Below are 57,671 nucleotides of genomic sequence, written 5' to 3'. Positions count from 1 at the left end.
GGAGAGTATGTCCGTCCACAATCATTATGAAGTCTTTTCAACGCAATCATCAGTTGGAGATGTTTTTAAAAAGGCATCTCGTCATTCGCGTCGCATTAGCTTATTAAAAATTTTTTTACCCCTCTTAGCGTTAGTTTTAGCGCTGGTTTTTTGCTGGTTTACGTTTTTCTTTGTTCCCGTTACTTCTGATCCTATGCCTTTGAATAATGAAGAGAATGGAGTGAGCAACTTGACAATACTCAATCCAAAATTAGAAGGTTATACGCGTACTCATGAACCTTATTGGCTTAAAGCAGAAAAGGCATTTCAAGATCAAACGCGCTCTGGAATAATTGGATTACAAAATATCACAGCGAAAGCATCTATGGGCCAACAAAGACAAGTTTTTCTTGCTGCACAAGGGGGTGTTTACGATAACATTCATGGTTTTTTACAATTGGATAAGCCATTCACCATTACGACGAATGATGGGATGATGGCACAATTTATGTCGGCTAATATTAATTTATCTGAGGGACAGTTAAAAACAGATCAACGCGTTGATATTCAGCGAGCCGGTTTTCATCTTGCAGCCAATGCCTTACAAATTCGAGAAAAAGGAAAAAACATGTATTTCCATGGTGGTGTGCATTTAGTGCTTCAAAGGTAATGATGCAATATCAATAGGAATCTTTAAGGGATATTTAATAAAGAGAATTCATGTATAACAAACAGAAGAATTGAAAGAATGAGATCATACAAAAGATGGATAGGTATGACGTTGGCTTTTAGCATGGGAATGTTAGGAGGAGGAACGGTTTTAGGATATGCTGAAGGGACCCATTTGGGGATAAGTCTATCAAACGACAAAGATCCTGTAGAACTTCATGCAGATTCTTTAGAAATACGTGATAAAGAAGGGATAGCACTTTTTAAGGGTGATGTTTCAGTGGTGCAAGGTGAACGTTTTTTACGGACAGAAAAATTAATTGTTTATTACGATAAAGCCCATAAAGAAGCGAATAGAAACAAGGAAGATACGGAGGCGTCATCTTTTACTTTGTTTGGTTCGTCGGGTATACAAAAAATGGAAGCCTTAGGAAAAGTCTATATAAAAATAGCGACGCAAATTGCTACGGGGGATAAAGGCGTTTTTGATGGAAAATCAAAAATGATGAGCTTGACAGGGAACCATGTTGTATTAACAGATGGTGACAATGTGGCAACAGGATGTAAATTAACGGCAAATATGGAAAGCGGAAGGGCTTTTTTAGAAGGTTGTGAGACGACTAAGAAAAAAGGTCGCGTTTCTATTATTTTTAAACAAAGTCAACAAAATGGCCATTAAGGTTTTATGTTTGGAATCAAAAGAAAAAAACAAACTGATCAGCATGATCTTGTAAGTGAAGCTTCAAAAAAGCGCTTAAAAGGGACTTTGATTGCCAGTCATTTGATTAAAGTTTATCGAGGAAGACCAACAGTTAATGGCGTTTCTTTTGGCATTCGTACGGGAGAAGCAGTTGGCATTTTAGGTCCTAATGGAGCAGGTAAAACAACTTGTTTTTATATGGTTACAGGGCTCATAAAATCTGATGGAGGATCCATTAAAATTGATGGATTTGATATTACGCATCTTCCGATGTATCGACGGGCGCGTTTAGGTATTGGGTATCTTCCCCAAGAAGCATCTATTTTTCGTGGTCTTTCAGTAGAAAATAATATTAAAGCTGTTTTAGAAGTAGTTGAAAAAGATCGTCTTAAACAGCATGAAGAGCTTGATAGTCTTTTACATGAGTTTAAAATTGACCATTTACGTAAAATGCCTGCACTTTCGTTATCTGGGGGTGAACGTCGACGACTTGAAATTGCGCGTGCTTTAGCTTCTCGTCCTCATTTTATGTTACTTGATGAACCATTTGCGGGGATTGATCCTATCGCTATTTTTGATATTCAACAACTTATTCGTCATTTAACAAGGCGTGGCATCGGTGTTTTAATAACAGATCATAATGTACGCGAGACACTGGGGCTCGTCGACCGTGCTTATATTATTCACACCGGCAAAGTGTTAGTTCATGGTCGTCCTAATGATATTATCAACAACGTTGATGTTCGCAGAATTTATTTGGGACATCAGTTTTCTCTATGATTTTACAGCTTTTATACGGTTCTATTTAAGTTTAATAGAAACAACTAGTCGTCACAAAACACCTTTCAAAGGAGGTAGATAAGGTTTCGTTGTAATTATTAGTAAAGTATATTATTGATATATATTTTTATTACAGAAAAAAATGAAATTATTACTTTATTGTACAAACGATGATAATTTTATCAACGGCTTGTAAAGCAATAAAAGAATACGACTTTAGGATAAAGTTTTTAATTGAGGTGAGCAATAGGATTTTCTCTGATAGCTGTATTCATTGCATTATTATTGAAAATCTCCTTATTTATGCCAAAACTTCTTTTATGAATGTAATCTAAAAAAATTTTTATTGAGTGGAGCAAAAGGCTTCATCACTATAAGGTGAATTTATTGTTTTATTGGTTGAGCTTACTCATAATTGTGTCATAGAAAAGATATCATTAGATTCACTTGATAATAAGTGATAAATGAGGCTGTAAATAAATGCATGTGTTATTGAAAGGTAAGAGATATTCATCGCATTTTTTTCTGTCAAATCAAAGAATATGTTGATGATGCTGTTTTGGGTATTTTGATTGGAGCATCCATCCGTTATATATTGCGTTTATTTAATAGGGATTGTCGTGTTTTATTGGTTTGTATGGCGCATTTAAAATAGGAGCAAAACGCCTTTGGGTTCTTGTTATAAGGCTTTGTTTAAGATATACAGTAATTTCCAAACCAAAGGTCTGTTTTGCTTAATATGCTTCTCATTCTATTAAGGGCTTATTTTTAAAGAAAGAAAAAAATCTAATGGGGAGTTATACATTAACTCTTGTGACAAGTTTAATAAATTTATAAATAATGCCCTTTTCTAGGGTCTTAAGGAAATTAATTTTATGAACAACTTCATTTCTTTTTTTCTTTTCTCATGCTGTTAATGAGGAGCTAAACACTATTTATTGTTCTGTTAAAAGTGATATGAGACGTATTAAGCCTTCACCCATTATAAATTGAAAAATAAAAACACATGCGATGTTGTGAAAAGTGAAAGAGCTTTAAGGTTCGATATCGTTTATAGGGTTTATTAGTGAGCATTTGAGCGTGTAAGAGGAAAATTAAAGGATGAATTTGAGTGAGTTAATAACACCGGAAGCAATTATTCCGGCTCTTAAGGCTAATTCGAAAAAACAAGTTCTGCAAATTTTAGCCGAAAAAGCGTCTCAACTGACAGGTCTTAGTGAGCATGTAATTTTTGATATTGTTTTGCAACGCGAGAAACTTGGTTCAACGGGGCTGGGTGGTGGTATTGCGATTCCTCATGGAAAATTACCTGATATTAATCGGATTATTGGTATATTTGCACGTCTTGAAAGTCCTGTTGATTTTGAAGCTCTCGATGACGAGCCTATAGACCTTGTTTTTCTTCTTTTGGCACCTGAAAATGCGGGTGCAGATCACTTAAAAGCTTTATCACAGATTGCACGCGTTTTGCGTCATGCTGATGTTGTGCAAAAATTGCGCAATACACACAATGCCAATGCACTTTATGCTTTATTGATTCAAACTTCAGAATCAAATGCAGCTTAAAAAAGATTATAAGTGTATAAATTGTGAAGGGTACATCATAGAACTTAGATATAATTAGTATCTTAAAGGGCTGATAGTAGAAGGTTACGTTATACGATTCGCTATTGAGACGGAATTTAAGGCTTTTCTGTTTCGTAATTTAATATATTGATAATATTTGGTTATTCTTGAGAGATATTTTTAAGATTATGACAAGACGATGTCAGGACGATATTGAATACGACGTATGAATACACTATAATAATTGAAAGGTGGAGTATCTTACAGATACGCGTCTATTGAATGTGTAGAGTTGAGAAATGATATTCTCAAGGCTGTGGTGCGATGCTATGAAATTTTTGAGGGAGGGTTTATTTTCAAAGTTTTGCAGCAGATTGTTTGTGGTGTAAAGAGTATGGTTTATTTCTCTGCAGAGTGGTGGTATATTTTCATCTTGTTTTGAAATCCTGTTGCTTAAAGGAATTATTTTTTATTAAAAAACGAAATGGGCAGTATGAAATCAAAAATATTGTTTTTTAATGTGATTATTAAATAAAAAGTTCATATTTTGGTAACGACTAAAAGGTCACAATGGAGCGTAAAATCTGTTTTGATTACTTTGGAAATATTTCCTTTATTGAAGGAATTAGGATAATTACACATGAGTATCGAGGAGTTTTTGTTTGAACTTTTCCAATGAAGAGAATCTTGTTAAAGACTAAAGAAGTGAGCTAAATGAAGATGTTTGAAAAAACTGTTATCGCTGCATCTGTAATGGTTCTTATTACAGGTGGGATCGCATGTGCACAAACGCCAAGCCGTTTAAACCAATTTGAAGCGTGGGGAGCCTATTCTTATAAATCGTCCCAAAATACGATTTGCTATGTGTTATCTGTTCCTTTGAAGGCTCTTCCAACAACGGTTAATCATGGTGATAATTTTTTCTTAGTTACCAAGCGTTCTTTGTCACCTGTTTCGTTTGAACCGCAGTTTATGGCTGGTTATACGCTTCAAGAAGGGTCGAAAGTGACAGTAACCATTGGAGGCAAGGACTTTGATTTTTTCACGAAGGATTCCTCAGCTTGGTTGGCATCATCAGAGCAGGAAAAGCAGCTTGTTTCTGCTATGCGTGCTGGAAACAATATGACAGTGAAAGCAATATCAAAACGAGGAACGCATACGACCTATACTTATTCCTTAAAAGGGGTCACTGCTGCATTAAATATGGCTCAAAAGTGCCATTAAAGTTTTGATAACTTCTACAAGAGTGATGTAAATTGGAAAGCAATGGCTATTTCCTATGACCTTAGGCCTGTTGGTTCATGTTTAGCACAAAAAACAGATAATGTGGTGGTAAAGGAGAGTTCTAAGCTCTCTTTAATTGGACTATCACAAGATGAAATAGTGCAAACTTTAAAGACACTTGGTATACCAGAGCGTCAAACGCGTATGCGTGCACGTCAGCTTTGGCATTGGCTTTATGTCCGTGGTGTTTCAAATTTTGATGAAATGCTAAATATTTCAAAAGCAATGCAGGAAACACTTAAACGTTATTTTTCCATTGCTCGTCCGGAGATTGTTGGAGAACAAGTATCAAAGGATGGTACACGTAAATGGCTCTTACGTTTTCCAGCCCGTGGGGCTGGAAAGCCTGTTGAAATTGAAACGGTTTATATTCCTGAAGAAGGGCGTGGTACTTTATGTCTTTCATCGCAAGTTGGATGTACGTTAACCTGCTCTTTTTGTCATACAGGAACGCAGATGCTTGTTCGCAATCTGACGGCGGAAGAAATTTTGGCACAATTATTAGTCGCACGTGATTGTTTGGGTGATTTTCCTGATAAGGATACGCCTGATGGTGCAATTATTCCTGTTGAAGGGCGCAAAATTACCAATATTGTTATGATGGGAATGGGAGAACCTCTTTATAATTTTGAAGCTGTAAAAAAAGCTTTATTGATTGCTTCTGATGGCGATGGACTTTCTTTATCAAAACGTCGGATTACGCTTTCAACCAGTGGAGTTGTTCCTGGAATTATTCGAACTGGGGAAGAAATTGGTGTGATGTTAGCAATTTCATTGCACGCCGTACACGATACACTAAGGGATATGCTTGTTCCTATCAATAAAAAATATCCGCTTGCTCTGCTCATGGATGCTTGCCGTAATTATCGTGGTCTGTCTAATGCAAAACGAATTACATTTGAATATGTTATGCTGAAAGATATCAATGATAGTTTAGATGATGCTAAGCGATTAATACAGTTGCTAAAAGGTATTCCAGCAAAGATCAATTTAATCCCTTTTAATCCGTGGCCAGGGAGTAATTATCAATGTTCTGATTGGGAGCAAATCGAGCGTTTTGCTGATATTGTTAATCAAGCGGGCTATGCTTCTCCTATTCGGGTACCGCGTGGACGCGATATTTTAGCTGCATGTGGACAGCTTAAATCGGCTTCAGAGCGCTTACGAAAATCTGAACGTTTGAAACTTGAAAATGCCATTGGTCATTAGTTAACGCAATTTTTAGTGCTATAAAGTTTGAATTTTTTTCTGTAAATCAACAACCTCATATAGAAGCATGTATGAGACAGGGATTAAGATGAATAGTCTTCGCTTTATAGGTTCAATAGGGGGAAAGATATTGTATAAAGTCTGTTTGCGTAATCTCTGAAATGAAGAGGCGGCCTAATTTAAAGGAAAGTTTCAAGAGCCACTCATTTCCATCTCATTTCACATTTTTTACTTCGGTTTTATGATTTTTAAAAGCATCGACTGTAATAAATTTTAAAGAGTGGAGATATATATTTCCTGATGCTTTTGTTTATTACGTTCTTTAGCAAGATTGCGCTTTACATATAAACGGCATGTCTAAAATGTAAATACTTCTTACCATAAATATCATTGTTACCCATTGACATGTTTTTAAAAAAGCATTTCTTAATGTACTCTCCATCTCACGACAACGACTGTGAAAACTATAGCAAAAAAGCTTCTGTGAAATATATGATACCATCCATATTTTTAGGTTTCATACTAGGTGTGTAAGGTTGGTACGAGCATTAAAATTTTTAACTACACGACAATTCCAGCTTTTCTTGTGATGTACAAGAGAATAAAGCTATTCTTTAATTCAATATAGACAGATTTGAAATGAGAGTGTTTCACAATATATAGAGTTCTCATTTAAATTAAGAATGATAAATTACACCTTATAAATCAATTTTTTGTAACGATAAGAAGATGGAGAGCAAAACTGGTAAAAGTACCAGCAATAAGCCAGTCGAGAAAGCGAATATAAAGAGGGTTTTGTTTAAGGGTTTTGGTAAGTTTATGCGCTGTAAAAACAACAGAAATTGTAATAGGGAAAGAAATAGGAATGTAAGAGAGTCCTAAAAAAAGTAACTTTTGTGTTGCCATAGGATCATTCTCATTAATAAATTGTGGTAAGAATGTTGCGTTAAAGAGTATGACTTTAGGATTGAGAAGATTAATTCCAATACCAGCAAGATAGTTACGTTTAGAGCTTTGAGATTTAGAAGGTGTTTGTTCAAAGAAAAATGTCGGTTTTCTCCGTAAAGCTTGGAAGGAAAACCATAAAAGATAAAAGGCACCAACAATTTTCAGAAGAACAAAAGTGTGTGGCGCAGCAAAAATAAGTGCTGACAAGCCAAGTGCTACAGCAATAACTTGAATAGCAAATCCTGTTGCGCTTCCTAAGGCACACATAATTCCAGCTTTTTTGCTTTGTGTAATGGTTCTTCCTACGGAAAGCATCATGTCTGGTCCTGGGATAAGCGCTAAAATCAATGATGCTAAAGCAAATTGTACAATAATAGACCACTCCGGTAGAAATGACACCTAAATCTCCTCTTATTTTTAAGTAGTGTTCACGCTATTTATCGTCCGAAGCGCCCTTATTTACGCTTTTTGAGTCTTTTTAATGTTGCTTGAAAAAATTTATTTTTATACTTCTTAGATTGTTTAAATTTTTAGGAAAAAATGAAAGAAGCAGCTCACATGGGATTTTAAAATGAAAAAGTGGCAAAATACTAGAAAAGTTGTTTTAGCTTATTCAGGGGGGCTGGATACGTCAATTATTCTCAAATGGTTGCAAACTAAACTAGGCGTTGAAGTTGTAACTTTTACAGCAGATTTAGGGCAGGGAGAAGAGCTAGAGTTTGCTCGTCATAAAGCTGAAACGTTAGGTGTTAAAGAAATCTATATTGAAGATTTGCGTGAAGAATTTGTGCGTGATTTTGTCTTTCCGATGTTTCGAGCCAATACGGTTTATGAGGGGAGTTATCTTTTAGGAACATCAATTGCACGTCCACTTATTTCAAAACGTTTAATTGAAATTGCTAAGGAAACAGGAGCAGATGCAATTGCTCATGGAGCGACAGGAAAAGGCAATGATCAGGTACGCTTTGAGCTTTCCGCTTATGCACTTAATCCCGATATAAAGATTATTGCTCCATGGCGTGATTGGGATTTTAAGAGTCGGACAGATCTAATTGAATTTGCACGTACATATCAAATTCCTGTAGAAAAAGATAAGCAAGGTGAAGCACCTTTTTCAGTGGATGCAAATTTATTGCATTCCTCATCAGAAGGAAAGATATTGGAGAATCCAGCACTTTCTGCTCCTGAATATGTCCATATGCGTACTCTTTCGCCGGAAGATGCTCCCGATCAAGCAACCAGAATCACGCTTGGTTTTAAAAAAGGCGATGCTGTTTCAATCAATGGAGAAAATTTATCGCCTGCAACTTTACTTACAGAATTAAATCATTATGGGCGCAATAATGGTATTGGTCGGTTAGATTTAGTAGAAAATCGCTTTGTCGGTATGAAGTCACGGGGTATTTATGAAACCCCAGGGGGGACCATTCTTTTGACAGCACATAGGGCTATGGAATCTTTAACGTTAGATCGTGGTGCAGCTCATTTAAAAGATGAATTGATGCCACGTTATGCAGAACTCATTTATTATGGCTTTTGGTTTTCACCTGAACGCAAGATGTTGCAGGCAGCGATTGATTTATCTCAAGAACATGTTGAAGGTGAAGTTACATTAAAGCTCTATAAAGGAAATGTGATTGTTGAAGGACGCCAAAGTAAAAAGTCGCTTTATTCGAGTGAGTTAGTAACCTTCGAGGATGATAAAGGCGCTTATAATCAAAAAGATGCAACGGGTTTTATTAAATTAAATGCTCTGCGTTTACGTACATTAGCCATGCAGCATCAAGGTGATAAAGAAAAGAAATAAAAGATTTTTTTGACAAGTATCATGTGGGGCAGTGCTTTTGTATGAAACAATTTATTGAAGTATTTTTGTCTATTAGTTTTTTACAGTTCTTTCGTTCACTATTAGAGATTTCATTTTTATGATTTATCATATTGTTTTATATGATAATTTATCTTTTTTCTATTGAATTAAAATCTTGAAGACTCTAAAATTTTCTCATTTCAAATGTCTCTCATATAGAATCAATCAAAATCATTTTTTTGCACATTATAAGCTGATGAGTCATGTGGATAAAAACTGTACAAGAAAGGCATATCTTTTATGAATCATCTCAAGCGCCAAGAATTGTAGCAACATTAGGGAGCAAAGTTTGTGATGATGTTGGTCCACTCATCAGTATAATAAGCGCGCCTCATGATAAGAGCAATGAAAGCTTTGATAAGCAAAACAAGATACTTTTGCTTTATAATATTGAATGTTTTTTATTTTTATCAAAATAAAATATGTTTACAGCGCGGTTTGTTTTTATATTGTGAGTATAAAGAAATTTCCAAATTTTTGCTTGCTATTATTGACGAATAAATTCAAGAACCATACACCCTAATTTGAAAAGAATATAATTTTTAGGATAAAGATAATGATGCGTGATCAGTGTGATGCCCTTAGCCTTACGCCAGAATTAAGAGATGCAGCTTCTCAATCGAGAGCTTGGCCCTTTGAAGAAGCACGTAAGATTATCAAACGCTATGAAAAAACAGGTTATCCAGAAAGTATAATATTTGAAACGGGCTATGGACCTTCTGGTTTGCCGCATATTGGCACTTTTGGGGAGGTAGCGCGTACCACTATGGTGCGTCATGCTTTTCATATTCTCACAGAGAATAAAGTGAAAACAAAATTGCTTTGTTTTTCTGATGATATGGATGGTTTGCGCAAGGTTCCAGATAATGTACCTGATCGTGAGAAGATGGAAAGCTATCTTGGTCAACCGTTGAGTTGTGTCCCTGATCCTTTTGGAGATGACTATCCTTCTTTTGGAGCGGCAAATAATGCACGTTTACGGGCTTTTCTTGATCGTTTTGGTTTTGATTATGAATTTGCAAGTGCTACGGATTATTACAGTTCCGGTCGTTTTGATGAAACACTTTTAAAAATCCTTGCCTGTTATGACAAGGTGATGGCAATTATTTTACCAACGTTGGGTGAAGAACGACAAGCAACTTATTCTCTCTTTTTACCGATTTCTCCCTTTTCTGGAAAAGTATTACAAGTACCGATGATTGCGCGTAATGTTGAAAAAGGAACGGTTGCTTATATCGAACCTGAAACAGGAGAAACTATAGAAACGGAGGTTACAGGGGGCAAGGTCAAGTGTCAGTGGAAGGTGGATTGGGCAATGCGTTGGACAGCGCTTGGCATTGATTATGAAATGGCAGGAAAAGATCTTATCGATTCCACAAATCTTTCTTCTAAAATTTGTAAAGTATTGGGTGGGAAGCCTCCAGAAGGATTTAACTATGAGCTCTTTTTGGATGAAAAGGGTCAGAAAATTTCCAAATCCAAGGGAAATGGTTTAACCATTGATGAATGGCTTACTTACGCCCCAACGGAGAGCTTAGGGCTTTATATGTTTTCAAAGCCCAAAACAGCCAAAAGGCTTTATTTTGATGTTATTCCCAAAGTTGTGGATGAGTATTATGCACATCTTTCAGCCTATGGTCGTCAAAGTTGGCAAGAACGGCTTAATAATCCAGTATGGCATATCCATAATGGTTGTCCTCCACAGGTTGATTTACCGGTACCCTTTGCCCTTCTGTTGAATTTAGTAAGTGCTTCAAATGCAGAAAATAAAGAGGTTCTCTGGGGGTTTATTTCTCGCTATGCTCAAGGAGCCAATGCACAAACTTATCCAGAACTTGATCAATTAGTGCAATTTGCTCTGAAATATTTTGATGTTTTTGTTAAACCTAACAAAAAATTTCGAATGGCAGATGATAATGAACGCGCAACATTAGCGCAAATTGATGCAAAATTAGCCAGTTTGCCTAAAACTGCTGATAGCAATATGATTCAAAATGCACTTCTTGATGTTGCACGTTTAATAGAACGCTATCAAGATCATAATAAAAAAAGCCCTGAAGGGGGGCCTGGTGTTTCAAATGTCTTTTTTCAAATGATCTATGAAGTTCTTTTAGGGCAAGAAAGAGGACCACGATTGGGATCATTTATTGCTTTGTATGGGATTAATGAAATGCGTGCATTGATTGCTGAAGCGCTTGCGCGACCTGTGGGGGAATAATGGAAAAGTGTGTGCAAGAAGTAAAACGGCGTCGCACATTTGCAATTATCGCCCATCCAGATGCGGGGAAAACAACACTAACAGAAAAGCTGTTATTATTTGGTGGAGCTATTCAGCTTGCTGGTGAGGTAAAAGCGAAAAAAGACCGTATTCAAACCCGTTCTGATTGGATGCATATTGAACGTGATCGGGGTATTTCAGTTGTAACATCGGTGATGACATTTGAATATGCAGACCATATTTTTAATCTGTTAGACACTCCAGGCCACGAGGATTTTGCTGACGATACTTATCGTACTCTTACAGCCGTTGATAGTGCTATTATGGTGCTGGATGGTGCACGCGGAATTGAACCTAGAACACTGAAATTATTTGAAGTGTGTCGCATGCGGGATATTCCTATAGTGACTTTTATCAACAAGATGGATCGTGAGGCACGTGATCCTATAGAGCTTTTAGATGAGATTGAAGAAAAGCTTGCCCTTGATACTGCACCAATAACTTGGCCGATTGGTACGGGAAAAGATTTTGTAGGAACATTTGATCTTCATCATAATAGATTTCGTCAAAAAGATGATGAAGTAACACAACAAACAGTTTCTAAGCTTGATGAGGTTGCAAATCTGCTTCCTGAGTATCAGCGTTCACATTTTATCGAAGGTGTAGAACTTGCACGAAGTGCTTGCAAAAATTTTGATCTTCAATCTTTCCGAGAAGGGCATATGACACCGGTTTATTTTGGTTCGGCTTTACGAAATTTTGGTGTTCGTGATTTGATTAATGCGCTTGTTGATTTTGGTCAAAGTCCTCGTGATCAGGATGCAGATCAACGCAATATTGTTGCAACGGAAGCTAAAATGACAGGGTTTGTTTTTAAAATTCAAGCGAATATGGACCCTAATCACCGTGATCGTATTGCATTTTTTCGGGTCTGTTCTGGAACACTTGAACGTGGCATGAAGACAAAGTTAGTCCGAACAGGAAAACCAATGACACTTTCAGCACCACAATTTTTCTTTGCGCGTTCACGGCAAATTGCTGATCAAGCCTATGCTGGTGATATTGTAGGAATTCCTAATCATGGCACATTACGTATAGGTGATACCTTGACAGAAGGAGAAGAAATCCTCTTTAAGGGAGTGCCCAATTTTGCACCGGAAATTTTGCGTCGTGTTAGTTTGGGCGATCCAATGAAAGCAAAAAAGCTTAAAGAGGCTTTGCAACAAATGGCTGAAGAAGGGGTTGTTCAATTATTTATTCCTGATGATGGGTCACCCTCGTTGATTGGTGTGATTGGTGCTTTGCAGATTGATGTTCTCAAAGAACGGCTTAAAATAGAATATGGTTTGCCCGTCAATTTTGAACCAGCACGTTTTAATATATGCCGTTGGATTTCGGCAGAGAATAAAGATGAGTTGCAAAAATTTCTGACCAATCACCGCTCCGCTATTGCGTATGATTTAGAGGGTGAGCCAGTTTTTTTAGCAGAGAACCATTTTTCATTAAATTATGAGGCAGAAAGAGCTCCTAAAATAAAATTTTCTGCTGTTAAAGATTATCAAATGCGCACTTAATATAAAGAACATTTTCAGATTTTATTATATAAAAAGAGTAATAAATTTAATATTTTTTTATAGTGCTTATGTGATTTAGAAAACAAGCTGTCGGCAATTCTTTGTTGAAACATATCAAAAAAACTTTGATATATTTTTTCACGATAGCTTAAGATATTGAGTGTCTTTCAATCTTTTTTAATCTAAGCTGAAAATTTCCTGTATAAATATAGTTTTTCCTTGTATGAGAATAGTATACAGTCAAAATAATACAAATAATCAATAAGATGGAATTTGTTATCCCAAATATGATATTATATGACCTATAAACCACATGTCTTTTCTATTTCTTCTGGAACAGCTTTTTTGCCTCACTTTGTTGATGCATTGCTCTCTGGTACCCTTATTGATAATTTTGCTTCTGATGGAGATATTCAAACGGCTCTTGCCGATAGCCTTATTTATGTTCCGACACGTCGTGCGGCTCGCGCTTTGCGCTTAGCCTTTGTTGAAAGAAGCGATACACAATCAACTTTCTTGCCAACCATTCGTGCTCTAGGAGATCTCGATGAAGATAGTTTTCTTTTTGTTGAAAATCATACCAGCGCTCTCGATCCACCCATTGGAGAAAGTGAACGCCTGCTATTTTTAGCGCGTCTTATTCGTCCATGGCGTGAAAATTTGCCTGCGCATCTGCGTGCCATGTTTGGTACGGAAGATGTGCTTATTCCGGCTCATAGTGCCGATGCACTTTGGCTTGCTCAAGATTTAGCACATTTGATGGATGAAATTGAAACAGAAGGAGCAGACTGGTCAAAACTTAAAGATATTGCCCCTGATATGGTCGCTGAATGGTGGCAAATAACGCTCGATTTTTTAACGATTGTGACAAAAAATTGGCCGCAAATCTTAAAAGAAAGAAAACGGAGCAATCCCGCTGAATGGCGTAATCAAGCACTTAAAATGCATGCAGAGACTTTACGACGCGCACAATCTGATAAACCGATCATTGCGGCTGGTGTGTCAGGTTCTATGCCCGCAGTTTCTCATCTTTTAAAAGTTATAGCCTCTCTACCAAAAGGAGCTGTTGTTCTTCCGGGTCTTGATTTTCATATGGATGAAGAACAATGGAATGCACTTGGCGCAAGCAATAAAGAAAAAACAGCGTGTGTTTCTTTTGATCATGCAGAAAATATTTTTAGCCATCCTCAATATCATTTAAAAAAACTTCTAACTCTCATGGAGTATCAACGTGATCATGTTTGTGAAATTGGCCAACAGAGCACAATAAAGAAAAGGCGAATGGCGCTTTTATCAGAAGTATTCCGACCAGCTTCTACGACGGACAAATGGATACAAATTGTTCGTGATGATTATGAAGAACTTTGTGCAGATTGGTCATTTATTGAAGCTATAAATGAACGTGAGGAAGCTCTGGCTATCGCTGTCGCTTTACGAAAAGCTATTGAAAACCCCAAAAAAACCGCAGCCCTTATTACAAATGACCGTAATTTAGCCCGCCGTGTTGCTGCAGAATTACAGCGATTTGGTATTGAAGCAAATGATTCAGGAGGAATACCACTTGCACAAACATTGCCTGTAACGCTTTTGCGACTGATCTTAGAAAATGTTTTGCAACCTGATGATCCCATTGTTTTTCTTTCTCTTCTTAAACATCCACTGACAACACTCCAACAAAACCGTCATCGCTTACGCGAACTGGCAGAAAATTTTGAACTTTTTGTACTTCGAGGAAATACAGGGCGCATCAATCTTTTTGAATGTGATCAATTCCTTGAAAAATGGATTGAAACATATTCCCATGATCATTCTGAAATGAATGCCCTTGATCAGCAGAAGTTTGAAGAAGCACGTTTTCTGTGTCATCTTTTAAAGAAAGCTGTTGAACCTTTAACCTCTCTCATGAAACAAGAGAAAGAATGCACCGTCAATGAAGCTGTGATAGCAACTGTTGAGGTTTTTGAAAATTTTGGTCGCAATGAGGATAATTCTCTTGCCCATCTTTATCAATACGAAGCAGGACAAGCCCTATCAAATTTTTTGCGTGAATTGGTCAGTGATCAATCAGGATTAACATTTCATCTGAGCGAATGGCCCGCTATGTTTTCTGCATTGATCGCAACGCGTTCCGTCATACCTTCACCTGGAGGACATCCACGTTTATTCATCTGGGGTACTTTGGAATCGCGTTTGCAAACGGTTGATACAGTGGTCATCGGCGGTCTTAATGAAGGTTCATGGCCGATATCAACCCGAAATGATGCTTTTTTATCGCGACCGATGAAAATGATGTTAACTCTGGAACCACCAGAGCAGCGTATTGGTCTTTCTGCGCATGATTTTCAATGGGCTATGGGAATGGATAAAGTGATTATGAGTCGCGCGTTGCGGGTTAATCATACCCCTTCTATTCCCTCACGCTGGCTACAACGTATAGAAACGGTTGTAGGAAAACAGGTTTGGAAAAAAATTCGTGCACGCGGTGAAATACTCCTCTATTGGAGCAAGATGCTTGATTATACAAGCGTAAATTCTGAAGTGAAACGTCCTTGTCCTGTACCACCTCTTGATATGCGTCCGCATCATTTTTCAGTCACTGAAATAGAAACATTGCGGTATGATCCTTATACTATTTATGCCAAAAAAATCTTACGACTCAAACCTCTTAAAGCGTTGATTCATGACCCTAGCGCACCTGAGCGTGGAATACTTTATCACGCTATTCTTGCTGCTTTTTGCACACAAATAAAAAATCCAAATGCTGCAAATGCACTCAATGTTCTGCTTTCTATTGGACGTAAAGAATTTGATAAATTCAATTTTCCACCCGATATTGAAACAGTTTGGTGGAACAGTTTTGAAAATCTTGCTCCATTTCTAATTCAATGGGAACAAAGTTTAGGACCGCGAAAGCGGTATGCTGAAGTGGTCTCACAAAAAATACCGATAGGGACAACAGGAGTAACCCTTTCAGGACGGGCTGATCGCCTTGATGTTTTGCCAGACAAAACGATTGAAATTATAGATTTTAAAACAGGAACCCCTCCTTCATCAAAACAAGTTCGTGAATTATTATTTCCACAATTAGCTTTAGAAGCAGCTTTGCTGATGGAAGGAGCATTTCCAGATTTTCAAGATCTTACTCCCTCAAGTTTGTTTTACGTTCCCCTGAACGGAAAAGGTGAAATTAAATCCCAATCTATTCTTTTAAAGAAAAAAGAGAAAAAAACTTACCTCAGTGCAGTTGATCTTGGTGAAATCGCATGGAAAAATCTTATCGCCCTTATAACGTATTATCAAAATCCACAACAAGGCTATCTCTCACATGCTATTCCCTTAGAAAAACGATATGAAGGTGATTACGATCATTTGGCAAGGTTGTGGGAATGGTCAATTGGTTTTCATAAAGAAGAGTAATCATGAGTTTTTTTTCTATTCCTGAAGCCGCTCTTGATGCACAAGCAACGGCAACACATCCTCAAAAAAACGTGTGGGTTTCTGCTAATGCTGGATCTGGAAAAACCCACGTTTTAAGTGAACGTGTTATTCGTTTGCTTTTAAATGGTACGCCTCCAGCACGTATTTTATGCCTTACTTATACAAGAGCTGCTGCGGCTGTGATGCAATCACGAATTTTTCGCATACTTTCTAGTTGGAATGAACTCGATGATACACAGTTGCAAGAAACCTTAACACGCTTTGAAAATAAACCTGTCAATGCGCAAAAATTAATTTATGCACGACAACTCTTCGCGCGTGCTCTCGAAACACCTGGTGGTTTGAAAATTCAAACGATTCATGCTTTTTGTGAATCTCTCTTGCATCAATTTATGTTAGAAGCCAATATTGCAGGGCATTTTGAACTCCCCGATGATATCAGTCGCCAAAAATTACGACAAGAATCTCGTCGCCAACTTTTAGCGCGTCGTGATGTACAACCTGCTTTGCAACAGTTACTTCAAGTTATTAGCGAACATACTTTTAATCAATTGCTCTATGAAGTCGTTGAAAAGCAACATAAACTCTCTGATTTTTTATCTTCTCTTCTGTCTGAAAATGGAGAAGAAAAATTGCGCGCGCTTTTTAACTTAGCGCCTGATGAAACAAATCAATACTTATTAGAACAAATTCAACAAACCGCACACCTTCCTCTTTATGCTCTTAAACATTGTGAAACCAATGGCAGTCAACGTCTGAAAGATATGGTTGAAAAATTTTCCCAATTGAGAGAGATGCGTGATGAGGCCAATATTATTAATGTTGTCTCTGATATTTATTTTAAAACAAAAGGTGAGCCGTGTAATTTTTCACATTTATTTCGTAAAAAGTCAGATGAAATTTGGCCTTTTATTCAACAAATGCTTGAAGATAAACAAAGCAAGCTTTCTGTTCTTTTAGAAAAATACCAATGCGCAAAGGTTGCTACCCTCAATATGGCTGCTTTTCAGCTCTGTGCCATTTATCTCGAAATTTATACGAATCTAAAAAAGGCCAATGGTTTGTTAGACTTTGATGACCTTATTGAGCGTACGCTTCATTTGTTACAGCGCAAAGGTGCAAGCCAATGGGTACATTATAAACTTGATCAGGGGCTTGATCATATTCTACTTGATGAAGCACAAGACACCAACCCTGAGCAGTGGCAAATTATTCAACTGTTGGCGCAAGAATTTTTCTCCGGGTATAGCCAACGAACAAATATACGGACTCTTTTTGCTGTTGGAGATGAAAAGCAATCTATTTATTCTTTTCAAGGTGCTGCTCCAGAAAATTTTGCTGCAAATGGACGAATCATTCAAAAAAAAGCGCAGCAAACAAATCAGCAATTTGAAAAAATACAACTACATTATTCTTTTCGCTCGACAGCAGATGTTCTTAAAAGCGTTGATCTTGTTTTTGAAACACCAGAAAACTATAAAGGACTTTCAGCAGAAAATACAAAAACGGTGCATGAAGCTATTCGTGTTCATAGTCCCGGTGAGGTTGTTATATGGGATGCCATTTCCAAAGAAACAAGCGAATTTCCGCGTGATTGGCATTTAAGCGTTGGTCATTTAGATACACCTGAAGTGCGTTTAGCAGAAAAAATTGCTGAAACGATTGCTGGTTGGTTACAAAAAGGCGAAATGCTTCCAACAAAGGGACGTTTAATACGGGCAAGTGATATTATGATCTTGGTCCGTAAACGTGGTAAATTTGTCTCAGCTCTTTCCCGGGCTCTTAAACAGCTTAATATTCCGGTAGCAGGGGCTGATCGTTTACAACTCACCAAACATATTAGTATCCGTGATTTAATGGCGCTTGCACGTTTTGTTTTGCAGCCACAAGATGATCTTTCTCTTGCTTGCGTATTAAAAAGCCCCCTTTTTGCTTTTAGTGAAGAGGAACTCTATCAGCTTGCCGCGCACCGCACCGGCTCTCTTTGGCAAAGCTTATGTACGCACGCATCATTGAAAGCATCTTTAAAAGATGCTTTTGAAAAGCTGAATCATTATCGCGCTTTAGTGGATAAAATACCAGTTTTCGAGTTTTATAGCCATATTTTGAATAATGATAAGGGAAGACAAAAAATTCTGTCTCGTTTAGGATCTGAAGCCAATGATGTGCTCGATGCTTTTATGGATTATACACTTAACATTCAAAAAACAGGATTACCAGGATTACAAGCTTTTTTAGAAACATTAAGTGCAAGCGAACCAGAAATTAAACGTGAATTTGAACAAAACAATGAAGAAATTCGCATCATGACTGTTCATGCTGCAAAAGGACTAGAAGCTGCTGTTGTATTTTTGGTTGATCCTGGTAGTGAGATTTGGCACCCTCAGCATGCGCCTCATTTGCTTAAAGTGTCTTTAGACAATGCACAAGAGAACGGACAACAAGCTTTTGTTTGGCGCCCCAATGAAAAGTTTGATACAAAACTCTCTAAAAAAGCAATTTCACATTTAAAAGAACGTGCTGAAGAAGAGTATAGGCGCCTTCTTTACGTGGGAATGACACGCGCTGAAGATCGTTTATTTGTTTGTGGATATAACGGTAAAAAAACGCTCTCTGATACATGGCTACAACTGGTAAAAAACGCCCTTAAACCCCATGCGGTTGCTATAAAAGGCCCTGCAGAAGATATTTCAGCTTGGCGTTATTGCATTACATCTTCTGCTGCTGCTCCTATAAACCAAGAAGTCGCTTTCGCTGAGAGTCAAACCTTACCACCTTTGCCTGTTTTTTTCTCTCATAAAGTACCAGCAGAACCAATGCTCCCGAAACCGTTAAAACCCTCTCTCGCAAGCCTTTCCATTGAAGCTGATAGAGATCTTTCTTCAAGCCCAAAACAACTTTTCACTTCACCTGTTTTAGGAGAAACAAACACCAATAGAGCTTTTTACATTGAATATGGTCATCTCATTCACCGATTATTACAATATCTACCTGACTGCCCCCCACAAAAACGTCAAGATTATGCTCGAAACTATCTCAATATCAAAGCCTCTCATTGGGAGGAAAGCCAAAGAGAAGATGCTCTTCGCCATGTTTGGAAAATGTTAAATCATGTTTATCTCAAACCCCTCTTCTCTGAGCATTCACGTGCTGAGGTTCCTTTAATGGGTATTGTAAAAATTCGAGGAAAAGAACAAGCAATTTCTGGTCAAATTGACCGTCTCTACATCACGCAAGACAGCATTATCTTTGCTGATTTTAAAACAGGATACCCACCAGAAAATGAAGCTGCTATTGCTCCTCATTATTGGTTGCAAATGGCTCTTTATCGAAAATTATTACAAGCTATTCATCCCGGTAAAGATGTCCAAGCTTTACTTATCTACAGTAAAGAAGCTAAAATTTTTAAACTTCTCCCAGAAAAGCTTGAGGCATTTCTTAATGAAATTGCCTTATAAATTATTTCTTCTCTTCAAAGTATCTTTACGCTTTTTACTTTAATAAAATTGCTCAAATAAACACGCTCCACAATTTTTGGTGCAGAAAACCCCTTTAATAATTTATCTTTGCAATAACTTGATATGAATTGCTATCATACCAATCTATAAAAAGTGAGTATAAAGGATAAATCAATGACGTGTATAAAAGTTGATAAAGACAATTTCGAAAGTGAGGTTCTAACCTCTTCTATCCCTGTTGTGGTTGATTTTTGGGCAGAATGGTGCGGTCCCTGCAAAATGATTGCTCCAATTTTAGATGAAGTTTCAACGGAAATGCAAAATCAAGTTAAAATTACTAAAGTAAATATTGATGAAAATCCGGAATTGGCGACCCAATATGGAGTACGCTCTATCCCTACATTATTGATGTTTAAAAACGGAAATGTCTCATCAAATATGGTTGGCGCTACCTCTAAAGGACGTCTTTCTGAGTGGATAAAAGATGGGCTTAGTTAATGCCACAATTGTTTTGACATATCTTGAAAACGAGCAATAACGATAAAGGGGAGAAATTTTATCTCTCCTTTTGATTTTTTCAAACATTCTTTTCTAAAATATATTAGTAGTAGAGAGTTAATTAAATCAAAAAGTTAGATGCATTTATTTTAATACTTTTAAGAATCCACGCTGTTATGCATGATTATGTCGATATTTTTTATGGACGAATTGCAAAAGATTGTTGCAAACGTTCAATAGAATGTTGTGCTGATCTCAATGTCACATGACGTCCCTGTGCTTTATATTGTAAGGCGAGTGCAAAAGTGGCAATCTCTAAAAGGTCTGCACTTCTCTCTGGCCATTCAACGAGTAAAATATTTTTCTCACGTGCTTCATGAAGCCCTAATTCATCAATTTCCTCTACCATAGAAAGGCGATAAAGATCAGCATGAATAATTTCAAACTGTGGAAGTTGATAGCTTTGCACAAGAGTAAAAGTAGGGCTTGGAACCTCCATCGTGTCATTGTTTGCAAGCGTTTGGATGATTGTCCGTGCAATGGTTGATTTTCCAGTTCCAAGGTCCCCTTGCAGCGTCACAAGATCCCCCGGCTTTAAAGAAAGGGCTAAATTTTTTGCAAAAATCTTTGTTGCCTCTTCATTTTCAAGAAAAAAATCAAAATTCATTAAGACTTCCATTAAAAAATCTTATCTCCTTTGGGGAGGGGGAAAAAACACTCAACTGTTGTTCCTTGTCCTGTACCGGTAAAAATTTCAACATGTCCACCGTGTAGCTCAACAAAACTTTTCACAAGTGAAAGACCAAGTCCTGCTCCTGCACGCCCGCCATGGTGTGAATGGGAAGAAAAACGTTTAAAAATACGATCAAGAATGTCTTTAGGGATGTCAGAGCCCTCATTGTGAACGCTAAAGACGATGTTACCATCTTTTTCATCGGCACAAAATTCAATAGTGCTCGCCTCTGTTGCAAAATTAATAGCATTACTTAGAACATTCACAAAAATTTGATGTAAGCGTTTTTCGTCAGCTGAAATAGAATTTAAGGAAGGAGAAATTTGTTGTAAAAGTGTAATATGGCGTCCATTGAGGCGATCTGCTACACGTGTTACTGCTTGTATCATAGCATCGGCAATGTTAACTGGTTTTATATCTAACTCCATAATGCCTGCATCAAGGGTGGCAAGATCAAGAATATCGTTCACAATATTTAAAAGAGTTCCTGATTCTGAATGAATGTGCCCAAGATACTCTTGTTGACGTTCATTGATAGAACCGAAAATTTGATCCCGTAAAATATCCGAAAATCCAATAATATTGGTGAGAGGTGTGCGTAATTCATAGGAAACATGTTGGACAAATTCATTACGCAAACGATCTGCACTTTCTAAGGCTTCATTTCTTTCTTGAAGAGCACGTGCAACATGGACAGTGTCTGTAACATTTACAAAAGTAAGCATCGTTTGTCCATCGGGAAGAGGGACTAAAGTATAGTCAATAATCATATCATTTTTAAGATCTATACGACCCGAAAATGTTTCACGTTTTTCAGCAAAACCGGTAATGAATTTGGTAAATTGATCCCATTCTTGTCGCACGGTTAAGGCTGAACAATGGCTTTTTAACTGTGTAATATGGGTCCCTTCTACCAGTAAATTATAAGGAAGCGACCACAATTTCGATAGGGAAGGATTTGATAAACGAAGGCGTCCATCAGCACCAAAAACGACCACACCTTCAGAAAGTTTATCAAGTGTTTCACCTTGTATTTTAATAAGTGTATTATAACGGCGCTCAAGATCAATTTTTTCTGTAAGGTTTTCATAAAGCCATGTGACCCCTCCTTGTGGATGAGGATTCGAGACAACACGCACCGTACGGCCATCTGGAAGATTCCAAATTTGTTGGTTCGATTCTGTTTGCCGATAGGCTTTAAAAAGTTCTTCTTTCCACGCGCGCCAATCAGGATGTTCAGCAATGAGTCCTTTTTCACGTAAACGTTCAAGAAATAATGTATGGCTTGGTTCACTTTCTAAAAAGGAGCTTTCTAACGGCCATAAAACTTTAAAAGCGTGATTGCAAAATTTTAATTTTTGGTTTGTATCAAAAATAGCTACAGCTGTTGAGATTTGGTCAAGGGTTTCACAATGGCTTTGAAGAACATATCTTAATTCATGAGCAAGATTTTCATAGTCGCTGTCATCACGTGCAAAAGCAGCCATGCCTTCGGCAGTTGTGAGACGTGTGAGGTGAAAACGGCGCCGTTCACCATCAATGACGGTATGAACATGTTCTTGAAAAATTGTTTCTGTTGCATCTGTTGTGCGTTGTGTGTTTTCATTGAAAAGATCGCCCACTTCATCACTATCTTCACGAAAGTTTGTCATTTCTCTAAAGGCGCGATTGATAAAACAAATTTTTCCTCCGCAATCTTTTATCCATACAGGCTCTTGAATAAGATCAAGAAGATTACGCTGCATTCTCAGTTCAGTAAGAAGACGGGCAATATCTTTCTGTAAACGAGCATTTTCGCTCTGCTGTTTTGAGATATCTTGAAAACGAGCAATAGCGACTGTTCCTGCGATAACCCCTGTAACTTGTAGCAGCACATTATTTGTGGTGGTTATAGAAAGCTCAAAAGGGTGACATTTACAACGCAGTTGAGTCAATGCATAATCAAGTTCTCGCAGAGAATTTTCTTCAACCCAGAGTTCAAAGCGCTGAAAATCTTGCTGAACAATACCTATTTTTTGCAATGTGGAAAGGCCCCCAACGACATGAGGCAAGGATTTTGGATTTTCCCAAATAAGAAGGAATTGTTCGGTTTCTTCCAGAAGCCATTCATAATATTTAAGTTTTTCAGAAAAATCTTTTTGAATTATATTTAAAGGCTTCTGTGTTGCTTTTTTTGCATGCATAATAACAGCCATGCACGTAAAAAATGAAGCACAAGAAATTCCTCCACACAGTGCTAAAAGCAGCCATGGACCATTAGGCAAAGTAAAGGAAAATGGTAAATAATCTTCCAACGACTGAGCAACAGTGCGTGTTGGAGAAAAAAAGAAAAAAAAGCAAAAGATATGTGTGCAGATTCGAATCATTTTTTGAGCTTTTTCTTTGGGGGGATGGTCACTAAAGCTGAGCACGACATTTTTCCCTTTTTTAACCCAAGGAAGCATTTTAGTAACGGTAATGGTTCGGTTTATAAGGTCCTTGCGGTGTAACTCCAATATAAGCAGCTTGTTCTTCTGATAAAACAGTTAGTTTTATTCCTAATCGATCAAGATGGAGACGTGCAACTTTTTCATCAAGATGTTTAGGCAAAACAGTGACTTCATTTTTATAGTGTTCAGCACGAGTAAAAAGTTCAATTTGCGCTAAAACTTGGTTGGTAAATGAGGTTGACATGACAAAAGAAGGATGCCCCGTCGCATTGCCGAGGTTTAACAAACGCCCTTCAGAAAGCAAAATGATGCGTTTTCCATCGGGAAAGGTGATCATGTCCACTTGAGGTTTAATATTGATCCATGGCAAATTCCTAAGGGCTGCGACTTGGATTTCATTATCAAAATGACCAATATTGCCAAGAATACACATATCTTTTAACTGTCGCATATGATCTAAACGGACAACATCTTTATTGCCTGTTGTTGTGATGATAATATCAGCACTGGAGGCAGCATCATCTAAATTAACAACTTCATAGCCATCCATAGCCGCTTGAAGCGCGCAAATAGGATCAATTTCTGTTATTTTAACACGAGCCCCAGCACCTGACAGTGACGCCGCTGAACCTTTTCCTACGTCACCATAACCACAGACAATGGCTGTTTTACCAGCAATCATCACATCTGTTCCACGGCGAATACCATCAACCAATGATTCTTTACACCCATATTTATTATCAAACTTTGATTTTGTGACGCTATCATTGACATTAATAGCAGGAAAAGGCAGAAGCCCTTCTTTTTGTAATTGATAAAGACGATTAACACCTGTTGTGGTTTCTTCGCTTACACCTTTAATTGCTGCACGTTGTCGTGTAAAAAATCCTGGCGTTGTAACCATACGCTTTTGGATTTGTTTGAAAAAAATTTCTTCTTCTTCTGTTTTGGGATGCGAGAGGATATCTTTATTTTGTTCTGCACGACTTCCCGTTAAAATATAGTTTGTGGCATCTGCTCCATCATCTAAAATCATATTGGAAGGATTACCATCAGGCCATTGGAAAATGGCATCTATATAAGTCCAATATTCTTCCAATGTTTCACCCTTCACAGCAAATACAGGAATACCCCTTGCGGCGATAGCTGCTGCTGCATGATCTTGCGTAGAAAAAATATTACTAGAGCTCCACCGTATATCGGCGCCAATTGCTTTTAATGTTTCAATTAAAACAGCTGTTTGAATTGTCATATGCAATGAGCCAGAAATGCGTGCACCACGCAAAGGTTGATTGGAGGAAAATTCCTTGCGACATGCCATCAAGCCAGGCATTTCAGTTTCAGCAATATCAAGTTCTTTACGACCATAAGCGGCAAGGGTAATATCTTTGACAACAAAATCTTGAGCTGTCATTCCTCATTCCTTTAAAATCAGTTTTTGAAAAGACGGTAGGAGAAATTAAAAAAAAATGCAAGACAAGAAGAAGACTTCTTTATGTGAAAAGGCTCTTTTAAAATCTCTATAAATTTGTGCAAGAAACATGCATTTATGGATTTGAGTAACGATTTACGAAGAGGACAAGAGATCTCATGATAAAGTCTTATTATAAAAACAAAATTTTATCCTTTTTACATAACTTTAAAGCTTTTAAAAATCTTCAGAGAGATACCTTTTAAAGAATAAAAATGATGCATTGCTTCACAATTTTTAATCGACTTTTTAAGGGATAATCAAAGAGAGTATACTTTTTATTTTCCTCGCTCATGCGGTTGTTTAGAAAAGGTATCATGACCTCGTTTCATTTCATGATTAAGCTTTTGAGCAAAATAATATAACGTAAAGCCATATATTGTTGTCTTTATATTTATGAATAGGTAACCCATATCCAGTTCTTCTAGATTCCTATGGTGCCTTTGCTTTTGCATAAAAACAGTTTATAAGAGACGCTTTTTCTATTTTCAATAGTTTTTATCAAAAGACTGCAAATTTGGGAAAATTTATTTTAGACGAATAAGTTTTTTGAAAATTGACCATGTGGACGAAATCTCCAGAGATAACTTGGCAAGGATGCAGCTATTGCTTTAGGAGTAATTCCCACACCTTCTAAGGTATATCCATTTTCTATAGCTTCTTGAGAAACAATGTTATCCATTTGCAAAAAGCGTATCTGATTAGTTGTTACAAGTGTTGGTATAAAAGGCAATTTACCGATTATTCCCAAAACTCCTCCAATCAATAACCCTGCAGAAAGAGGCATGGACAGGAGTGTTTTTTTACGGTGAATAATTTTGAATATATTTTCAAGAGCATTTTGGAAGGTGATAATCTGGGGGCCTCCAAGATCATAATTTTTCCCCCAAGCAACCTGACCATCTAAAGCGCGCGCAATAAACTCGGCAACGTCACCAACATACACGGGTTGCAATTTACTTTGTCCCCCTCCAAAAAGAGGCATAAAGGGTAAAAAACGTGACAAATCTGCCAAGGTGTTAAAAAAACAATCCTCTGGTCCAAAGATAACAGAAGGACGGATAATAATTGCTTGAGAATGCTTGTTATGAATGATTTTCTCACCCATAAATTTAACACGCGCATAAAGACATGAAGCGTTCTCGTTAGCTACAAGTGTTGACATATAGATGAGTGGAATACCAGCTTCTGCTGTTAGTTCAGCAACATTGTAAGTGCCATCAATTTGTGTACTTTTAAAATTGGATTGATTTGCTTGTTTTAAACTACCAGGCAAAAACACTGCTGCATCAGCCCCAAGTAATGCGCGTCCAACAGAGGCACGATGCTTTATATCCGTTTTAAGCATTTGGGTTTGCCCAACTTCTCCTATTTGGAGCATGTAATAAGCTTTTTGTGGACAACGAACAGCGATACGAACGCGATATCCTCGTTTAGTCAAAGTTTCAACGACATGACGTCCTACAAAACCAGATCCGCCAAAAACAGTAATAAGTTTAGGATGTTGATAAAGTGCACAATCAAGTTGCATGGTTAAAAAGTCTATCTTTCAAAGCTTTAAAAATAACCAATCTCTAACACGGTGGTGTTTTATTGTCACGCAAAATATCGCCAGCAAGATAAAGGGAACCTCCAATAAGGACAATAGCCTCTTGATATTCTCCCTTAATTTTATGCAAAGCATCTTGTAGGTGTGCTTGGGGGGATGCAAAGATTCCTGCTTTTTGGGCTGATTCAGCTAAATTTATTGGACAGATACTGGCGTTATTATTAATAAGCGGTATCGTATATACTTTTTCGACAAGGCCGGCTAAAGGACGAAAATAACCGACAGCATCTTTTGTGTTGATCATGCCAGCAATCATAATAATGGGACGATCTGTTTTTTTTCTCCATTGTGTAAGTTCCGCCGCAATAACTTTTCCAGCAGCGGGATTGTGACCGCCATCGAGCCATAAATTAAACTTAGGAGACAGTTGATCAACCAAATATCCGTAGGTGAGATGTTGCATCCGTGCGGGCCAATAAATATTTTTCAAAGCGTCACTTATGACTTGTTCTGAAAGGTGAAAACCTGCTTGATAGGCTGCTTCAATAGAAGCACCAGCATTGGCAATTTGGTAGTCTCCAATAAGGTTAGGAAGGGGAAGATCCATAAGACCTTGATTGTTTTGAAAAACCATACGTCCATGTTCTTTATAGCTTTGATAATCTTGATCAAATAAAGAATAAGGTACTTTATTTTTATCGGCAAGGGATATTAAAGTAGCAAGAGCTTTTTCATAATTTTGCTTACCGATAACTACAGGAACCTTTGGTTTGATAATCCCTCCTTTTTGAAAAGCGATTTGAGAAATTGTGTTTCCAAGAAAGTTCTCATGATCATAATCAATGGGCATAATAAGCGATACAGCTGGTTTTTTAATGACATTGGTAGCATCAAAACGTCCTCCCAAGCCAACTTCTAAAATAACAATATCAGCTGGATGTACACTAAATAGTATAAAGGCAGCGGCTGTAAAAATTTCAAAAATAGTAATCGGCTCTTGATGATTGACTTTTATAATTTCATGGATTGTTTCAGCCAATAGGCTCTCTGTAACAAGTTGACCTCCTCCTTTTTGGCCTAACCGGCAGCGTTCATTCCAGTTGACGAGATGAGGTGAGCTGTACATATGAACGCAGTAGCCTGCACTTTCTAAAAGAGCACGGCAAATTGCTGAGGCAGATCCTTTGCCATTTGTTCCAGCAATATGAATAACAGGGCCAAGTTTTAAATGTGGATTGCCAAGACATTCTAAAAGGCGGACAATACGCCCTAAAGAAAGATCAAATTTTTTCGGATAATTCTTGAGTAAATCATCTACCACCCTTTGTACTTGACTTTGTTGCATAAATTTAAGCTGCTTTTGTTGTAGAAAGCGACGTTTGAGGATCTGTTGGGGATGGGTTGGAAGGGTTAAGAACAACAGGATGTTTCATCATTAAGCGTAAAAGACGCGCAATGGTTGCTTTCATTTCTAAACGCGATACAACCATATCAATCATACCATGTTCGAGCAGATATTCACTACTTTGAAAGCCTTCTGGTAGGGTTTCACGTATAGTTTGTTGAATCACACGTGGGCCAGCAAAACCAATCATAGCGCCGGGTTCAGCAATGTGAATATCACCAAGCATAGCGTAAGAAGCAGTAACACCACCAGTGGTTGGATTGGTCAGAACAACAATATAGGGAAGCTTTGCTTCTTTCAGCATTTCAATTGCTACTGTTGTACGGGGCATTTGCATCAATGAGAGTGTTCCTTCTTGCATGCGAGCACCACCAGAAGCAGCAAAAAGAACCAACGGGCGCCTTTCCGCAATGGCAGTATCAAAAGCTTTGATAATAGCTTCTCCTGAAGCCATACCGAGAGACCCGCCCATAAAGGCGAAGTCTTGAACGATTGCAATGATGGGCAAGCCTTCAATCGTACCGCGTGCACTTAAAATATTGTCATCAACACCAAGTTTAGAACGATAATCTTTTAACCGGTCGATATAGCGTTTTTCATCGCGAAACTTTAAAGGGTCTGTTACAACTTTTGGATTTTCAAGAGCTGTATAGACGCCATCATCAAAAAAATGCATGAGACGATTTTTGGCACTGATACGCATATGATAGCCAGAATTGGGAGCCACAAATTGATTGGCTTCCAGATCCTTATGGAAGATCATTTCACCACTTGTAGGATCTTTTATCCATAGATTTTCTGGAATTTCACGGCGTCCCAATATAGAGTTAATTTTAGGACGAACATAATTTGTAATCCAGTTCATCTTTATAGCCTTCCTTTAAATATTACACATCTTTTGTATGATTTGAAAGAATATAGAACTTAAGCAGTCACATTTGCTTTTCCGGCTGAACAATAACGAATCCATTTAATACTTTTATCCATGCGCGTATAGCTCTAACTCCATTGTTTTTTTATTTTTAATATTTCTAATGTCATAACAATCATATGCATGAAGAGTATTCCCTATAACAAATTTCTCAGAAGCTTTAAGAACTTATATGTTTTTATTCTTTGATTTTGATATTAAAACTCACCTCTTGCGCTGGTTAACAAACGGCTTATTTTCTTTTAATAAAAATAACTCTTCAATTAATCACTAATATTAACAGTCCTGAAGCAAAGAAACCTTATAAGAATAAAACCTTAACAAGACTACACGCATCCATTAAAAATTACGGATATGATAACGTTATGTTAGCGAAACGCTAATACCAGAGCAAGATTTTTTTCAAACGGTTTTCTTAAAGCGCGTGCGTTTCACATAAAATAAAGCACCCTAAAAAATATTATTTTTTATTGTGTATCCACACATTGCTAGATTTGACCATCTCACATATTTCAGAAATTTTCTCATGAGTACCTATGAAGTATATATTCCCTTCTATGAAAGGTATAAAATTTATTACATTCCCCTATTTTTACTGAAATAGAAGGTACAAGCCGATATCTTCATACGTTTGGCTAGCTTCCAGTGTCATAATAGTTCTTGCCTTGAGAGGGGGAGAATGGAGAGGTCTTTTATGTCTTTTGCAAAGTGCTTTTATACATACACTGCTCCCGTTTATGACATCTCACAAGCGATTATAGTTGATTCAATATGAATAGGGTTAAAATGAGAAAGCTTTATAATATTTAAGTTTTTTAATGCCATAAAACAATAAACTATCATCATAAATCAATGTATTGATTAAAAAAGTTAAGCATAAAATTTTATAGTATGCTTTCTCTGGCTGGCGAGTTTTGTGAAGTTTAAAGAATATTATTTTTGAGTGATGCGTGCCATAGTTTTTTGGGAAAGCATTTTGTGTAAATGTGTCATAAAGGCGGCTGCAAAAAGTGGTGTGGCTAAATTAAGAATGGGAATTGAAACAAAAACCGCGATCAATAATCCAGCGCTAAAAACCGTTGTATAATAAGTATGTAAAAAAGCACGCGCATCTTGCTCTGTTCGAAAACGATAAGCAGCAAACAAGAAATATTCGTGCCCAAGCAAATAACCATTAATAACATAAAAAGCAATGAAATTAACACCTGGTATGAAGAATAAAATAAAAGCAACTCCATTACCAAGAAGGCTTAAAATAACAAATTTAAGTGAGAGGATAAGAGAACGCCCAAATGGCATCGCTTGTCCAATAGGCTCATTCGGATAATCTTCCTTTTCGATAATTTCAGCAGCAGAGTCAATGAAAAAACTACCAATCATAGCGGTAATGGGGGCAATAAAAAAAGCTAACAAAAGAGCCAAACCAAGATTGAAGATGATAAGCATGCTAAATCCCAACCATCCTGCCCAACTGGGGAGTCCAGGAAGAAACTGAGAAGCCCAAGGCCAAAAGTAAGACACAAAAAGTTGGTGCACACATAACCATAAAATGGCGAGCACAAAAAAAGTAATCCCCAATGCTTTCAGGATCATAATGCTATATTGCGAGGTTAGTAAACGTTGTAAAGCACGATAGGCAGCAGTAAAAATCATAGATTAATAAACTAAGGAAAGAAGCAAAAAAAACAAGAAATATATTTATATTGCTTTGTAAAAAAGAGAATTTTACCTTTATATATTATTAAAATCAGGCTAAATTTTCTTATAGAATAGATAGAATAAAAAATAATTCAGAATCCTTCATTTAAAATAAAAATAGACATTTTGGTTAAAAAGATGAGAATAATTTAAGAAATATTGAGTAGGCGTTTTTTACTAACATTTTTTATCCAGTATAGCTTCCGAATTTTGTTTATCGATATCCTTATTTGTTTTGCAAGATCCCTAATATTTTGTATTTTAAGAACTATAAGTGCAATAAAGTAAGAATTCATAGAAGCATTTTTCATAAAAATGGTGCATTGGAGCGAATAATTTTGAGCTAATAACACCATTTATTTATGAAAAGAATTGATCATCTTCAATTTTAATGAGTATCCCAAATAAAGAGATATTCTATCAAATCTTTCATCATCAAAATCAGAAAATCATTTATTTTCACATTATAAATAGGACTAATATGGGGATAAAAACACTTAATAAGAAAATGCTTTTTATAAATTTTCCCCCTAAAGCAAGGTTTTCGTAAAGTTGAAGGGTGGCAAATGATGATTCTAACTTGTCTTTTGAGAATTGGAAAGACAGTGGTACAAAAAATTCTATTCTTTACAAAGCCTAGGCTAAGGCAGGATTTTTTTAAGAAACGTTTCTCAAAGCTCGTCATACCCCTTTTGCAACAGTCTCTATGAATGGGATAAGGATAAAGCTGCTATGAATACTATAAAACTTATAGGGCACCACTACCTTTATACTTAGCAAAGAAACACGCCGGTAGCATCATACACTTTGCCAATCCTTTCGACAAGCACTTAACCCTTGAAACGATTCATTATAAGTTTTTTAGTCTTTTCTTGAATATTTTATATTTATGCAGCTATCCTTGCTAACGTGCAAATAAGTAGTTTTGATTGATTCAATATACATGGATTTAAAATAAGAGAATCTTACGATAACTAGGGATCTAATTGTAAGTTGAATAACGCCAGATTATTATTATAAATTAATATGTTATCTAATCTAGATTGATAGACATCTTCTGTGTCTTCAAAAATTCAGTTCTTATTTTATAAGATGTTTTAATAAGTTTTTTGAAGAGTTATTATTTGAAATGAGGTGTTTTTTTCTCATGAGGCGTAGGCGTTTGGGGGGTAAAAAGTGATACGATCATGTTTGCTAATTTTTGCGCTACGCGTTGTTTACGCATAGGGGGCCATTGTTCAACTTTTTCTTTACTTACGAGATAAACTTGATTTGTATCAGCACCCATGACGGTTGTACCATCTTGTTGAAGAGAAATATCATTAGCAAGAATGAAATCAGCTCCTTTTTCAACACATTTTTTTTGCGCATTGGCAATGATATCACATGTTTCAGCAGCAAAACCAATGACCAATGAGGGGCGATTTGGAGCATGTCCAATCGTTTCTAAAATATCAGGATTTTCTACCATATGCAAAGATAGTGGTGTTTTATGACCATCCTTTTTAATTTTGTGTAAAGATTGCGTTTGACTGCGCCAGTCACAAACTGCGGCAACAAAAATGGCCCCATCAGCAGGCAATGATTCTTGAACGGCTTGTAACATCTGTTGTGCTGTTTTAACATGAATAGTTTTTACTTCTTGTGGGTCTACAAGATTAACAGGTCCACAAATAAGTGTTACTTTTGCCCCCAAATGCGCAAGAGCGGTCGCAATAGCATGACCTTGTTTACCCGAAGACCGATTAGCAAGATAACGCACTGGATCAATGGGTTCGTGGGTAGGGCCAGAGGTAACGATGAAATGGCGGCCAGAGAGAGGTTTTTCACGTACATTCAACAGAGCCTCTATGGCAGCGACGATGGTTAAGGGTTCACTCATGCGCCCACAGCCTGTCTCGTCACGTTCAGCCATTTTTCCTATTTCTGGTCCAATAATATGGACGCCATCTGCGCGCAATTGCGCAACATTGCGAACAGTGGCTGGATGCGCCCACATAGCTGGATTCATAGCAGGCGCAATTAAGAATGGACAGCGTGCTGCTAAAAGGACGCAATCGGCGAGATCATCTCCTATACCATGGGCTATTTTTGCAATGCGATTGGCTGTAGCGGGGGCTAAAATAATAAGGTCAGCATCACGAGCGAGTCGGATATGCCCGATATCATGTTCTTCTTCACGTGAAAATAAATCGGTATATACAGTACGACCACTTAAAGCTTCAGCGGTTAAAGGCGTAATAAATTTTTGCGCAGCTTTTGTCATTATGACATTTAAGTGTGCTCCACGTTCTTTTAAACGACGAATGAGATCAAGCGTTTTATAGGCCGCAATACTTCCACCAATAATAAGAAGGAGTGATTTTGATTTCAGTGATTGCATTTCAACGGCGCTTACATGAGAGGGGTGCGGGGTGAAAGCGGTAGGATTACTTAAAAGACGGCGCGCTTCTTCTTCCATGGAAATGCCATTTTGTGCAGCGCGTACGCGCAAAGCTTCTTTGGTTTTAGGAGAGAGGTTACGAATAGTAATACTGGCCATAAAATACCTCCAAGAAACAAAATGATTGCAATGATTTCATTATTGGTATTTTTAGCATATTGAACAGATTAAAAAAGATGAAAAAAGTAAAAAGTAAGACAAACGCAGCAAAATGCAATGATGAACAGACTATAACGTCCATAACGGTTTCTACGACTTTGTTCAACAGCAAGCTGCTTAAGGGTGGAGAGAGAAAGACTAAATCCCGTTTCTCTGATTTTGTTAAGGTCTTCTTCTATACGTTGGAAATTTTGTATCAATTGTGGAGTTTTGCGAGCCAACGATAGGAGAGCTTGTGCTCCTTCACTAAAGTCTTTTGCAACACCTATGGGGCCTAAATTTTTACTAATCCATTCTCTGACAACGGGTTCAGAAGCTTTCCACATATTAAAACTGGGGTCTAATGTGCGAGCAACACCCTCCACGACAACCATTGTTTTTTGCAGCAATAGAAGTTCGGGTCGCGTTTGCATATCAAATAATTCAGTGACTTCAAACAACAATGTGAGCAACTTGGCCATGGAAATGCTTTGTGCTGATTGTCCGTGAATTGGTTCACCAATCGCGCGATTGGCTTGCGCAAAACTTTCAATATTATGGTGTGAAGGGACATAGCCTGCTTCAAAGTGAGCGCGGGCTACCCGATGGTAATCGCGCGTAATAAAGCCATAAAGAATTTCAGCAAGGAAATGCTTTTCTTTTTTACCAAGCCTTCCTGTAATGCCTAGATCAACAGCAACAATACATTCATCTGAGTCTACAAATAAATTACCAGGATGCATATCGGCATGAAAAAAACCATCACGCAATGTGTGGCGTAGAAAAGATTGAATAAGCGTAATGGCAAGCGCCTGTAGATCAAAACCTGCTTCTTTGAGCTTGGAAATTTCGGATATCCTTATACCATCAATCCATTCCATGGTGAGAACATTCCGCCCTGTCCGTTCCCAATTAATACGCGGAACTCGAAAACCTGTATCCTGTTGAATATTTTCAGTCATTTCAGATATAGCGGCTGCTTCTAAGCGTAGATCCATTTCAAGGCGTGTTGTTTGTGCTAAAGTATCTACCACACGAATAGGACGTAGCCTTCGGGAAGCAGGGATATAACGCTCTTGTAAATGCGCAATAAGATAAAAACCTCTAAGATCTTTAGAAAAACGCGCTCTAATATTAGGACGAATGACTTTTACGGCACATTTTTTCTTATGACCAGTTTCATCAATATATTCAGCAGGATGAACCTGAGCAATAGAAGCAGCGGCAATGGGGGGATAAAAATTGACGAATAAATCATCAATAGAGCGACCAAGAGAGTTTTCGATTTGAGCAATAGCGGCGGTGCAAGAAAATGTTTCAACACGATCTTGGAGTTGTGACAAATCGTCTGCAAGATTCCGTCCGACAATATCAGGTCTTGTGGCAAGAAATTGACCAAGTTTTATGTAAGAGGGTCCGAGCTTATTGATGGCATACGAAATATTTTCAGACCGCCGTTTCTTTTTCGTTTTGCGTCGTGCTAATACACGCGCTATACGATGACATAATGCTGGAAAACCTTGAAGCTCATCATGAGGAAGGGCACTTAAAACACCTTCACGCGTTAAAACCCATCCTGCGCGTATCAATTGAAAGTAAGGAGAAATTTGCACCATTTTTAAATTTTCCAACCTGAATGCAGTGCTGCAATCGCACCGGTGAGATTGCGGTACGATACACGCGAAAATGCCGCTTGCTTGATCATATGGGCAAAATCATCTTGTTTAGGAAATTTGCGAATAGACTCAACCAAATAACGATAAGCATCGCCATCATTTGCAATAAATTGACCCAGCTTAGGGATAGCATGGAAAGACCAAAGATCATAAATTTTATCGAGCCAAGGCATCTCTACATTTGAAAATTCTAGACATAAAAAACGCCCACCGGGCTTCAAAACACGAAAAGCCTCTCTAAGAGCTTGATCAATATGAGGAATGTTGCGAATTCCAAAAGCAATAGTATAGGCATCAAAGCTTTGATTTTCAAAAGGCAAATGTTCTGCATTGGCTTCAACAAAATCCATCAGGGGAGCAAGACCATTTTTTTGTGCGCGTTGTTTGCCAACGCTGAGCATAGAGCCATTAATATCAAGAACCGTAGCATGGGCTTTTTGGCGTGAAGCATTAAGGATGCGAAAAGCGATATCACCAGTACCACCAGCCACATCAAGAACTCTCCAATTGGAAAGTGCTGGGGGAGAAAGCCATGCAACCATAGAGTTTTTCCAAAAACGATGTAGTCCTAACGATAAGATATCATTCATCTTATCATAATTTTCAGCAACAGAGTGAAATACTCCATCAACCATGGATTGTTTTTGTGTTTCATCAACTCTTGTGAAACCAAAGGAGTGTTCCATACCTCCCTTAGCTCCGACGCGTTCTGTTTCAGCTGCCATATGCATGACCTTCCTTATTTTTCTTTTATCGTAAATGAAAAGAGAGGGAATGTTCAAATACGAAAAAACAATGTATAAAACCACGACGTTTATACAGCCAAAAACAGAAGAGTACCTTTAGATATCAAGATTAGCAACGTTTAAGGCATTATCTTGAATAAAAATACGTCTAGGCTCAACTTCATCACCCATGAGACGAGAAAAGAGTGAATCTGCATCGGTTGCATCATTAATTTTTACTTGTAAAAGAGAACGCGCATTGGGATCAAGCGTTGTTTCCCAAAGCTGTTCAGCATTCATTTCTCCAAGACCTTTATAGCGTTGAAGCGTAATACCCTTTTTACCGCTTGTAAAAATGCTCTCTAAGAGGCTCATAGGTCCAAAAATACGCTCTGTTTTATCTTTGCGGCGTAAAAGAAGAGGAGGAGGATATAGGTCGCTAAAATTTTGGGAAATACGATCAATTTGACGTGCATCCGCTGAGTTTATAAGTCCTGCATCAAGCGTGATAACATCTTTAACACCACGTAAAACACGTTCAAAACATAAATCTCCATCTTCTGTATATTGTCCACACCAACCTTGTTCCATATCATCGGCAATCAGATTAAGACGTTGCGCGACAGCATCTGCTATTTTTTGTGCTTTTTCTTGTGTTGCAAAGGATTCAGGGTTAAAAGCCCCAATAATGGCTGCTTGCTCAACAACATTGCGATCATAACGGGTATGAAGGCCATTTAAAAGTTGACGGAAGATACGGGCATCTTTAGCGAGTTGATATAAATCAGCTCCTGCACGAACTTCTCCCGTCGAAAGCTCAAGTGTTGTTTCTTCTAGTCCCGTATCGATCAAGAATTCTTCAAAGGCTGCTTCATTTTTAATATATTGAGAAGATTTTCCACGCGATACTTTATAAAGAGGAGGTTGAGCAATGTAAAGATGTCCCCGTTCAATCAACTCGGGCATTTGTCTAAAAAAGAAAGTGAGCAGCAGAGTGCGGATATGGGCTCCATCAACGTCCGCATCTGTCATGATAATAATCTTATGATATCGTAATTTATCGGGTGAAAATTCATCTTTACCAATAGATGTTCCAAGAGCGGTAATAAGTGTTCCGATCATATCAGATGAGAGCATACGGTCGAAGCGGGCTCGTTCAACATTGAGGATTTTACCGCGGAGAGGTAAAATTGCTTGATTTTGACGTGAACGTCCACTTTTTGCTGAACCACCCGCCGAATCTCCCTCGACAATAAAGATTTCTGATTTTGCAGGATCACGCTCTTGGCAATCGGCAAGTTTTCCTGGCAGAGAAGTGATGTCAAGCGCTCCTTTTCGCCTTGTGAGCTCACGTGCTTTGCGTGCTGCTTCACGTGCTGCTGCAGCTTCCACCACTTTACTAATGAGAAGCTTTGCTTCATTGGGATGTTCTTCCAGCCATATTGAAAGACCTTCATTGATCAAATTTTCAACAATAGGGCGCACTTCAGAAGAAACTAATTTGTCCTTTGTTTGTGAAGAAAACTTAGGATCAGGAACTTTGACAGAAAGAATAGCTGTTAATCCTTCACGGCAATCATCACCGGTTAAATTTACTTTTTCTTTTTTTGCAATCCCGGAAGATTCAGCATAACCATTAATTTGGCGTGTAAGAGCACTTCTAAAACCGATTAAATGCGTTCCACCATCCCGCTGAGGAATATTATTGGTAAAACACAAGACCTTTTCATGATAGGAATCATTCCACCATAGGGCAACATCAACGCTCATACCATCTTTTTCGCTTGCAATGTAAATAGGAGTGTCTAGGAGCGCTTTTTTTGATTGATCAATATATTTGACAAACTCTATCAATCCGCCTTCATAATGTAATTCAACAGATTTAATGTCAGCGTGACGTTCGTCAACAAGAAGAATATAAACCCCAGAATTGAGAAAGGCCAATTCCCGTAAACGACGCTCTAAAGTTTCAAAATCAAACTCAACCATAGTAAAGGTTTCAGAGCTTGGTAAAAATCTAATTTCTGTTCCACTTTCTTGATCACAATCGCCAATAACTTTTAATGGAGCATCAGCCACTCCATGGGTAAAAGACATTTCATGAATTTTACCATTACGTTTGATTTGTAATTTAAGCCAAACAGAGAGTGCATTTACCACAGAGACACCAACACCGTGTAATCCACCTGAAACTTTATAAGAGTTTTGATCAAATTTTCCGCCGGCATGAAGTTGTGTCATGATAACTTCGGCGGCAGAAATACCTTCTGTTGGATGGATATCAGTTGGAATTCCACGTCCATTATCACGAACAGAACAAGAACCATCAGCATGGAGTGTGACGTTTACAAGAGTTGCATGACCGGCTAGAGCTTCATCGATAGCATTGTCTACAACTTCATAGACCATATGATGTAACCCCGATCCATCATCCGTATCACCGATATACATACCCGGACGTTTGCGTACAGCATCCAGACCTTTAAGAACTTTGATAGAAGCGGCGCCATAGTCATTGCCTTGTGTGGGTGAGGTGCTTTGTGTTGGTGAGGTTATCTCATCACTCATAAGTTAGTCCATTTCTGTATTAAATTTACAATATTTTATCTGCTTTTTTAAAGCTCAATGTTCTGCTCAGTTATTTATGGAATAACCACATTAAACATTTACCGTATATCAGCGCTAGATTCAATATCTGTCGGTATATTGGAGAGAATAATAAAACGATATGACGCCATTATACAGTAAAACGGCGTCATTTAGAGCGGTCATATAAGATAAGTGAATACCTCTTTGATATATTTAAGTATTTTTACAGTGCGTGATGAATATTCAGCGTAAAATTTATCTGTATAGCCTTTCGTTAAGTGAATCGTATGAATGGGAAGACAGAAGAATTTAAAAGTGTAAGTTATCGAGAGAAGCTGAGTTTGAAGAATATAACCTCAAATACCTTGTAAAGGCGATAAGGTTCATTTCTTCCAAATTGCTTTTTGTACATTTGTTTGGGAAAATTTGAGATCAAAAGTTTAAGAATTTTTAATGTAGTTAAAAAAATATACGAAAACTGTTAAAACTTTTAACAATTTAAAAAAGAGAAAGAATTTTATTTATGCAACGGAAGATATTTTGGTGAAGTGCGTTAGATAATAATTAAACAGAGTTTTATCTTATCTTTGAAAAATGGGGGAGAGATTTTGAAAATAAGAGAATCTATATATGTAAAACATCTTCAATGGCATTTACGGTATTTTTTACCCCATAATTTATATACCCTTTTTATTCGCATTTTATTTATAGCAGGGGGATTTTTATTTTTCTCTTACGCAGAAGCTGAAATAGCTGGAAGGTTGCCTTCTTTTTTTGATTCGCATGAACATTTTGTACAACCTGATACCAAGAATATCACTCGTTTACGTTTTGTAACAACTTTTGATTTTCCTCCTTTTAATTTTCTTGATCAAACGGGGCATCTTACAGGTTATAATATCGATTTATTGCGTGCTATTTGCTCAAAATTAAAATTAGAGGAGTTTTGTGAAGTCGAAGTGGTTCCTTGGAAAGAGCTTGTCGAACATGTCAAAAATGGTGGTGCAGAAGTCATTATTGCAGGTTTAAAAGAAACAAGTCAAACCCAACAAGATCTTGTTTTTACAAAGTCATATTTGCGCTTTCCAGCGCGATTTGTTGCTTCTCGACAGTTAAACCTTGATGAGCCAATAAGCAACCAATTGGTTCATTTAACCAGTGGTGTTTTGTCTAAAACTATTCACGAAAAGCTCTTTCATGATTATTTTCCTAAAGCAAAATGGCGAGGATTTAAAAAGAGGGAAGAGCTCTATAAAGCCTTACAGGAGCATAAAATTGACCTTATTTTTGATGATGGGTTTGCTTTATCATTATGGTTCAAAAATCAAAAATCTATTGATTTCTACCATTTTGTTGGGGGGGCATATATGGCACCCCAGTTATTGGGACAAGGAATGCAGCTTGCTGTTGCAAAAAAGAACGAAAAATTGATTGATATCCTCAATTATGCCCTAAAATCTCTAGAAGAGGATGGTAAACTCACAGAGCTTTATTTGCGTTATTTTCCAATAAGTTTTTACTGATGAGCAGTTTTTTAGTGAAGAGCTGTTAATCTTTCCGTACCGATTCGATAGGAGATGGCTTCTGCGAGATGATGACGTGAAAGATTATCGGATTCATCAAGGTCAGCAATCGTACGCGCAACTTTGAGGATACGATGATAAGCACGTGCAGAAAGATGCATTTTTTCACTCACATTTCGTAAGAGTATGGCAGCATTTTTATCAGGAATAGCAATTTGTTCTACAATTTTGGCAGGGCAATCGCCATTGGTTCGGATATGATCCAACCCTAGTGCTGCAAAACGTTTGGCTTGAATGGTACGGCAACGTGCGACGCGTTTTGCAACATCACAGCTTTTTTCTGATTGCTCTGGTTGCATAAGGTCCATTGCTGTCAAAGCAGGAACATCAATCCGTAAATCAATTCGATCAAGAAGCGGACCAGAGATACGGGATTGATAATCGATTTGACAGCGTATACCTTTAGCACAAACATGGCCTTTTTCACCTGCCATACCACATCGACAAGGATTCATTGCGGCAATAAGTTGGAAGCGAGCAGGATAGCTGATATGGTGATTAGCTCTAGCGATAACCGCTTCTCCACTTTCTAAAGGTTGACGAAGAGAATCAAGAACTTGCGGAGAAAATTCAGGCAACTCATCAAGAAATAACACGCCATTATGAGCAAGAGAGATTTCTCCTGGACGTCCTTTAAGTCCCCCACCAATCATTGCTGCCATAGAAGCAGAATGATGTGGGGAACGAAAGGGGCAATGAAGTGAAATGGTATTATGAATCGTTTCTCCTGTAATAGATGCAATCAGACAGACATCTAAAAGCTCACGACTATTAAGAGGGGGTAAAATAGAAGGTAAGCGTTGCGCCAACATAGATTTTCCAGCACCAGGAGGACCAACAAACAAAAGGTTATGGCGTCCAGCAGCACAAACTTCTAAGGCACGTTTGGCTGTTTTTTGTCCTTTGATTTCACAAAGATCTGGAAGTTCAGTTTCGATAGTATATTGGCGCGGTTGTGGGCGTTTTTGAATTTGTGTCCCTTTAAAATGATTAACGATAGTGAGAAGAGTCTCTGGAGCAAGAATATTTATTTCTGCATTTGCCCATGCTGCTTCAGGTCCACATTGAAAGGGACAAATCAGTCCTTTATCGAGTGATACAGCTGTCATGGCCGCTGGTAAAACGCCATTGACAGCAGTCAGTGAACCATCCAGTGACAATTCACCTAAAATGACATAGTCTTGCGCTACTTCTGGAGGGAGGATTCCCATAGCAAGCATTAAGCCTACGGCAATTGGCAAATCATAATGTGATCCCTCTTTAGGCAAATCAGCTGGTGCAAGATTAATCGTAATTCGTTTGGTTGGCATAGAAAGCCCACAAGCATGGAGAGCTGCTTGTACGCGTTCACGACTTTCTGCAACGGCCTTATCGGCTAACCCAACAATAGCCATTCCTATTTTACCGGATGAAATCATAACCTGTACATCGACAGGAACTGCTTCTAGACCGCGAAAAGCAACGGTTGTGATACGTGCGATCATTTATCTCCCCCTTTAGATTTGGGAGAGACAATCATATCTACGCATAAAAATCAAGAAGCATCTCTATGGTTTTTTTCATGGATAGATCTATATACGTACGCGGGTTTTTGTAGCGTTCTGAAAATTATTTGTACAAATTTAACCATGATAATATGGAGCGCAATAAAACATTTATAATAAGCTCAATGAATATGTTAAGAGAAGGAAACGAGGGTGTTTGTATGACACGATAGAGCAGAGTTTTGTGAAGATATGAAGGGAGGGGGCATTATGTATCGTAGAGTATGATTTGATGTGATAAAACGTGTAAAGTATGCAAAGTAGTTATATTTACCTTTATTATTTTATATTATTTAAAGTGTAGTAGATGCAAAGTGTATTAAAGGTATCTGATTTATGGTATACCAGACGAGAATTTTGTTAAAATCAGAAACTGTGCGCTGTGTATTTATAGGCTTGTGTTTCGCGTTTTCTTTTCCTCAGCCACTTGCTGCATTTGATTTTTTCGGCCTCCCTCTTTTTGGTCAAAAGAAAATAAATTCTTCTTCACATTCTGTTAAAAGTACAGAGAGATTTTATAAAGTTGATATTATCACCCCACCAGGAGCGCCATCGGAAGGCATAAAAATAGTTAAATCTGTTTCTTCTCTTTTTTCAGATAAAGAGAAAGCTTCTGCGAGTTCTTCTGGTTTATTAGCCAAAGCACGCTCAGATTATCGTGCTATTCTTTCTGCTCTTTATGCAGATGGGCGCTATGGTGGTGTTATTAGTATTAAAATTAATGGCTTAGAAGCGGCTGATTTAAGTCCAGTAACGCAACTACCAGCACAATCCAATATTGTTATTACGATTAATGCTGGCCCACAATATGTTTTTAGTATTGCAGATATTGATAAAGTAGCGCTTCCTGAAAAGCGTAAAGCGCATAAAATGCCCACAATTGAAGAATTGGGCTATAAAGTTGGTGCTATTGCCAAATCTGAAACCATTTTGAAAGCAGAAAAATGGGCGGTAGAAGGATGGCGTAAACAAGGTTATGCAAAAGCTAAAATTATAAAAAGTGATATCGTGGCTGATCATGCTGCGTTGCATATTGAAGGTAGGATTGTTGTTGATCCTGGACCAAAGGCTCATTATGGTCCTTTAAGTGTCCGTAATATAAGTAAGAAACCACGTGTCGATTCAGCTTATATCGCATGGATGACCGGATTAAAACCCGGCCAGAAATACGATTCCGATGCGTTAGCGAAGGCAAATGAACGTCTTGCACGCCTTGGTGTTTTTCGTGCGATCAATATCCGTGAGGCTGATACCATTAACTCAGATGGCAGTTTACCACTTATGCTTATTGTACAAGAACGTAAACCGCGTCGTTTTGGTGTAGGGGGTAGTTATTCAACATTAGATGGTGCTGGTTTTGAAGCTTATTGGATGCATAACAATCTTTTTGGTCATGCAGAAGTTCTTAAAATCGAAACAAAAATGAGTGGTGTTGGCAGCAATAAAAAACAATCATACAATTTTAAAAATTTTGATTATCTTTTCGGTGGTACGTTTATAAAACCGGGTATACTCACACCTAATACAGATATCAGGTCAGAATTAAAAATACAGCAAGATGTTCTGGAAAATTACACAACAAAAGCCATCAAAGGGAAGTTAGGTATTACGCATATTTTCAATAGTAATCTATCGGGACAGGCTGCTATAGAAGTTTCAAATGGTTACTCACGTGATATCTATTTTGGAAGCCGTAATTTTACAACAATTGGTTTTCCTACTGGTTTGATTTATGATAGTCGTAATAATAAGTTTAATGCAACAAAAGGTTTATATGGTGAAGTTCTCATTGAGCCCTTTTATGAGATGCGTTTTAGCAATTTTGTTACAAAAGTAACGGCAGAAGGCCGTTCTTATTGGGCGTTGGATGAAGGGGATCGTTTTGTTTTTGCTGCGCGGGCAAAGCTTGGTACAATTCTTGGAAATAATGCAGCACAAGTTCCTGCAGATACGCTCTTTTTTGCTGGTGGTGGGGGCTCTGTTCGTGGTTATGCTTATCGTAATATTGGTATCAAAACAGAAAATAATGCGATTGTTGGCGGACGAGCACTTATTGAGGGATCGGCAGAATTGCGTGTTTCTTTAAATGATAAAATAGGATTTGTTGGTTTTCTTGATGGAGGTCTCGTAGGGGAAAAAGCGAATTTTGATTTTTCTCAAAAAATTAAATGGGGAGCCGGTATAGGAGGTCGCTATATGACAGGTGTTGGTCCTGTACGCGTTGATTTAGCCTTTCCTTTAAAAAGAGAGCAGGGTGATCCTCGCATGGGTTTTTATGTGGGTATAGGACAAGCATTTTAATGAAAAAAAGTGTACGTTTATCAGCTTTCTTCTTTGGATTTGTGTTTTTTTTGGTCGGTGGTTTTGTTCTTGCACAAAGAGAAGACCGTCTTCCTTCTAGCGAAGAGATAGCAGACGATCGTTCATGGTTTGTTTCTTTAATTGAAAGCAAGCTTTCAGCGCCTAATCGTCAAGTTCGCTTACACAATATGCAAGGAGCGCTATCTTCTCAAACATCAATTGATGCTATTACTATCAGTGATAAAAAGGGAATTTGGCTTAAAATTACCAATGCCAAAATGGATTGGAATCGTCTAGCCTTGCTAAAAGGGCGGATGGATATTAATCAGCTTTCGGCAGAACAGGTTACGTTTTTGCGCAAACCACAAGGCAATTCTTCTTTTGAGATAGGTAGGTTTTCTTTACCAAAATTGCCGCTTGCTCTTTCAATCAATGCACTTACAGCGCAACATGTGACGTTTGAGCAGAATCTTTTTGGTTTTTCTGCTGATATGTCCTTAGAAGGTAATTTCACTTTGGCGAGTGGTCATTTTGATGTTGATATGGTGGCGCATCGTTTAGATGCACCAGGGTCTTTTTCTATTTTTACCAAGATATCAAAGAACAATCGTACAGCTCAAATTGATATCTCTGCCGATGAACCGCCAAATGGTATTTTGGCCAATGTTTTTAACATCGAAAAACGCCCAGCATTAAATCTCGCGATTAAAGGTGATGGTACTTTTGATGATTTGGTTATCAAACTTTCTTTAGAATCCGATCATCATTCTATTTTAGATGGTCATGTTATTCTTGCAAGTGTTTCAGAAGGACACAGTTTTTCTACGAAATTAGAGGGTAGATTGGATCCTTTAATACCTTCTCAATATCGTCATCTCTTCGCATCTGATATAATATTAAAAGCAGAGGCAAGAAGGACAAGAGAGGGGGTAACCCACCTTGATCAGATGGTTCTTCAGGGCAAAGCAATGAATGTTATCGCCAATGCTGAAATAACCGCCGATGGTTTTTTGCGGCGGCTTTTTGTTGATGGTAAAATGGCTCTTGATAACGAAAAGGAGTTTGTTCATTCGTCCATATCAGAGGTGTCAAAACCTGCAAAGACTCTTGCTTTGAACATTGACTATGGTCGCGAAGGACAACAATCTTGGAATGGGCGGCTGGTTGTCAATCATTTTAGCAATAATAATATTTATATTCGCGATGCGGTTTTTGATATGGGGGGCGTAAGCGAAAATCTCGACAATGCGGCTTCTCGTCATGTTGGTGTTCAGGTTAATGGAACGCTTCAAGGGGTTAAAAAGATTAAGGGAGGGGGCGTAGAAGATTTAAGCCAAGCCGTTCATATGTATTTAGATACGGATATTGTTTCGAATAAACCAATTTTTATTCATGATCTTAGTGTTACGGCTCAGGGTTTTTCTTCTTGGTTAAAGGGGACAATGGAGAATTTTATTTTTAAAGGCGATCTTGGGTTAAAAGCCCAAACACTAGCTCCTTTAGAAGTATTCAGTAAACAACCTCTCTCTGGTAGAGCAGATATTAAAGCCAAAGGAACGATTGGTTTATTGAGTGGCATTTTTGATCTGAAATTATCAGGAATGGCTGACAATATGAAAATAGGCATGCAGCCTTTTGATCGTTTATTCAAAGGAAATATCACTCTTTCAGGTGATGTTGCCCACAATACGATGGGCTTTGTTCTACGTCATTTGAATTTGAAAAATCAATATACAAACATACAGGCTAATGGTTATTTTTCGGATGAAAGCGCTAAAATGGATTTATCTGCTCAAATATCTGATCTTGCCAAATTAGATCCGAAGATAAGCGGTGCTCTTACAATTCAAGGAACAGCAAGAGGGCGCAATAGCCATATAAAGCTCAATACAACTGCTCATATTGCTGAAGCGTTTGTTATGGGGAAGGAACTTCAAAATACAACACTTAACATAAAGGCACTTATAGATAATACAACACCTGTTACTTCTTTAACGGGGGGTGTAAAAGGTGAAGGCGTTTTTGCTCATAAACCTCTACATTTATCTGCTTCTTTTAAGGATTCTCATAAAATTCGAAAACTTGAGAATATTAATATTAAAGGGGGAAGTGCAAAAATAACGGGTGATCTTTCTCAACAACTTGGAGGTTTTTTGAAAGGAGCGCTGCATATTGATGCCGATGATATTTCAGTGCTTTCAGCGTTATTTTTACAGGATGGTAGTGGAAAAGTAAAAGGAGATTTTATTTTTGATGAACAAAATGGTAGACAAAAAGCTCATGTAAAGGCGCATGTTAATCATTTGAATTTTGCCAAGAATAAAATAAAAAAACTAGCAATAGATACCGACATATTCGATCCTTTTGGTACGGCACAGTTTGAAGGTGTTATCAATGCAGAGCATATCCAAACTCCTTTGATAAGGGTCAATCGTTTAAATGCTCGCGCCAATAGAAATAATGAACAAACGGTTTTTACTGTCCAAGCGATGTTGCATGATGCTCTTAATGCTCAGCTTTCTGGTCGTGTAATGAGTGTAGAACTTCCAAAAGGTATAAAACGAGAAGTGCAAATTGAAACCGTAGACTTAAAACAGCACCATTTTCATGCAACATTGCCAAAACCATCGATAATTGTTTTTGATAAAGATGGAATGACAATCAATGAATTAGGAATTACAATAAATGGCGGTAAAATTACCCTTGCGGGGAATATTCAAGATACCCTGAATTTGCAACTTACCGTAGATTCTCTCCCTGCTACTTTAGCCAATCTGTGGAAATCCGATCTTGGAGCAGCAGGGAGTGTAACAGGAAAGGTTATGATTCGTGGTCATTTTAAAAAACCTGATATAACCTATGATATAAAAGGTGAGGAACTGACAACCGTTGCTCTTCAAGATAAAAAAATTATGCCTTTTTCACTTTCTGCTACGGGGAAAACTATAGATCAGAATCTTACTGTGAATGCAAGTTTAACAGGAGAAGGAGTACAAGCACAAGCTCAAGGGCTGGTATCTTTAGAAAAAGACAAACTTGATCTTCATATTAATTTGCAAAATTTATCAGCACGTTTGGCGAATAGCTTTATTGCAGGACAGGCGCTTGATGGGATGGTGATAGGCAAAATTGATATTAGTGGGACAATGAAGGATCCATCGGCTTATTTTGAGATTACTAGTCAAAGCTTAACCACTATGACGCATAAGGGGCCGATGTCAATCAATATAAATACTCGTGGTTCTTATAAAAAATCGACATTGCATATTGAAAATATGATAGCAACTGGAGATAAAGGATTAGATCTTTCCATTCATGGACCTGTTTCTTTTAATGGTTTAGAGGCAAAATTAAATGTTAAAGGAATAATGCCTCTTGATTTTGTTAATCTCTTATTAGCTAAGCGTGGTGCATATATAACGGGTACAGCAAGAGTTGATACAGTTCTTAATGGTGCGTTATCAAAGCCACAATTTATTGGAAATATTTCTATAGCCGATGGTAGCTTTTTGGATTCAAAAACCCACGTAGGATTGAATAATATAACGCTTGAAGGCAAATTAAATGGCGATCATATTCTTATAGAGAAAGCTTCAGCTTCTTCGTCTGAGGGAGGAAGAATTTCTGCTTCAGGTCGTATTTCTAATGATCTAGAGACAGATTTGATCTTTCATCTTGATAATGCCAATTATAATGATGGTTCTATGATTCTTGCGACATTGTCAGGTGATATGACAATGAAAGGTCATTTTCTAAGTGATCTTGTTATTGGTGGAGATATCATCGTTGAAAAGGCTGAAATTCTGGTTCCTGATCATTTTCACAATGCTAAGTTTCTTGATGTCAAAAATAAGAATTTAACAAAGCCAATTCAAACAACACTTGAACGTGCTGATGTTAAGAGCACGAATAAAAGCCCTAGTGTCACAGAGGAATCATCATCTGTTGTGTTATCAAATATGCGTATTACAGCACGCAATCAATTTTTTGTACGGGGAAAAGGGTTAGATGCTGAACTGGGAGGGCGCATTAATTTAGCAGGTCCATTAAATGATGTGCATCCAGTGGGTGAATTTAGAATGATTCGTGGGCGTTTTGATATTCTTTCACAACGTCTTAATTTTGATCAAGGACAAGCGAGTTTTAGCGGTAATCTTAATCCTACGGTTTATTTTGTAACCAATAATAACAGTGGTGATATTCACGTAACTGTAACCGTAAGTGGAACGATTGATAATCTTGATATTAATTTTTCTTCACAACCAAATTTGCCACAGGATGAGATTTTGGCACGTTTGATTTTTAAACGCTCTCTTAATGAACTATCACCATTTCAGATTGCTCAACTTGCGGCAGCAGCCGCTGATCTTGCGGGTGGTTCTAACACATCTTTATTGAACACTTTACGAACTAAAATTGGACTTGATGATCTTGATGTTATCGTTAATGAAAAGGGTAATACAGGTTTACGCATTGGACGCTACATACACAATAACATTTATTTAGGCTTTGAAGCAGGATCTGATGGAACAACGAAAGGGACAATTAATTTGGATATTTCGCGTCACCTTAAAGCTAAAGGTTCTATAGGAAATGAAAAAAACTCGAGTATTGGTCTCTTTTATGAAAGAGACTACTAAAGATTAAAGTTTAAAAAAACAAATTCTTTATTTTTTGTCTCTCATTTCTCGGGCCGGTAAGGAAGCTTAGACTAGAAAAATACTTAAACCTTATTCTTAATCCCATTTTATGCTGTTGACTAAAGAGTGTATTGTATGCAACATATTGATTTATAAAGTTAATTTATCTTTATTTACCTTGAATTAAAATTTTGCATGCCGTAAGCTACTCTCATTGAAAATCTCTCTCATATTAAAGCAATCAAAACCATTTGCTTGTATATTACAAGTGAAGAAGTTTGCGTAGTAAAAGCGATTAAGAAATGCCTCAAAATGCCTCTTATGAATCATCTCAAGAACTAAGGGCTGTCGTAACACCTACGAGCTGACAAAATAGTGTGAATGGTGTGCTGGCTTGCTCCTTCATAAGCGTAAAGATGGAGGTGCTCAGAGGATTTATTGTTATACAATTCAGGGATATTGTCGCAAAATGAGTTTGGAAGAATATTGAGAGATGTCTCTTTAAAACAAGCCAGTGAATTTGCAACAGAATGCCATTCTGTTTCACATGAAGGGCGTGCGCTCATTAAAGAACGCGATAAACAAAAGCATGAGGCAAGTGTAGAATTTATAAAATATCGATTTTATTTTCAAACACATTTAAAGCAATTTACGATAATCAAAAGTTTTAGAATGAATCATTTCTTGTTTTTTAAATCTTTTTCTTTTACGCTGAGTATATCTATAATTTGCAGCGTAATTGATAGCTTATCTTGTTATCCATAAAAAACTATCATTTTAGGGGTAGTGATAGTAAGGCATGTAGCCTTTGACCAAGTATTTTGAAAGTATGTGGATGGATATTTAGGGGCGGTTTTATTCGTTAAGCCTTGTATACGTGAATCACATAAATCATTATAGAGTAGAATGAATTCGATAAAAATCTGGATTATTTACAAATTAGATTGAGTAGGAATCTTTGTACTTTTAAGGTGTAAAGAGAAAAAGTTTTTAGCATAAAGATAAATATGGATAAAGGTAGTATCAATCTAGATTCCTTATCCTTCGTGGAAGTTTTTTCAGAACTTGATGGTATCCTCTTTTTAGGATTGGTAAAATTGAAGAATATTTTATCACTTTCTTAAAGAGAGAAGAAGGTGATTGTTCTCATTGCGTGATTAAAACTCAATGACATTCAACAAAATAAAAGAAAAGGTTTTCATCTAAATCCAATAAGTTTATTTTCGATAAACCATAAATTTTTGCCAATTCCTAATTGAAATAATACTTTTTCACAAATAGAGCGTTAGCTTCTATTCATTTTTTACTTTAAATATTCTTTAAATACCTAGAAATTAGGGCGTGTGTTTTTTGAACTGGATATTATGAAGTTTTTTATAAAATCCATGTTCTTTTGCGAGCAATTCTTTCTGAGTTCCTTGTTCAATCAGTTGTCCATTTTGTATGACCACAATTTTATGAGCGCGAGCAATCGTTGAAAGACGGTGAGCAATAATGATTGTTGTACGCCCTTTGGTAAGATGATGAATGGCTTCATTAATTTGTGCTTCGGTGTGTGAATCGAGCGCACTTGTTGCTTCATCAAGAATGAGAATTTCACTATCGTGAATCATTGCTCTAGCAATAGCGAGTCGTTGTTTTTGTCCCCCTGAAAGATTACAGCCATTATCGCCTATTTGTGTATCATAACCATTTGGCAAATTCATAATAAAGTCATGAGCATTTGCTGCTTTTGCTGCTGCGATAATTTCGTTATCACGAGCGCCTTCTTTTCCAAGCCCAATATTATATTTAACGGTCCCTTGAAAGAGAAAAGTATCTTGCCCTACATAGGCCATCAGGTTTCTCAGAGAACGAAATGTTGCGTAGCGGATATCTTGATCATTAATCAATATGCGTCCTTTTGTGGGGTCATAGAGGCGCATAATAAGATTGATAAGTGTTGACTTTCCTGAGCCGGATGGTCCTACTAATGCGGTCATTTTTCCGGCTTCTATTTCTAGATTGATGTCTTTTAATACCATTTTGTTATCAGTATATGCAAAAGAAACATGTTCGAAACGAATAGCTCCTTGCGTTTTATTCAGATCTTTAGCTTCTTTATGTTCTGTAACAGTAATGGGACGATCAAGTATTTCAAACATCGTGCGGATATTGACTAAGCCAGATTCAATTTTGACACGGACATTTGCTAGTCTTTTTGCGGGTTCATAAGCTAAAAGTAAAGCAACAATAAAGGACATAAACTCACCTTGAACACCTGCGCGTTGGGTTGCAAGGTATCCAGAAAAACAGATAATACCAGCAATGGCGACACCTGTGAGTGTTTCCATAATCGGATTGGTAATCGCTTCAAGTGTTGCAATACTGTTTGTTTGTTTTTCAACATCACAAATGGCTTTGTCCATCCTTTTTTTCATGACTTCTTCTAGTGAAAAAGCCTTAATAACTCGAATGCCAACAGCCGTTTCCTGTACGATTTTTATAATTTCACTAAGTGAAAAAAGCTCTTTTTCCATAAGGCGGCGAACGCGTTTTAAAGCCATTCGAACACCCAAAAAAGCCAGTGGTCCTACGATTAAAGTAATGGAGATTAACACAAAGTTTTGAATGAACATGACAAGCAACAAACCACTAACGGAAAGCAAATCGCGCACAAAAGTTGTGATAATAGTATCAATGATATTACGTACAGCTGTCGCATTATGGGTTACGCGAACAAGCAGATCAGATGACGTGTTATTATGATAAAAAGAGACACCTTGTTCCATGAGACGCGCATAAATTTTGCGCTGTTGTTCAGCAATGATACTGTTGCCTGCTTTGCTTAAAAAGTAAGTTTGGGCAAAAGTTGCAATCCCTTTAAGAATAAAGATAAAGGCAATGAAGCTAGAAATCAAAACGATCATAGCAAAATTTTGCGCATCAACAATATAATTAACAACATCACGCATAATCCATGCACTGGTTGCAGTTGTGCAGGAAATAATGATCATTGAGATAATAGCTGCACTGTACCAACGCGCATGTTTATGAAAATTTTCTCGCAAAAGGCGAATAATGAGATGTTTATCAAAAGAGGAAAGTTGTTTTTTGGCCATGAAGTGCTTCTATATTTTCTTGTTGTTTTATGCAAGATTGAAGCGCTCTTAATTCAAAAGCCCCTTAATCTTTTTTATAAAAAGGGTCTTCTTCTTTCAATATGTGTCATACTCTTCCATGTGACAGTGTCTCGTATAATGTAAAATCCTCCCATAAATGGTCTGTGCAAAACTATTTCATTTATATAAGATATAAGCTGATATCATTACTCTAATTGGCATTCCCATATTGCAACTGTCCCCTAGACGCTTGAAAAAGTTCATAGAAGGATTATGGCTTCTTTCTATGCATATGATACCACCACTTATGACGCGCAAGCGAATATTTTTGTGTGATTTCATATTGAAAAGATTTGAAATGAGAGAAACCTACGATATTTACTTCTCTTATTTGAAGAGAAAAAATATAAATTATCATTATTAATTAATATGTTATTCTATTCCGCTCCAAATGTAAAATATCGCGCAAGAAATTTTTAATGCTTTGAGCATTTATAAATACATCATTTTCACTCTATAATGTTGCATATCCGCTTTATCCTATAACCTTCAAAAGGTTATATTAAAGGAATAAAAAAATTTTAAAGGCTTTGGTTTTAAACCAACAAAACGATTTCCCTTTAAAAGAGATAGTGGCTAAAGTTACTGGGAATGCTGACAATAGAGTGGATAATAAGGGAAAATTTGTACTGAGGAGATGCTCTCTTATTAAAAAAAATAAACACAGGTTGCCCACTGGCATATTGAATACTGTTTTGTAAAGTGTTGTTTAAGCACCTACATCTTTACGCTTATGAAGGAACAAGTCAGCACCATCACACACTTGCAAGCTCATGGGTGCTGCGACAAATTTTTGGCACTCGAGACTCTTTATAAGAGGCATTTTTACTCTTTTCTTGTACCGTTTTTATTCACGCAGGCTTCTCCCTTTGTGATGTGCAAAGCAAGAGATTTTGATTGATTCAACATGGAACAGATTTGAAATGTAAAGAATCCTACGATCTTTGAGACTCTTACTCAACATGCAAAACAATGAATTATTTTTATAAATCAGTATATTGCTATTACGAGTAACAGATGAGAATGATTGTACTAATGGGCACCATTATCTTTACGATTATTAAAGTTCAAGTTAACATCCTCATTCCTTTACCCTTTTCCATATTGCTATAGGCTTTGCCATTTGAAATAGTTCATAAAAGACATTTCTACTTTCTTAATATTTTATGTATTATTTCTGTTTGTGATGTTCAAGAAAATAATTTTTTTGCCGGATTCCACAAATAAGAGATCTCAAAATGAAGAAGATCTCACGATGTTTATGCTCTCTCATTTAATATACAAAAAATAATATGCAAAAAAACACATTCTTCTTATAAGTCGAGAAAGCATTATTAAATTTTTAAAAGGGACTATACAGATTTACAAAACCTCAAAAGCACCACAAAGCTCTCCGTAACGCCCCTAACTAATATCCATCCGCTTATCTTTACAAGTTGCATACAGACATTATTTCAATGAAAAACTATTTAGGTGCTATCACCATCATTATTTGCCGCCCTTCAAGCTTTGGCTCCAATTCAATCTTGGCAATACCACTTGTATCTTCCTTTATACGCTGAAGAAGCTTTAATCCAAGATCCTGGTGAGCCATCTCACGACCACGAAAACGCAAAGTAATCTTTACTTTATCACCATGGTCAATAAAGCGATGAACAGCCCTGAGCTTGACTCCATAATCATGGACATCAACATTCGGACGCATTTTAATCTCTTTGATTTCAATGACTTTTTGTTTTTTGCGTGTTTCAGCAGCTTTTTTTTGAGTTTGATATTTTAATTTGCCCAAATCGATGATTTTACACACGGGCGGTTCCGCATTTGGTACAATTTCAACCAAATCAAGCCCAGCTTCTGCGGCCATAGCAAGAGCTTCTTGTATCGCAACAACTCCTTGATGTTGTCCCTCATCATTGATAAGCTGAACATGAGGCACCCGAATATCATGATTTGAACGCGGCCCATCTTTTTGGGTAGGTGTCATTTTAAACGGTCTACGAATGGTTTATGCTCCTTAATTTTGATCCAACTATGGTTACTTAATATACAATTATACACATAAAAACAACTATAATTCGTGTATTTTTCATTATTTGATTTGTTACTTTTTTAAGAATTTAGATTATAAAAGTTTTTCTCTTGATTTAAAGAAATTGTTTTATGGAGAAAAAGAATTATGAATCAAAATATTCCTTGCCAGTTTTTTTCGTTTGAGGATACTGCTCTTGCAGTGCGTCATCGCAAAGGTCGCTACTCTCCAGGTTTGGTTTGGCTTCATGGTTATCTATCGGATATGTTAGCGGATAAAGCGGTGTTCGTTGATAATTTTGCTCAGAAGAATGATTTGTCCTGCTTACGTTTTGATTACTCTGGGCATGGAGAATCAGGCGGTGATTTTTTTCAAGGAACGATTTCACGTTGGGTGAGCGAAAGTTTAGCGGTTTTTGAAACCTATTGTGAGGGGCCACAAATTTTGGTTGGTTCCTCTATGGGGGGATGGATTGCTTTAAGGCTTGCTAAGTTGCTAGCGCAGAAAAATAAAAAGCTTGCTGGCATGATATTGATTGCTCCAGCACCTGATTTTACAAAAACATTGATAGAATCAGGGTTAGGGGTGAAGAAGTGGAAAATTTTGGAAGAAGCAGAGCATATTGAACGATCCGCAATTAGTTATACAGAGCCTGTTCCTTTTACAAAAGCGTTTATTGAAGATGGCAGAAATAACTGTGTCATGGAGGGATGCATTGATGTTGGGTGCCCAATCCATATTCTACAAGGGATGGAAGATGTGGAGATACCCTATCAGCATACATTGACTTTACTTGATCATTTGCCTCTCCATGATGTAACAATGACACTTGTTCGTGATGCAGATCACCGTTTTTCTCGTCCACAGGATTTAGATTGTCTAGAAACAGCCTTGAGATCTTTAATTAATCAGATTAATGCAAAATAAGGGGCTATTTATTGATGATGAAGATAAACATATGAGCATTTCTGAAAAGCGTTTTATTTTTTCTGATCGTGCTATCCCTATACGCGTGCGGGAAAATAAGCACGCGCGCCGTTTTACCTTACGTATGGATGCCAGAAGCCAGGAGATTTGTGTAACAACACCACCAGCGATAAATTCCTATGTGATTGAAAGTTTTATTGAAAAACATCGGTCTTGGATTGAGGCGCGCCTTAAGCGTATACACATGTCTCATGAAAATATCTGTCTCAAAGAGGGTGCAACAATTCCTTTCTTGGGTATTTCTCATACCATAAAGCATGAAAAAGGACGTGGAGTAACAAAAATTGTTACAGCAGATGCGGAGCAAGGGCCTAAAATTATTGTTTATGGTCAATTAGAATATCTTCCAAGACGCGTTGCTGATGTTTTAAAAAAACAAGCAGCGCTTATTATAACGCCTTTAGTGGCACATTATGCTCATCAGGTAGAGCGTAAAGTCAAATCCATTTGTTATAAAGATACAAAAAGTCGTTGGGGATCTTGTTCCATCGATAAGCGTCTTTCTTTTTCTTGGCGCCTTATTATGGCACCAAAAGAAGTTGTTGAGTATGTTGTCGCTCATGAAGTTGCTCATCTTGTTGAAATGAATCATGGACCAAGATTTTGGGCTCTTTGTGAAAAACTTTACCCTGATAGTAAAACGTATCGCGCCTGGTTGAAAGAAAATGCTCATAGACTACACGCTATTAATTTCGCTTCATATAAATTAGAGGCGTAAAAAATTTGCAAATATGCAGATAAGAGCAATATTTAACGGAACTTTTTTTTGAGTGTTTCGTTGTATGTTTGCTTCGTCATGCATAATGAGGAAGCCATTGAAGCTCTCAGCACGATTGTCCTCCCCTGCTTGGTTTGCTGAGTGTCTTCAATGTTTTTGCTTTATCTTTTTTGCCATTCAACGTAATAATCTTAAGTTCTGATGATTCATAACAAATGGGAAGGGGTTTTTATGTCTGTTCTTACAGATCCACTTCAGCTATTACAGGCACTTATTCGTTGTCCTTCTGTTACACCTCGTGAAGCAGGGGCTTTATCAACGTTGGAAAAATTTTTGAAAAAAATGGCATTTCATGTTGAGCGTCCTATTTTTACGGATAAAAATACAGATAATGTTGAAAATCTTTATGCAAAAATGGGAAGCGAAGGACCCCATCTTATGTTTGCAGGTCATACGGATGTTGTACCGCCAGGTGCATTAGAAGATTGGGCTTATCCACCTTTTGAAGCTGTTATAGATCAGGAGAAATTATATGGGCGGGGGGCTGTTGACATGAAAGGCGGTATCGCCTGTTTTATTGCCGCTCTAGCGCGGGTTCTTGAGAAACAATCCATTAAAGGCACAATAAGCCTTTTGATTACTGGTGATGAAGAGGGGCCTGCTATTAATGGCACGGTGAAACTTCTCCAATGGGCAGAAAACAGAGGTGAAAAATGGACTGCAGCTCTTGTGGGTGAACCAACAAGCGTAAAGGCTGTTGGTGATGTTATCAAAATTGGTCGCCGCGGATCGATTTCTGGGATCATTACTGTGAAAGGTCTTCAAGGTCATGTTGCTTTTCCAGAGCGGGCTGCCAATCCTTTGCCTTTAGCAAGTAAACTTATTCAAGCATTAACACAAACGGATTTAGATCAAGGGACAGAGAATTTTCAACCCAGTAATTTAGAGCTAACAACCATTGATACTGGTAATTTGGCGGCCAATGTTATTCCAGCGCAGACAACGGTTCGTTTTAATATACGCTACAATGATCTTTGGACAAAAGAAACCTTGATGGCGAAAATTGAAAAGTGTCTTGCTTTGGTGCAGTCAAAAAATAACAGTGGTCAATATCCCTCTTATCAGCTTGAATGGATTCCAAGTTTAGGGGATGTTTTTTTGACCAAAAATGATAAACTTATTCAAATTTTATCCAATGCTATTAAAAGTGTAACAGGGAATACACCAGAATGTTCTACGTCTGGGGGAACTTCAGATGCGAGATTTATTAAGGACTATTGCCCCGTGGTTGAATTTGGCTTACCAGGGCAAACGATGCATATGGTAGATGAATGTGTTGCCCTTGATGCATTAGAAACGCTTACGGCTGTTTATGAGCGTTTTATTGTTGATTTTTTTGCCTAAAGAAATAATTGCTTGGTTCAATAAATAATGCCGTTATCTTTTGTTACCATAAAACATTGTCGTTTGAGGTTTTAACATCTTAAGTGGTTTTAGAGTAGATGGTGAGTATAAACTGGAACTTTCGCTCGTAAAGCCTTCAGTTCAGTGAATCACATCAGTGGAAAATCAAGTGGAACCTGTTTTAAGAAGTAAAGCCGTTTACAGACCGGATTGGGTTAAGAGTGTTCGTCCTTTAAGGTGCAGGGAAACAATTAGCGTGCAATTCATTGAAGGAATGAACGTTATATCACAATTGATATGATGACAAGTTGAAGCCATAAAGACACATAAAAATAGGTCACTTTTCTAAAAAGTTTCTACAACGTAAATGCATTCATTTTCGCTATATGCCTTAATATGTTTTCACGCAAAAAATTCTTTGTTTTAATGATTCTTTATTAGAAGAAAATCCATAGAAACACACTTCCAGTTTATTTTATCATGCTCTTTTTACTCAAAAGAATCTGCGTTACAGAAAAAATCATGATAAAGTAGAAGGTAAGCTTGTTCAATCAATTTTAATATTTCTGATAATAAAGATATATGAAAAATCTTTTATAGCATCACATTAGCTTTTTTAGCAAAGAAATTCTCTTCAATGTTTGTTATATGCAACGGAACTTATGAATAGTATAATATAAAATCTCCGGCGTATCACTCTCTTTACACTTATGAAAAAGAAAGTTAGACTATCATATACTTTTCTATCTCAAAATATTTCGATAATTTTAGGTGCTTGAAAATAGTCATAAAAAGCATTTTTATACGTCTTTTGTATAGTTTGTATCCACACACTCCGCTATTTTTAAAAAAAGTAAGAATTAATATATTATAAAACTTTTGAAAAAAGTCTTACAATATTTTAGTTTCATTTTTGCTATAAAAAATAATAATTATTATTGAAATCAATATGTTGTTATAAAGGCTTTAGTTTGCAAGTTGGCTGATAATATGATCAAGAATAATACGTCCTTTGGTTGTCACTTTTAGACGTTGGTTATCCACCATTTCTACCAATTCTTGGTGTTGTAAATCGATAAGTTTTTCCATTGGGATGCGTTTTGGGCTTAAAGTTTCATAGCGTGTAAGTTCCAAGCCTTCACAAAGGCGTAACCCCATAAGGAGCATTTCATTCGCCTGTTGCTGAAGAGTTAATCGTTCTGTTTCAATACAGCCATGTCCTGTTTTTTCGACTAATGCAAGCCACTGCTCGGGATTCTTTTCATTGATTGTGACATAACGTTCATGGTTTTCAAGATGTGATAAAGATGTTTTTGAAAAGGTGGAAGA

At 37.3% G+C, this 57,671-nt stretch carries 35 protein-coding genes and 1 pseudogene (1 of these 36 only partly in view); 20 read left to right on the top strand and 16 right to left on the bottom strand.

Features of this window, described 5'->3' with window-relative positions; all coding sequences use genetic code 11:
• Nucleotides 1-7: 7 nt before the first annotated feature.
• The 6 genes from lptC (at nucleotide 8) to rlmN (ending at nucleotide 6,187) form a co-directional block, all read left to right on the top strand.
• Complete coding sequence (gene lptC / locus PVV59_RS00625) at nucleotides 8-649, top strand: LPS export ABC transporter periplasmic protein LptC (protein ID WP_273753947.1); 642 nt, start codon at nucleotides 8-10, stop codon at nucleotides 647-649.
• A 105-nt stretch (nucleotides 650-754) separates the two neighbouring features.
• The gene (locus PVV59_RS00620) at nucleotides 755-1,327 is read left to right on the top strand and encodes an LptA/OstA family protein (protein ID WP_273753946.1); all 573 of its coding nucleotides are present in this window, start codon (nucleotides 755-757) and stop codon (nucleotides 1,325-1,327) included.
• Between the two features lie 6 nt (nucleotides 1,328-1,333).
• Nucleotides 1,334-2,128, top strand: coding sequence for an LPS export ABC transporter ATP-binding protein (lptB, locus tag PVV59_RS00615; protein ID WP_273753945.1), 795 nt, complete (start codon nucleotides 1,334-1,336; stop codon nucleotides 2,126-2,128).
• A gap of 1,101 nt (nucleotides 2,129-3,229) precedes the next feature.
• The gene (gene ptsN / locus PVV59_RS00610; RefSeq protein WP_273753944.1) at nucleotides 3,230-3,694 is read left to right on the top strand and encodes a PTS IIA-like nitrogen regulatory protein PtsN; all 465 of its coding nucleotides are present in this window, start codon (nucleotides 3,230-3,232) and stop codon (nucleotides 3,692-3,694) included.
• A 720-nt stretch (nucleotides 3,695-4,414) separates the two neighbouring features.
• Nucleotides 4,415-4,918, top strand: coding sequence for an invasion associated locus B family protein (locus tag PVV59_RS00605; protein WP_273754074.1), 504 nt, complete (start codon nucleotides 4,415-4,417; stop codon nucleotides 4,916-4,918).
• Between the two features lie 42 nt (nucleotides 4,919-4,960).
• On the top strand, nucleotides 4,961-6,187 hold the full coding sequence (rlmN, locus tag PVV59_RS00600; RefSeq protein ID WP_273753943.1) for a 23S rRNA (adenine(2503)-C(2))-methyltransferase RlmN: 1,227 nt from the start codon (nucleotides 4,961-4,963) through the stop codon (nucleotides 6,185-6,187).
• Nucleotides 6,188-6,892: 705 nt separating this feature from the next.
• Here the strand turns inward: rlmN and PVV59_RS00595 are convergent.
• Nucleotides 6,893-7,534: a LysE family translocator gene (locus PVV59_RS00595; RefSeq protein WP_273753942.1), complete on the bottom strand. Its 642-nt coding sequence runs from the start codon at nucleotides 7,532-7,534 to the stop codon at nucleotides 6,893-6,895.
• Nucleotides 7,535-7,706: 172 nt separating this feature from the next.
• Between PVV59_RS00595 and PVV59_RS00590 the strand changes: the two genes are divergently transcribed.
• From PVV59_RS00590 to trxA, 7 genes are all read left to right on the top strand, one after another.
• Nucleotides 7,707-8,942, top strand: a complete 1,236-nt coding sequence (locus PVV59_RS00590; RefSeq protein WP_273753941.1) for an argininosuccinate synthase — start codon at nucleotides 7,707-7,709, stop codon at nucleotides 8,940-8,942.
• Nucleotides 8,943-9,205: 263 nt separating this feature from the next.
• Nucleotides 9,206-9,421: a hypothetical protein gene (locus PVV59_RS00585; protein ID WP_273753940.1), complete on the top strand. Its 216-nt coding sequence runs from the start codon at nucleotides 9,206-9,208 to the stop codon at nucleotides 9,419-9,421.
• A gap of 137 nt (nucleotides 9,422-9,558) precedes the next feature.
• Complete coding sequence (locus PVV59_RS00580) at nucleotides 9,559-11,220, top strand: lysine--tRNA ligase (RefSeq protein ID WP_273753939.1); 1,662 nt, start codon at nucleotides 9,559-9,561, stop codon at nucleotides 11,218-11,220.
• Nucleotides 11,220-12,794, top strand: a complete 1,575-nt coding sequence (locus PVV59_RS00575; protein WP_273753938.1) for a peptide chain release factor 3 — start codon at nucleotides 11,220-11,222, stop codon at nucleotides 12,792-12,794. The genes PVV59_RS00580 and PVV59_RS00575 overlap by 1 nt, the downstream gene beginning before the upstream one ends.
• A 297-nt stretch (nucleotides 12,795-13,091) precedes the next feature.
• Entirely contained in the window at nucleotides 13,092-16,211 is a 3,120-nt protein-coding gene (gene addB, locus PVV59_RS00570) for a double-strand break repair protein AddB (protein ID WP_273753937.1), read from the top strand.
• A gap of 2 nt (nucleotides 16,212-16,213) precedes the next feature.
• Nucleotides 16,214-19,690, top strand: a complete 3,477-nt coding sequence (gene addA, locus PVV59_RS00565) for a double-strand break repair helicase AddA (protein WP_273753936.1) — start codon at nucleotides 16,214-16,216, stop codon at nucleotides 19,688-19,690.
• Between the two features lie 174 nt (nucleotides 19,691-19,864).
• The gene (gene trxA, locus PVV59_RS00560; protein WP_273753935.1) at nucleotides 19,865-20,188 is read left to right on the top strand and encodes a thioredoxin; all 324 of its coding nucleotides are present in this window, start codon (nucleotides 19,865-19,867) and stop codon (nucleotides 20,186-20,188) included.
• Nucleotides 20,189-20,387: 199 nt separating this feature from the next.
• Here trxA and tsaE read toward each other — a convergent pair whose 3' ends face one another.
• The 11 genes from tsaE to gyrB form a co-directional block, all read right to left on the bottom strand.
• Entirely contained in the window at nucleotides 20,388-20,855 is a 468-nt protein-coding gene (tsaE, locus tag PVV59_RS00555; protein ID WP_273753934.1) for a tRNA (adenosine(37)-N6)-threonylcarbamoyltransferase complex ATPase subunit type 1 TsaE, read from the bottom strand.
• 11 nt (nucleotides 20,856-20,866) lie between these two features.
• Nucleotides 20,867-23,332, bottom strand: coding sequence for a PAS-domain containing protein (locus PVV59_RS00550; protein ID WP_273753933.1), 2,466 nt, complete (start codon nucleotides 23,330-23,332; stop codon nucleotides 20,867-20,869).
• A gap of 34 nt (nucleotides 23,333-23,366) precedes the next feature.
• Nucleotides 23,367-24,764 carry an adenosylhomocysteinase gene (gene ahcY, locus PVV59_RS00545; RefSeq protein WP_273753932.1) on the bottom strand — a complete coding sequence of 466 codons (1,398 nt, stop codon included), beginning with the start codon at nucleotides 24,762-24,764 and terminating at the stop codon, nucleotides 23,367-23,369.
• A gap of 589 nt (nucleotides 24,765-25,353) precedes the next feature.
• Nucleotides 25,354-26,352 carry a complex I NDUFA9 subunit family protein gene (locus PVV59_RS00540; RefSeq protein ID WP_273753931.1) on the bottom strand — a complete coding sequence of 333 codons (999 nt, stop codon included), beginning with the start codon at nucleotides 26,350-26,352 and terminating at the stop codon, nucleotides 25,354-25,356.
• 43 nt (nucleotides 26,353-26,395) lie between these two features.
• A complete protein-coding gene (locus PVV59_RS00535) occupies nucleotides 26,396-27,715 on the bottom strand; it encodes a folylpolyglutamate synthase/dihydrofolate synthase family protein (protein WP_273753930.1) in 1,320 nt (439 codons plus the stop codon).
• Nucleotides 27,716-27,719: 4 nt separating this feature from the next.
• Nucleotides 27,720-28,640, bottom strand: a complete 921-nt coding sequence (gene accD / locus PVV59_RS00530; protein ID WP_273753929.1) for an acetyl-CoA carboxylase, carboxyltransferase subunit beta — start codon at nucleotides 28,638-28,640, stop codon at nucleotides 27,720-27,722.
• Nucleotides 28,641-29,639: 999 nt separating this feature from the next.
• The gene (locus tag PVV59_RS00525) at nucleotides 29,640-30,359 is read right to left on the bottom strand and encodes a sulfate transporter family protein (RefSeq protein WP_273753928.1); all 720 of its coding nucleotides are present in this window, start codon (nucleotides 30,357-30,359) and stop codon (nucleotides 29,640-29,642) included.
• A 1,165-nt stretch (nucleotides 30,360-31,524) separates the two neighbouring features.
• The gene (coaBC, locus tag PVV59_RS00520) at nucleotides 31,525-32,946 is read right to left on the bottom strand and encodes a bifunctional phosphopantothenoylcysteine decarboxylase/phosphopantothenate--cysteine ligase CoaBC (protein WP_273753927.1); all 1,422 of its coding nucleotides are present in this window, start codon (nucleotides 32,944-32,946) and stop codon (nucleotides 31,525-31,527) included.
• A 68-nt stretch (nucleotides 32,947-33,014) separates the two neighbouring features.
• Nucleotides 33,015-34,601: a 2-polyprenylphenol 6-hydroxylase gene (gene ubiB / locus PVV59_RS00515; RefSeq protein ID WP_273753926.1), complete on the bottom strand. Its 1,587-nt coding sequence runs from the start codon at nucleotides 34,599-34,601 to the stop codon at nucleotides 33,015-33,017.
• Nucleotides 34,602-34,603: 2 nt separating this feature from the next.
• On the bottom strand, nucleotides 34,604-35,386 hold the full coding sequence (gene ubiE / locus PVV59_RS00510) for a bifunctional demethylmenaquinone methyltransferase/2-methoxy-6-polyprenyl-1,4-benzoquinol methylase UbiE (RefSeq protein WP_273753925.1): 783 nt from the start codon (nucleotides 35,384-35,386) through the stop codon (nucleotides 34,604-34,606).
• Between the two features lie 117 nt (nucleotides 35,387-35,503).
• Nucleotides 35,504-37,954, bottom strand: coding sequence for a DNA topoisomerase (ATP-hydrolyzing) subunit B (gene gyrB, locus PVV59_RS00505; RefSeq protein ID WP_273753924.1), 2,451 nt, complete (start codon nucleotides 37,952-37,954; stop codon nucleotides 35,504-35,506).
• 629 nt (nucleotides 37,955-38,583) lie between these two features.
• On the opposite strand from gyrB, the gene PVV59_RS00500 reads away from it, so the two are divergent.
• Nucleotides 38,584-39,498, top strand: coding sequence for a transporter substrate-binding domain-containing protein (locus PVV59_RS00500; RefSeq protein WP_273753923.1), 915 nt, complete (start codon nucleotides 38,584-38,586; stop codon nucleotides 39,496-39,498).
• Nucleotides 39,499-39,509: 11 nt separating this feature from the next.
• Here the strand turns inward: PVV59_RS00500 and PVV59_RS00495 are convergent, their stop codons facing one another.
• Nucleotides 39,510-41,042, bottom strand: coding sequence for a YifB family Mg chelatase-like AAA ATPase (locus PVV59_RS00495; RefSeq protein ID WP_273753922.1), 1,533 nt, complete (start codon nucleotides 41,040-41,042; stop codon nucleotides 39,510-39,512).
• A gap of 396 nt (nucleotides 41,043-41,438) precedes the next feature.
• Between PVV59_RS00495 and PVV59_RS00490 the strand changes: the two genes are divergently transcribed.
• The 3 genes and pseudogenes from PVV59_RS00490 to PVV59_RS00480 form a co-directional block, all read left to right on the top strand.
• A complete protein-coding gene (locus PVV59_RS00490) occupies nucleotides 41,439-43,403 on the top strand; it encodes an autotransporter assembly complex family protein (protein WP_273753921.1) in 1,965 nt (654 codons plus the stop codon).
• On the top strand, nucleotides 43,403-48,043 hold the full coding sequence (locus PVV59_RS00485; RefSeq protein ID WP_273753920.1) for a translocation/assembly module TamB domain-containing protein: 4,641 nt from the start codon (nucleotides 43,403-43,405) through the stop codon (nucleotides 48,041-48,043). The genes PVV59_RS00490 and PVV59_RS00485 overlap by 1 nt, the downstream gene beginning before the upstream one ends.
• 394 nt (nucleotides 48,044-48,437) lie before the next feature.
• Nucleotides 48,438-48,640 (top strand): annotated as a pseudogene (locus PVV59_RS00480) (hypothetical protein); the annotation flags it as partial.
• Nucleotides 48,641-49,377: 737 nt separating this feature from the next.
• Here the strand turns inward: PVV59_RS00480 and PVV59_RS00475 are convergent.
• Both PVV59_RS00475 and infC read right to left on the bottom strand, forming a co-directional pair.
• Complete coding sequence (locus PVV59_RS00475) at nucleotides 49,378-51,144, bottom strand: ABC transporter ATP-binding protein (protein WP_273753919.1); 1,767 nt, start codon at nucleotides 51,142-51,144, stop codon at nucleotides 49,378-49,380.
• A 1,525-nt stretch (nucleotides 51,145-52,669) separates the two neighbouring features.
• Complete coding sequence (infC, locus tag PVV59_RS00470; protein WP_273753918.1) at nucleotides 52,670-53,188, bottom strand: translation initiation factor IF-3; 519 nt, start codon at nucleotides 53,186-53,188, stop codon at nucleotides 52,670-52,672.
• Between the two features lie 192 nt (nucleotides 53,189-53,380).
• On the opposite strand from infC, the gene PVV59_RS00465 reads away from it, so the two are divergent.
• The 3 genes from PVV59_RS00465 (at nucleotide 53,381) to dapE (ending at nucleotide 56,342) form a co-directional block, all read left to right on the top strand.
• Complete coding sequence (locus PVV59_RS00465) at nucleotides 53,381-54,160, top strand: carboxylesterase (RefSeq protein WP_273753917.1); 780 nt, start codon at nucleotides 53,381-53,383, stop codon at nucleotides 54,158-54,160.
• Between the two features lie 31 nt (nucleotides 54,161-54,191).
• Nucleotides 54,192-54,938 (top strand): M48 family metallopeptidase, encoded by a 747-nt coding sequence (locus PVV59_RS00460; protein WP_273753916.1) that lies wholly within the window; start codon nucleotides 54,192-54,194, stop codon nucleotides 54,936-54,938.
• 231 nt (nucleotides 54,939-55,169) lie between these two features.
• Complete coding sequence (dapE, locus tag PVV59_RS00455; RefSeq protein ID WP_273753915.1) at nucleotides 55,170-56,342, top strand: succinyl-diaminopimelate desuccinylase; 1,173 nt, start codon at nucleotides 55,170-55,172, stop codon at nucleotides 56,340-56,342.
• Nucleotides 56,343-57,308: 966 nt separating this feature from the next.
• On the opposite strand, the gene hemW is transcribed toward dapE, so the two are convergent.
• Nucleotides 57,309-57,671: the 3' end of a radical SAM family heme chaperone HemW gene (hemW, locus tag PVV59_RS00450; RefSeq protein ID WP_273753914.1), read on the bottom strand. It continues 837 nt past the right edge of the window; only the last 363 of its 1,200 coding nucleotides appear in the window; the start codon falls outside the window, past its right edge; the stop codon is at nucleotides 57,309-57,311.

It is taken from the genome of Bartonella sp. MM73XJBT.G (genome assembly GCF_028618435.1).
Classification (GTDB): domain Bacteria; phylum Pseudomonadota; class Alphaproteobacteria; order Rhizobiales; family Rhizobiaceae; genus Bartonella.
Note: the sequence above shows the minus strand (reverse complement) of the source record. Positions and strands in the feature narration are given on the sequence as shown.

Bases quoted from the DNA above. Each gene is read 5' to 3' on its own strand.
- lptC (WP_273753947.1), top strand. From the start codon at position 8: ATGTCCGTCCACAATCATTATGAAGTCTTTTCAACGCAATCATCAGTT.
- PVV59_RS00620 (WP_273753946.1), top strand. From the start codon at position 755: ATGACGTTGGCTTTTAGCATGGGAATGTTAGGAGGAGGAACGGTTTTA.
- lptB (WP_273753945.1), top strand. From the start codon at position 1,334: ATGTTTGGAATCAAAAGAAAAAAACAAACTGATCAGCATGATCTTGTA.
- ptsN (WP_273753944.1), top strand. From the start codon at position 3,230: ATGAATTTGAGTGAGTTAATAACACCGGAAGCAATTATTCCGGCTCTT.
- PVV59_RS00605 (WP_273754074.1), top strand. From the start codon at position 4,415: ATGTTTGAAAAAACTGTTATCGCTGCATCTGTAATGGTTCTTATTACA.
- rlmN (WP_273753943.1), top strand. From the start codon at position 4,961: ATGGCTATTTCCTATGACCTTAGGCCTGTTGGTTCATGTTTAGCACAA.
- PVV59_RS00590 (WP_273753941.1), top strand. From the start codon at position 7,707: ATGAAAAAGTGGCAAAATACTAGAAAAGTTGTTTTAGCTTATTCAGGG.
- PVV59_RS00585 (WP_273753940.1), top strand. From the start codon at position 9,206: ATGTGGATAAAAACTGTACAAGAAAGGCATATCTTTTATGAATCATCT.
- PVV59_RS00580 (WP_273753939.1), top strand. From the start codon at position 9,559: ATGATGCGTGATCAGTGTGATGCCCTTAGCCTTACGCCAGAATTAAGA.
- PVV59_RS00575 (WP_273753938.1), top strand. From the start codon at position 11,220: ATGGAAAAGTGTGTGCAAGAAGTAAAACGGCGTCGCACATTTGCAATT.
- addB (WP_273753937.1), top strand. From the start codon at position 13,092: ATGACCTATAAACCACATGTCTTTTCTATTTCTTCTGGAACAGCTTTT.
- addA (WP_273753936.1), top strand. From the start codon at position 16,214: ATGAGTTTTTTTTCTATTCCTGAAGCCGCTCTTGATGCACAAGCAACG.
- trxA (WP_273753935.1), top strand. From the start codon at position 19,865: ATGACGTGTATAAAAGTTGATAAAGACAATTTCGAAAGTGAGGTTCTA.
- tsaE (WP_273753934.1), bottom strand. From the start codon at position 20,855: ATGAATTTTGATTTTTTTCTTGAAAATGAAGAGGCAACAAAGATTTTT.
- ahcY (WP_273753932.1), bottom strand. From the start codon at position 24,764: ATGACAGCTCAAGATTTTGTTGTCAAAGATATTACCCTTGCCGCTTAT.
- PVV59_RS00540 (WP_273753931.1), bottom strand. From the start codon at position 26,352: ATGCAACTTGATTGTGCACTTTATCAACATCCTAAACTTATTACTGTT.
- PVV59_RS00535 (WP_273753930.1), bottom strand. From the start codon at position 27,715: ATGCAACAAAGTCAAGTACAAAGGGTGGTAGATGATTTACTCAAGAAT.
- accD (WP_273753929.1), bottom strand. From the start codon at position 28,640: ATGAACTGGATTACAAATTATGTTCGTCCTAAAATTAACTCTATATTG.
- PVV59_RS00525 (WP_273753928.1), bottom strand. From the start codon at position 30,359: ATGATTTTTACTGCTGCCTATCGTGCTTTACAACGTTTACTAACCTCG.
- coaBC (WP_273753927.1), bottom strand. From the start codon at position 32,946: ATGGCCAGTATTACTATTCGTAACCTCTCTCCTAAAACCAAAGAAGCT.
- ubiB (WP_273753926.1), bottom strand. From the start codon at position 34,601: ATGGTGCAAATTTCTCCTTACTTTCAATTGATACGCGCAGGATGGGTT.
- ubiE (WP_273753925.1), bottom strand. From the start codon at position 35,386: ATGGCAGCTGAAACAGAACGCGTCGGAGCTAAGGGAGGTATGGAACAC.
- gyrB (WP_273753924.1), bottom strand. From the start codon at position 37,954: ATGAGTGATGAGATAACCTCACCAACACAAAGCACCTCACCCACACAA.
- PVV59_RS00495 (WP_273753922.1), bottom strand. From the start codon at position 41,042: ATGATCGCACGTATCACAACCGTTGCTTTTCGCGGTCTAGAAGCAGTT.
- PVV59_RS00490 (WP_273753921.1), top strand. From the start codon at position 41,439: ATGGTATACCAGACGAGAATTTTGTTAAAATCAGAAACTGTGCGCTGT.
- PVV59_RS00485 (WP_273753920.1), top strand. From the start codon at position 43,403: ATGAAAAAAAGTGTACGTTTATCAGCTTTCTTCTTTGGATTTGTGTTT.
- PVV59_RS00475 (WP_273753919.1), bottom strand. From the start codon at position 51,144: ATGGCCAAAAAACAACTTTCCTCTTTTGATAAACATCTCATTATTCGC.
- infC (WP_273753918.1), bottom strand. From the start codon at position 53,188: ATGACACCTACCCAAAAAGATGGGCCGCGTTCAAATCATGATATTCGG.
- PVV59_RS00465 (WP_273753917.1), top strand. From the start codon at position 53,381: ATGAATCAAAATATTCCTTGCCAGTTTTTTTCGTTTGAGGATACTGCT.
- PVV59_RS00460 (WP_273753916.1), top strand. From the start codon at position 54,192: ATGAGCATTTCTGAAAAGCGTTTTATTTTTTCTGATCGTGCTATCCCT.
- dapE (WP_273753915.1), top strand. From the start codon at position 55,170: ATGTCTGTTCTTACAGATCCACTTCAGCTATTACAGGCACTTATTCGT.